Origin of the sequence: Methylococcus geothermalis (assembly GCF_012769535.1) — a bacterium.
GTDB classification, from domain to species: Bacteria; Pseudomonadota; Gammaproteobacteria; order Methylococcales; family Methylococcaceae; genus Methylococcus; species Methylococcus geothermalis.
The window spans coordinates 2,943,964-3,000,461 of sequence record NZ_CP046565.1 but is presented as its reverse complement, the minus strand read 5'-3'; the positions used below and the strand labels follow the sequence as shown (position 1 = coordinate 3,000,461).

The 56,498-nt window shown below is 61.1% G+C and carries 52 protein-coding genes, 5 tRNA genes and 4 pseudogenes (2 of these 61 only partly in view); 24 read left to right on the top strand and 37 right to left on the bottom strand.

What is annotated here, in order from left to right; all coding sequences use genetic code 11:
• The 4 genes from GNH96_RS13970 to GNH96_RS13955 form a co-directional block, all read right to left on the bottom strand.
• A protein-coding gene (locus tag GNH96_RS13970; protein ID WP_228719880.1) for an IS5 family transposase occupies positions 1-502 on the bottom strand; the annotation gives its coding sequence in 2 pieces (ribosomal slippage) (positions 1-90 and positions 92-502; 951 coding nt in all) (it extends 450 nt beyond the left edge of the window).
• A 419-nt stretch (positions 503-921) separates the two neighbouring features.
• Positions 922-1,296, bottom strand: a complete 375-nt coding sequence (locus GNH96_RS13965; RefSeq protein ID WP_169604213.1) for a hypothetical protein — start codon at positions 1,294-1,296, stop codon at positions 922-924.
• A gap of 525 nt (positions 1,297-1,821) precedes the next feature.
• Positions 1,822-2,142, bottom strand: coding sequence for a helix-turn-helix domain-containing protein (locus GNH96_RS13960; protein ID WP_228719879.1), 321 nt, complete (start codon positions 2,140-2,142; stop codon positions 1,822-1,824).
• Positions 2,123-2,437 carry a transcriptional regulator gene (locus GNH96_RS13955; protein ID WP_169604212.1) on the bottom strand — a complete coding sequence of 105 codons (315 nt, stop codon included), beginning with the start codon at positions 2,435-2,437 and terminating at the stop codon, positions 2,123-2,125. The genes GNH96_RS13960 and GNH96_RS13955 overlap by 20 nt, the downstream gene beginning before the upstream one ends.
• A gap of 209 nt (positions 2,438-2,646) precedes the next feature.
• Between GNH96_RS13955 and GNH96_RS13950 the strand changes: the two are divergent.
• Positions 2,647-3,553 (top strand): annotated as a pseudogene (locus GNH96_RS13950) (IS3 family transposase).
• A 48-nt stretch (positions 3,554-3,601) separates the two neighbouring features.
• Complete coding sequence (locus tag GNH96_RS13945; protein ID WP_169604211.1) at positions 3,602-4,150, top strand: group II intron maturase-specific domain-containing protein; 549 nt, start codon at positions 3,602-3,604, stop codon at positions 4,148-4,150.
• 117 nt (positions 4,151-4,267) lie between these two features.
• Here GNH96_RS13945 and GNH96_RS13940 read toward each other — a convergent pair whose 3' ends face one another.
• From GNH96_RS13940 to uvrA, 6 genes are all read right to left on the bottom strand, one after another.
• Positions 4,268-4,504, bottom strand: coding sequence for a DUF2059 domain-containing protein (locus GNH96_RS13940; RefSeq protein ID WP_169604210.1), 237 nt, complete (start codon positions 4,502-4,504; stop codon positions 4,268-4,270).
• 19 nt (positions 4,505-4,523) lie between these two features.
• Positions 4,524-4,877: a hypothetical protein gene (locus GNH96_RS13935; protein WP_169604209.1), complete on the bottom strand. Its 354-nt coding sequence runs from the start codon at positions 4,875-4,877 to the stop codon at positions 4,524-4,526.
• Positions 4,878-4,897: 20 nt separating this feature from the next.
• A complete protein-coding gene (locus tag GNH96_RS13930) occupies positions 4,898-5,617 on the bottom strand; it encodes a tellurite resistance TerB family protein (RefSeq protein ID WP_169604208.1) in 720 nt (239 codons plus the stop codon).
• A 413-nt stretch (positions 5,618-6,030) separates the two neighbouring features.
• Positions 6,031-6,663, bottom strand: a complete 633-nt coding sequence (locus GNH96_RS13925; RefSeq protein ID WP_169604207.1) for a GIY-YIG nuclease family protein — start codon at positions 6,661-6,663, stop codon at positions 6,031-6,033.
• A 419-nt stretch (positions 6,664-7,082) separates the two neighbouring features.
• Positions 7,083-7,340, bottom strand: a complete 258-nt coding sequence (locus GNH96_RS13920; protein ID WP_169604206.1) for a site-specific integrase — start codon at positions 7,338-7,340, stop codon at positions 7,083-7,085.
• A gap of 183 nt (positions 7,341-7,523) precedes the next feature.
• Positions 7,524-10,352: an excinuclease ABC subunit UvrA gene (gene uvrA, locus GNH96_RS13915; RefSeq protein WP_169604205.1), complete on the bottom strand. Its 2,829-nt coding sequence runs from the start codon at positions 10,350-10,352 to the stop codon at positions 7,524-7,526.
• Positions 10,353-10,655: 303 nt separating this feature from the next.
• Here uvrA and GNH96_RS13910 point away from each other — a divergent pair, with 303 nt between their 5' ends.
• Together GNH96_RS13910 and ssb are read left to right on the top strand one after the other, a co-directional pair.
• A complete protein-coding gene (locus GNH96_RS13910; protein WP_169604736.1) occupies positions 10,656-12,020 on the top strand; it encodes an MFS transporter in 1,365 nt (454 codons plus the stop codon).
• Positions 12,021-12,052: 32 nt separating this feature from the next.
• Positions 12,053-12,571 (top strand): single-stranded DNA-binding protein, encoded by a 519-nt coding sequence (gene ssb, locus GNH96_RS13905; protein WP_169604204.1) that lies wholly within the window; start codon positions 12,053-12,055, stop codon positions 12,569-12,571.
• A 148-nt stretch (positions 12,572-12,719) separates the two neighbouring features.
• Here the strand turns inward: ssb and GNH96_RS13900 are convergent, their stop codons facing one another.
• Positions 12,720-13,436, bottom strand: a complete 717-nt coding sequence (locus GNH96_RS13900) for a DUF2490 domain-containing protein (RefSeq protein WP_228719878.1) — start codon at positions 13,434-13,436, stop codon at positions 12,720-12,722.
• A gap of 1,147 nt (positions 13,437-14,583) precedes the next feature.
• Here GNH96_RS13900 and zwf point away from each other — a divergent pair.
• Positions 14,584-16,065, top strand: a complete 1,482-nt coding sequence (gene zwf, locus GNH96_RS13895; protein WP_169604203.1) for a glucose-6-phosphate dehydrogenase — start codon at positions 14,584-14,586, stop codon at positions 16,063-16,065.
• 485 nt (positions 16,066-16,550) lie between these two features.
• Here zwf and GNH96_RS13890 read toward each other — a convergent pair whose 3' ends face one another.
• The 5 genes from GNH96_RS13890 to GNH96_RS13870 all read right to left on the bottom strand — a co-directional run bounded on the left by GNH96_RS13890 (position 16,551) and on the right by GNH96_RS13870 (position 20,014).
• Positions 16,551-16,961 carry a GFA family protein gene (locus tag GNH96_RS13890; protein ID WP_169604202.1) on the bottom strand — a complete coding sequence of 137 codons (411 nt, stop codon included), beginning with the start codon at positions 16,959-16,961 and terminating at the stop codon, positions 16,551-16,553.
• Positions 16,962-17,155: 194 nt separating this feature from the next.
• Entirely contained in the window at positions 17,156-18,430 is a 1,275-nt protein-coding gene (gene fabF, locus GNH96_RS13885; RefSeq protein ID WP_169604201.1) for a beta-ketoacyl-ACP synthase II, read from the bottom strand.
• The gene (locus tag GNH96_RS13880) at positions 18,427-19,038 is read right to left on the bottom strand and encodes a winged helix-turn-helix transcriptional regulator (RefSeq protein WP_223163436.1); all 612 of its coding nucleotides are present in this window, start codon (positions 19,036-19,038) and stop codon (positions 18,427-18,429) included. Before GNH96_RS13880 ends, fabF begins: the two co-directional genes overlap by 4 nt.
• Before the next feature lie 79 nt (positions 19,039-19,117).
• The gene (locus GNH96_RS13875; protein ID WP_169604200.1) at positions 19,118-19,276 is read right to left on the bottom strand and encodes a hypothetical protein; all 159 of its coding nucleotides are present in this window, start codon (positions 19,274-19,276) and stop codon (positions 19,118-19,120) included.
• 24 nt (positions 19,277-19,300) lie between these two features.
• A complete protein-coding gene (locus tag GNH96_RS13870) occupies positions 19,301-20,014 on the bottom strand; it encodes a hypothetical protein (protein ID WP_169604199.1) in 714 nt (237 codons plus the stop codon).
• A gap of 83 nt (positions 20,015-20,097) precedes the next feature.
• On the opposite strand from GNH96_RS13870, the gene GNH96_RS13865 reads away from it, so the two are divergent.
• The gene (locus GNH96_RS13865) at positions 20,098-21,255 is read left to right on the top strand and encodes a GGDEF domain-containing protein (RefSeq protein ID WP_169604198.1); all 1,158 of its coding nucleotides are present in this window, start codon (positions 20,098-20,100) and stop codon (positions 21,253-21,255) included.
• On the opposite strand, the gene GNH96_RS16405 is transcribed toward GNH96_RS13865, so the two are convergent.
• The 9 genes from GNH96_RS16405 to fchA form a co-directional block, all read right to left on the bottom strand.
• Positions 21,185-22,225, bottom strand: coding sequence for a class I SAM-dependent methyltransferase (locus GNH96_RS16405; RefSeq protein WP_223163435.1), 1,041 nt, complete (start codon positions 22,223-22,225; stop codon positions 21,185-21,187). The two genes, GNH96_RS13865 and GNH96_RS16405, sit on opposite strands and share 71 nt — an antisense overlap.
• Before the next feature lie 147 nt (positions 22,226-22,372).
• Entirely contained in the window at positions 22,373-23,293 is a 921-nt protein-coding gene (locus GNH96_RS13855) for a cyclase family protein (RefSeq protein ID WP_223163434.1), read from the bottom strand.
• 434 nt (positions 23,294-23,727) lie between these two features.
• Positions 23,728-23,958 carry a hypothetical protein gene (locus GNH96_RS13850; RefSeq protein WP_169604197.1) on the bottom strand — a complete coding sequence of 77 codons (231 nt, stop codon included), beginning with the start codon at positions 23,956-23,958 and terminating at the stop codon, positions 23,728-23,730.
• Positions 23,959-24,287: 329 nt separating this feature from the next.
• A tRNA-Thr gene (locus GNH96_RS13845) sits at positions 24,288-24,363 on the bottom strand.
• A gap of 312 nt (positions 24,364-24,675) precedes the next feature.
• A tRNA-Lys gene (locus GNH96_RS13840) sits at positions 24,676-24,751 on the bottom strand.
• 12 nt (positions 24,752-24,763) lie between these two features.
• Positions 24,764-24,839 (bottom strand) — tRNA-His (locus GNH96_RS13835).
• Between the two features lie 9 nt (positions 24,840-24,848).
• Positions 24,849-24,925, bottom strand: a tRNA-Arg gene (locus tag GNH96_RS13830).
• 5 nt (positions 24,926-24,930) lie between these two features.
• A tRNA-Pro gene (locus tag GNH96_RS13825) sits at positions 24,931-25,007 on the bottom strand.
• Between the two features lie 85 nt (positions 25,008-25,092).
• A complete protein-coding gene (gene fchA / locus GNH96_RS13820; protein ID WP_169604196.1) occupies positions 25,093-25,716 on the bottom strand; it encodes a methenyltetrahydrofolate cyclohydrolase in 624 nt (207 codons plus the stop codon).
• Positions 25,717-25,858: 142 nt separating this feature from the next.
• On the opposite strand from fchA, the gene GNH96_RS13815 reads away from it, so the two are divergent.
• Complete coding sequence (locus GNH96_RS13815; RefSeq protein WP_169604195.1) at positions 25,859-26,719, top strand: NADP-dependent methylenetetrahydromethanopterin/methylenetetrahydrofolate dehydrogenase; 861 nt, start codon at positions 25,859-25,861, stop codon at positions 26,717-26,719.
• 9 nt (positions 26,720-26,728) lie between these two features.
• On the opposite strand, the gene cysS is transcribed toward GNH96_RS13815, so the two are convergent.
• Both cysS and gltX read right to left on the bottom strand, forming a co-directional pair.
• On the bottom strand, positions 26,729-28,177 hold the full coding sequence (cysS, locus tag GNH96_RS13810; RefSeq protein ID WP_169604194.1) for a cysteine--tRNA ligase: 1,449 nt from the start codon (positions 28,175-28,177) through the stop codon (positions 26,729-26,731).
• Position 28,178: 1 nt separating this feature from the next.
• The gene (gene gltX, locus GNH96_RS13805; RefSeq protein WP_223163433.1) at positions 28,179-29,579 is read right to left on the bottom strand and encodes a glutamate--tRNA ligase; all 1,401 of its coding nucleotides are present in this window, start codon (positions 29,577-29,579) and stop codon (positions 28,179-28,181) included.
• A gap of 232 nt (positions 29,580-29,811) precedes the next feature.
• Here gltX and GNH96_RS13800 point away from each other — a divergent pair, with 232 nt between their 5' ends.
• From GNH96_RS13800 to yecR, 8 genes are all read left to right on the top strand, one after another.
• Positions 29,812-31,278, top strand: coding sequence for a complex I subunit 4 family protein (locus GNH96_RS13800; protein ID WP_169604193.1), 1,467 nt, complete (start codon positions 29,812-29,814; stop codon positions 31,276-31,278).
• An 8-nt stretch (positions 31,279-31,286) separates the two neighbouring features.
• Positions 31,287-34,574 carry a DUF2309 domain-containing protein gene (locus GNH96_RS13795; protein ID WP_228719876.1) on the top strand — a complete coding sequence of 1,096 codons (3,288 nt, stop codon included), beginning with the start codon at positions 31,287-31,289 and terminating at the stop codon, positions 34,572-34,574.
• 8 nt (positions 34,575-34,582) lie between these two features.
• On the top strand, positions 34,583-36,148 hold the full coding sequence (locus tag GNH96_RS13790) for an NADH-quinone oxidoreductase subunit 5 family protein (protein ID WP_228719875.1): 1,566 nt from the start codon (positions 34,583-34,585) through the stop codon (positions 36,146-36,148).
• Positions 36,149-36,158: 10 nt separating this feature from the next.
• A complete protein-coding gene (locus GNH96_RS13785) occupies positions 36,159-37,712 on the top strand; it encodes a complex I subunit 4 family protein (RefSeq protein ID WP_169604192.1) in 1,554 nt (517 codons plus the stop codon).
• An 18-nt stretch (positions 37,713-37,730) separates the two neighbouring features.
• Positions 37,731-39,266 carry a complex I subunit 4 family protein gene (locus GNH96_RS13780; protein WP_169604191.1) on the top strand — a complete coding sequence of 512 codons (1,536 nt, stop codon included), beginning with the start codon at positions 37,731-37,733 and terminating at the stop codon, positions 39,264-39,266.
• Positions 39,267-39,463: 197 nt separating this feature from the next.
• A complete protein-coding gene (locus GNH96_RS13775; protein ID WP_169604729.1) occupies positions 39,464-39,988 on the top strand; it encodes a peptidylprolyl isomerase in 525 nt (174 codons plus the stop codon).
• Between the two features lie 149 nt (positions 39,989-40,137).
• A complete protein-coding gene (locus GNH96_RS13770) occupies positions 40,138-41,187 on the top strand; it encodes an IS630 family transposase (protein ID WP_169602699.1) in 1,050 nt (349 codons plus the stop codon).
• 36 nt (positions 41,188-41,223) lie between these two features.
• Positions 41,224-41,535 carry a YecR family lipoprotein gene (gene yecR, locus GNH96_RS16400; protein ID WP_407658830.1) on the top strand — a complete coding sequence of 104 codons (312 nt, stop codon included), beginning with the start codon at positions 41,224-41,226 and terminating at the stop codon, positions 41,533-41,535.
• 113 nt (positions 41,536-41,648) lie between these two features.
• Here the strand turns inward: yecR and GNH96_RS13760 are convergent, their stop codons facing one another.
• The 3 genes from GNH96_RS13760 to GNH96_RS13750 all read right to left on the bottom strand — a co-directional run bounded on the left by GNH96_RS13760 (position 41,649) and on the right by GNH96_RS13750 (position 43,638).
• Entirely contained in the window at positions 41,649-42,044 is a 396-nt protein-coding gene (locus GNH96_RS13760; protein WP_267313405.1) for a transposase family protein, read from the bottom strand.
• A gap of 216 nt (positions 42,045-42,260) precedes the next feature.
• On the bottom strand, positions 42,261-43,286 hold the full coding sequence (locus GNH96_RS13755; protein WP_169603917.1) for an IS5 family transposase: 1,026 nt from the start codon (positions 43,284-43,286) through the stop codon (positions 42,261-42,263).
• A 34-nt stretch (positions 43,287-43,320) separates the two neighbouring features.
• On the bottom strand, positions 43,321-43,638 hold the full coding sequence (locus GNH96_RS13750; RefSeq protein WP_169604189.1) for a helix-turn-helix domain-containing protein: 318 nt from the start codon (positions 43,636-43,638) through the stop codon (positions 43,321-43,323).
• Between the two features lie 124 nt (positions 43,639-43,762).
• Between GNH96_RS13750 and GNH96_RS13745 the strand changes: the two genes are divergently transcribed.
• On the top strand, positions 43,763-44,713 hold the full coding sequence (locus GNH96_RS13745; protein WP_169604188.1) for an IS5 family transposase: 951 nt from the start codon (positions 43,763-43,765) through the stop codon (positions 44,711-44,713).
• 106 nt (positions 44,714-44,819) lie between these two features.
• Here the strand turns inward: GNH96_RS13745 and GNH96_RS13740 are convergent, their stop codons facing one another.
• Positions 44,820-44,987: a hypothetical protein gene (locus GNH96_RS13740; protein ID WP_169604187.1), complete on the bottom strand. Its 168-nt coding sequence runs from the start codon at positions 44,985-44,987 to the stop codon at positions 44,820-44,822.
• 307 nt (positions 44,988-45,294) lie between these two features.
• On the opposite strand from GNH96_RS13740, the gene GNH96_RS13735 reads away from it, so the two are divergent.
• A complete protein-coding gene (locus tag GNH96_RS13735; protein ID WP_169604186.1) occupies positions 45,295-45,840 on the top strand; it encodes a hypothetical protein in 546 nt (181 codons plus the stop codon).
• Between the two features lie 53 nt (positions 45,841-45,893).
• Positions 45,894-46,807, top strand: a pseudogene (locus tag GNH96_RS13730) (IS3 family transposase); the annotation flags it as partial.
• Positions 46,808-46,864: 57 nt separating this feature from the next.
• On the opposite strand, the pseudogene GNH96_RS13725 reads toward GNH96_RS13730, so the two are convergent.
• Positions 46,865-47,272, bottom strand: a pseudogene (locus GNH96_RS13725) (transposase zinc-binding domain-containing protein); the annotation flags it as partial.
• A gap of 304 nt (positions 47,273-47,576) precedes the next feature.
• Positions 47,577-47,906: a hypothetical protein gene (locus tag GNH96_RS13720; protein ID WP_169604184.1), complete on the bottom strand. Its 330-nt coding sequence runs from the start codon at positions 47,904-47,906 to the stop codon at positions 47,577-47,579.
• A gap of 247 nt (positions 47,907-48,153) precedes the next feature.
• Here GNH96_RS13720 and GNH96_RS13715 point away from each other — a divergent pair, with 247 nt between their 5' ends.
• Entirely contained in the window at positions 48,154-48,534 is a 381-nt protein-coding gene (locus GNH96_RS13715; RefSeq protein WP_169604183.1) for a YciI family protein, read from the top strand.
• A 114-nt stretch (positions 48,535-48,648) separates the two neighbouring features.
• Here the strand turns inward: GNH96_RS13715 and GNH96_RS15910 are convergent, their stop codons facing one another.
• On the bottom strand, positions 48,649-50,004 hold the full coding sequence (locus GNH96_RS15910) for an ATP-binding protein (protein WP_223163431.1): 1,356 nt from the start codon (positions 50,002-50,004) through the stop codon (positions 48,649-48,651).
• Positions 50,001-50,720 carry a response regulator gene (locus tag GNH96_RS13705; RefSeq protein ID WP_169604182.1) on the bottom strand — a complete coding sequence of 240 codons (720 nt, stop codon included), beginning with the start codon at positions 50,718-50,720 and terminating at the stop codon, positions 50,001-50,003. The genes GNH96_RS15910 and GNH96_RS13705 overlap by 4 nt, the downstream gene beginning before the upstream one ends.
• A gap of 166 nt (positions 50,721-50,886) precedes the next feature.
• Here GNH96_RS13705 and GNH96_RS13700 point away from each other — a divergent pair, with 166 nt between their 5' ends.
• The 4 genes from GNH96_RS13700 (at position 50,887) to GNH96_RS13685 (ending at position 53,782) form a co-directional block, all read left to right on the top strand.
• Positions 50,887-52,026, top strand: coding sequence for a methyltransferase family protein (locus GNH96_RS13700; RefSeq protein WP_169604181.1), 1,140 nt, complete (start codon positions 50,887-50,889; stop codon positions 52,024-52,026).
• Between the two features lie 10 nt (positions 52,027-52,036).
• A complete protein-coding gene (locus GNH96_RS13695; protein ID WP_169604180.1) occupies positions 52,037-52,444 on the top strand; it encodes a hypothetical protein in 408 nt (135 codons plus the stop codon).
• The gene (locus GNH96_RS13690; RefSeq protein WP_169604179.1) at positions 52,441-52,596 is read left to right on the top strand and encodes a VOC family protein; all 156 of its coding nucleotides are present in this window, start codon (positions 52,441-52,443) and stop codon (positions 52,594-52,596) included. The genes GNH96_RS13695 and GNH96_RS13690 overlap by 4 nt, the downstream gene beginning before the upstream one ends.
• Positions 52,597-52,652: 56 nt before the next feature.
• A protein-coding gene (locus GNH96_RS13685) for an IS3 family transposase (RefSeq protein WP_169604178.1) occupies positions 52,653-53,782 on the top strand; the annotation gives its coding sequence in 2 pieces (ribosomal slippage) (positions 52,653-52,911 and positions 52,911-53,782; 1,131 coding nt in all).
• Positions 53,783-54,059: 277 nt separating this feature from the next.
• Here GNH96_RS13685 and GNH96_RS13680 read toward each other — a convergent pair.
• Complete coding sequence (locus tag GNH96_RS13680; RefSeq protein WP_169604177.1) at positions 54,060-55,511, bottom strand: transposase; 1,452 nt, start codon at positions 55,509-55,511, stop codon at positions 54,060-54,062.
• A 220-nt stretch (positions 55,512-55,731) separates the two neighbouring features.
• Positions 55,732-55,878: pseudogene (locus GNH96_RS16395) on the bottom strand (ISNCY family transposase); the annotation flags it as partial.
• Between the two features lie 295 nt (positions 55,879-56,173).
• On the opposite strand from GNH96_RS16395, the gene dksA reads away from it, so the two are divergent.
• Positions 56,174-56,498, top strand: the 5' portion of a protein-coding gene (gene dksA / locus GNH96_RS13675; RefSeq protein ID WP_169604176.1) for an RNA polymerase-binding protein DksA. The gene runs 107 nt beyond the window's last position; only the first 325 of its 432 coding nucleotides appear in the window; the start codon lies at positions 56,174-56,176; the stop codon falls past the right edge of the window.

Here is a 56,498-nt window from a genome sequence, read left to right as displayed (position 1 = left end):
CTGGTGCATCTCGGGGTCGCGGGTCTTGGCTTTGTTCTTCGTCGATGGCGCGGCGTGGATAATCGTCGCATCCACCATCGTGCCCCCCCTTGAGCAGCAACCCTCGCGCTTCCAACACGTCATTGATGGCGTTCATCAACTTCGCCGTCAGCTCGTGACGTTCCAGCAGGCGCCGGAAGTTGAGGATCGTGGTTTCATCCGGCAGCGCGTCATCGGCCAACTCCAGACCCGCAAAGCGCCGCATCGATTCGATCTCGTACAGGGCATCTTCCAGGCCCGGGTCGGACAAGGCATACCCTTGCTGGAGGAAGTAAAGCCTGAGCATCGTCGCCAACGGGTACGGTTGACGACCGCGCCGACCCGCTTTCGGGTAATGCGGTTCGATCACCGCCAGCAGTTCCGGCCACGGCACCGCCCGCTCCATCTCGGCCAGAAACTTCTCACGCCGAGTCTGCTTCTTCTTCCGGTCAAACGCTAAGGAGGCAAAGGTGGTCTGTTTCATGGGGGCACCGCGTTCATGAGTTCTAGGCAGGGATTAGCTTACCAGCAGGGTTTGTTCAGAGGTTCCCTAATGATAAAGAAAGTAATGTCACATATACCCTCTCTCCCTCAGGCAATACCGTAAAGTTAAGAATGGCTTGTCGTTCCGGCAGGGAGCGCAGGAACCCAGAAGCCGAGGATGGCGAAAGCCCTTCACGTCCATGTGATCTGGATACCGGCAATCCCTGCCGGTATGACGGCTCAACTTAACGGCATTGCTTCCTCTGGGAGAGGGCAGGGGTGAGGGAAGCTGGTATATGGCATTATTTTCTTAACTCTCAGTAAGTTTCTTTCGGCTCGAGCCGAAAGAAACTTCGGCCAACTACAGATATGGCTGTTGCCCAGCCAGCGGCGGCGGATGGATGAGCAGGGATTCTCCCGTCAGTCTTTCGCTTCCAGCAGCTCCGCAACAAGCTTGAGCTGAGCTGAATATTGGGGTATTTCCGGAATTTTCCAGGCTTTTCCCGCCACATGGGCGAGCAGGTTATTCAGCCAGATCCTGTTGGAGCGCGCCTGCTGGATGATGAATTGAAGGGATGTTTCGTCGCCGATGACATAAAAGTTTTCAATCCAGACTTCGATCGTTTCCGATTCGCCCGCAAGGTTTATTGCGACGTATGCTTTTCGCGTATCGATGTCGAAGGCAAAATAAGTCAACTCTGCGATGCCCTTGAGAATAATATTTGCGACCCACAAAACCAGGAATTTCGGCGCCCACTTGATCGCGAGTCTGACAAGGTTGGCTTTATAGCTCATTTTTCTAAATTATGGAGGATGGCGGGAGGGCGGATTGTAGCCATTCTCCGCTTCAGCCGGCAAGAGGGAGGCAGAGCGGTTCAGACATCAGCCGAGTCCGGGGAAAGGGTTAAAAGGTATTCGGTCAAGAGCGCCAAAATATCGGCATCGCAAGCCCCGCAACCGGAACATGCGCCCGTCGCTCTCGGTCATGCCTTTATCGAACTGCCGCCTGATTTGCTGGGCCGTCGTTCCGCTGCAGCGGCAAATGATGTCCTTTCTCCCGTCAGGAGCTACATTATTCATATCCATGCACAAAATCCTTGATGGCACCTATGAAAAAAATGGGGATTCAGGGCTGAGTCGAAACAAAGACACCACTTGAATATGCGATCAAAAGCGGCGGTTGCGAGACCTGGCTTGTCTCCAGCTAACAAGACCCAAATAAGCCATACAAAATATGGTTGAACTCACCCCCTAGGGCATAGGACGGAAAGAAATCTGAGACCAGCGCCACTGCTCAAGGCAGTTCTCGGGACCAACGGCTCAATCCAGCGCCTCGCGGACCACCTCTGGATGGCGGCGGGCAATCCGGATGAGAGCCTGGGCTGCACCCGAAGGCGAACGACGCCCTTGCTCCCACTCCTGCAACGTACGCTTTGAGATGCAGAGCGCACGGGCAAACTGCGCCTGCGAGAGCCCGGTGTTTTGCCGGGCTTGCGCCACTTCATTAGGTTCGACTTGCGTGACGCGCGCGGCCTGTGCCGTCTTCATTTCACGAACCGACTGCAACAGCTTCATACCCAATGCATCGCTTGCGGACGCAGGCTTGGCAGATTGCTTGCGATCAGCCATTTTCGATTTCATCTCTTACCACCTTGAGAATGTGACCAGGAATCGAATCGCGAACCGACTTGGCATAGACCAGCAAGAGCCAAATCTCTCCAGCAGACAATCGGGTGAAATAGATGACTCGCACGCCACCCTGCTTCCCGGAGCCGGAACGCGACCAACGAACTTTGCGACAACCCCCGCTGCCAGGAATGACATCACCCGCGTCCGGGTTGCTGGCGAGCCACGTGAAAAACTCCAACCGTTCCGCCTCGGACCAAAGCTTGTCGGCTTCCGCTTTGAACGTGGGAGTTTCGGCAAGGGTGAGCATATTTGATACTGTACGTCAACGACGGATGACACTCAACTATGGTGAGCGGCGTAAGGCTGATCGCATCAGGGGATGTGCCGGTTAAAGAGGTGCATCCATCACGACCGATGCGCTTCGTTCCTCTCCGCATCCTGCTCGAGCTAAATTGCAGCTCCTGTATGAACCGCCCCGGCTTTGGTGGAGGCTCCAACTCTTGAGAAGATGGAGCCATGAAGAAGTCAACGAAGTTTTCCCCTGAGGTCCGTGAGCGTGCTGTTCGCCTGGTGTTCGAGTGCCGCAACGAACATCCTTCACAATGGGCTGCCGTGGTCTCGATCGCAGGCAAGATGGGCTGCACGGCGCAGTTGCGCAAGGCCAATGAGATACACTCTGGAACGCATCTGGCAGGTCAATTTGCAGGTGTATGGCGCCGACAAGGTGTGGCGACAAATGAACCGGGAAGGCATCGCCGTCGCCCGCTGCACGGTCGAGCGGCTGATGCGACGGCTTGGCCTGCGCGGTGTCATCCGTGGCAAGGTGGTGCGGACCACGGTCAGCGACCGGACCACGCCGTGCCCGCTGGATCGGGTCAATCGGGACTTCAAGGCCGAGCGTCCCAATCAGCTGTGGGTGGCCGATTACACCTACGTCTCGACCTGGCAGGGATGGTTGTACGTGGCATTTGTCGTCGACGTGTTTGCCCGGCGCATTATCGGCTGGCGGGTGAGTTCTTCCATGCACACCGACTTCGTACTCGATGCGCTTGAGCAAGCGCTGTATGCCCGCCAGCCGGAACGCGATGGCGCCCTGATCCATCATTCGGACCGCGGTTCGCAGTACGTCAGCATCCGCTACAGCGAGCGCCTGGCCGAGGCCGGTATCGAACCCTCGGTGGGCAGCAAAGGCGACAGCTACGACAACGCGTTGGCCGAAACCATCAACGGCCTCTACAAGGCTGAGTTGATCCACCGGCGGGCCCCCTGGAAAACCCGGGAAGCCGTCGAACTGGCTACGCTGGAATGGGTCTCCTGGTTCAACCACTCAAGGCTGCTGGAACCCATCGGGTATATCCCTCCCGCAGAAGCTGAGGCAAACTACTATCGCGACTTAGCCCGTCGGGCTGCCCAACTGGCGTAACTTAAACCAACCAGCCTCCACGATTCCCGGGGCGGTTCAAAGAGCCGGGTGGTCAAGACCAATACCGCCGAATTTCTCGGATTCACTTTCCGAGGAACCAAGCTGCGCTGGTCCGACCGGGCTTTCGAGGACTTCAAGCACCACCTCCGGAAACTGACCGGACGAAGCTGGGGCGTCTCGATGGCCTACCGGTTTCACAAGCTGGCCCAATATGTCCGCGGCTGGATGGGCTACTTTGGCATCTCGGACTACTATCGCCCGATCCCCGAACTCGACCACTGGCTGCGACGCCGGGTGCGCATGTGCTACTGGAAACAGTGGCGCTATGTGCGTACCAAGGTGAAGCATCTGCTGGCGCTGGGGGCGGGCAAACGCCAGGCGATCCTGACGGCGATCAGCAGCACAAAATCGTCGGGAACGATTTTGGACAGCCGGAGGCTGGCCCGAAGGGCGGACTCCAAGGATGGAGTCCGCAACAGCTACTGGCACCTCTCGCGGACGTTGGCGACCCAGACCGGGATGACCAATCAATGGCTGAAGACCCAGGGGTTGATCTCGATCCGCGATCTGTGGATGAAAGCCCATGGGTATGCCTGATATCGTCATGTGCTCCCTTCTCGTGAACCGCTTAGGTAGCGGACCCGCATGCCGTGGTGGTGTGGGGACCGGGGGTTAGAACCCCCCGGTTACCCGATTAGCCCGCTTTTATGTTCTTCAAGCCAAAATGCCTTGCAATTCTTCTTCGGTGAAATGTTCTCTAAGAATATTGATAACATCTTTATATGCCTGCTCATTTTGTTGTGCAAGAGTTCTCATCATTACCTTTACCATATCAATATTTTGTTGAGCAGAATATTTTACGATTTCATGATAAACCGAATGAATTGCCCCGTATCTATTAAATAATATATTGCTAACCGTAGCGGTTCCCAATATTTTGGCAACTGTCATTAAATTTATTCCGTACACTTTAAAATTCTTTCAAATAGTTGGAAATGTCTTGTGAACTATGCATATTGGCTGTGAAAATTTCAAACAGCGTTTTTATCATATCTCTATACATAACTTTTGTCTCATTATCAGTATTTTCTGATTTCGATAAATCCGTCAAACCTTCAACCAACACCTTAAAATTCTCTTTATTGATGTTCAATTCATCAAGACGAGATTGCAGAACTCGACCAAATAGTTGTTTTTTTTCATTAAGAGCATAGATTTCTTTGATTGCTCCAATAATTTCTGGCAGATTTTGAACAACTCCTTGCACAATGACAAGTTTAGCAGATGTAGGCTGCATTTCACTTCTTACGATTTTTTTATCCATATTCCCTTTCAGGTTCTTTCTTATGAGTTGTTTACACTATTTGAATTTTTATTATCTTTCCAAACAACATCAAAGAGTTTTTTAACACCAAACGCAGTCCCAATTGCGATTGCAGGAACCACTACAACAGCCCCACCCAACATTCCCATTCCGAACCCAGCACCTAGAAAAGCCAAGCCAGAACTTATTCCAGCGGCGCTAAGTCCAAAGACCGAACCACTTGCTGCAATTGCCCCTATAGGGACACCAACCCCAGCAAGGGCTGCAACACTCTCTTTTATGACCTGCCTAAATTTTTCGGAATTTGAGGGAATGTCTTTGATTCTATCAAGATTCTCTTGGATAGATTTTATGGAATCAACTTGCTCTTGGGTAATCCCCAAAACTTCTCCGATGTCAAGGATATATTGATATTCTTCATCAGTGAATTTCGAGTCAACCAAAGCAAAAAGACACAAATCTGAGATTAATGTATATTTCAATTCAGTATTACTAAGAATTTTAATTACTTCAAGATTCGCCAGTTTATCTTCGTGCTGGAGGTTGAATACTGAAGAATAGATTTTAGCCTTCCCTACATCTGAAATCTTAATCTGTTCTAACAAAATATCCAACTGGCGTTTTTCTTTATCTCCAAATTCTTTATCCGCATAACAGACAGCAGACAAAATACTCAAATAAGCGATTTGTTCATTTTCAGAATATTCTTCTAGTGGGTGTTTCTTCTGTTCTTCAGGCATTAGGTTGCTTCCGATGATAAAAATGGATTTATTGTGGTATAAATATACCCATTAACAACAATCGAATGGTGTCAGTCAGTGATTTTTGAAAAGTTCATGGAAGAAACCAGCGAACGTACTGTCAGAGCCCTGATCGGAATGAACAAGGCTCAATTCGCCAAGCTCTACCCTGTCTTTGAAGATGCCTATGCGGAGATTTAGCAAGAACGTGTTAGGCAAGGCGAAATAAAACGGGTACAAAAAGGAGGTCATGTTAGCTATCTCGAAATGTCTTTGTGATCATATGGTTATCATTGGAAGCAACTCTAATAGTTCGACATACGTTTCCTCCTGTGAGTGGTCAAGTCGCCCAATGTGCAAGCTCAGGGGCGCGCAGCCGGCCTGCCGGCGAAGCGTCCCTCTGGAGCGGCGGGTTAGAACTCATCTTCGCTGCCGCCTCGACCGTGCTTTATGTAACCAAACCACTCGAATTGACCGATGGTTTCTAGTGCTACAGCCATAATTTCTTCTGCCAAGGGAGAATATTCTTCTACGCACTCCGCAAGCGTGAACTGACAACAACAAGAATTACTGTCGTAGAACGCTGACAAGACAAATGGGTGCAAGTTATTGCGTTGAATGGCTTGAGCGAATTCTTCTAACTCTTTTTCCTCATACGCAACACCATGCCGACTAACCAAATTAATTAAATGGTTTGAAGTGTCATTTAGACCGGTGTTCGAAGATTCAAGCGGGCTTCTTTCCGGGTTATGCCATTCATGCTCAGGCGTCTCAATGGTTTGAATTGCACGTACTGCAGCACCGACACTTATAGCGAAAAACTCTCGGTTTGCCTTATACCGATAGCGGCTGAGAAGCTGGTGCACCGCCTTTTCCGATTTTTTTGAATCTTGAACCAGGGCGTAGTAGGCAATCTCAAAGGGCTCTGGAACCCCGGTAGTAAACAGCTCGTCAAGGCGCGCGGTCGGGACTTTCTCCGTGTGCCCGATCTTTAGAAGACCGGCCATGGATGAATTATATGCTACGTATAGGAAGCCCTTAGCCATTCAACTCTCTACCTTCTTTGCTGAATACACGTTCATGAGTTCTAACGACTAAGCATTTATCCGTTGTGCGCAGGTGAGATATTCAGAGTTGGGCACGGCGCGGAGGCGCATGACGGAAAAGGTTTGTTGGACTATGCCGCGACGACCGCTGCGCTAGCCGGCCAGCAGTGAGCTTTATTGATAGGGGATTGTATTCCCACGGCTGGGCTGACGGGAAGCGGTGCGGGGTGATGCACCCGTTCCGGAGCGCGGCAGAGAATCCAAAACGAGCTCGGTCAGGGCTAAGGCAGGCGCTCGGGGCGCCCGATTTCGAGTTGTTCGGGCGGTTATCCTGGCCGTAGGCCGAGCGCCACCGCAGGCACCCGCGGGGCCTGTGGCAATGAAGCGTTGGATTTCGGGGTTTGGGGAGTTCGGCGTCGTCAGCCTCCTTCAAAGCGTGGTGGTACCAACAGGCCGGTGATCTGCAACCGTCCTTGCCGGCAGCTCGCCCCGGACAGCCCCCGCTCGGTGGCCAGGTACTCGAAGTAACGGCGAAGGTCGTCGATGCCGAGTTGATCCGGTGCGCGGCGGAAGTAGCGTGCCAGATCGGTCACGGCATACAGGTAGCTCTCATGCGTTCTGACCGAGAAGCCACGCACCTGCATGGCTTTAATCATCTTTGCGCGTAACGGGGTCATCGCTCATCTCCTCGAAGAAACGGCCCACATGGACCGATTTCGAGTTTGAACGATGTAAACGATGCAGCAACGGCGCGAGAGCGAGAGAAAGCCCCGCGAAGCGGCTTAGTTCAACTTGTTATTAGACAGAATCGCTAATTAGAGCGCTATACAGATTCCGTATAGCACAGCACGCCATCCTTCTCAGCGCCCCCGCTCCAACAACGGAGCCAAAAACCTCCCCGTATGGGAATCCGGATTCGCCGCGACTTGTTCCGGCGTGCCTTCCGCCACCAGGCGGCCGCCGCCTTCGCCGCCTTCGGGGCCGAGGTCGATGATCCAGTCGGCGGTCTTGATGACGTCCAGGTTGTGTTCGATGACGATGATGGTGTTGCCGCGGTCGCGCAGTTCGTGCAGGACGTTGAGGAGCTGCTGGATGTCGTGGAAGTGCAGGCCGGTGGTGGGTTCGTCGAGGATGTACAGGGTCTTGCCGGTGTCCCGCCGGGACAGTTCGCGGGCCAGCTTGACGCGCTGGGCTTCCCCGCCGGAGAGGGTGACGGCGTTCTGGCCGAGGGTGACGTAGGAGAGGCCGACTTCCATCAGCATCTGGAGCTTGCGTTCCACCGCGGGGATGGCCGAGAAGAACGCCGCGGCCTCTTCGACCGTCATCGCCAGCACTTCGTGGATGGTCTTGCCCTTGAAGCGGATTTCCAGGGTTTCGCGGTTGTAGCGCTGGCCCTTGCAGACGTCGCAATGCACGAACACGTCGGGCAGGAAGTGCATTTCCACTTTGATGACGCCGTCGCCGGCGCAGGCCTCGCAGCGTCCGCCCTTGACGTTGAAGCTGAAGCGGCCCGGCGTGTAGCCGCGCGAGCGCGCTTCCGGGGTCGCCGCGAACAGCTCGCGGATGGGGGTGAACAATCCGGTGTAGGTGGCCGGATTGGAGCGCGGCGTGCGGCCGATCGGGCTCTGGTCGATGTCGACCACCTTGTCGAAGTGCTCCAGCCCTTCGATCCCGCTACAGGATGCCGGGGTCAGCGAGGCGCCGTTGAGTTCACGGGCGGCGGCGGGGTAGAGGGTGTCGTTGACCAGGGTCGACTTGCCGGAGCCGGATACGCCGGTCACGCAGACCAAGAGGCCGACCGGGATCGACACGTCGAGCGATTTGAGGTTGTTGGCCCCGGCGCCGCGCACTGTCAGCCGGCGTTTGGGATCGGGCGGATTGCGCCGGGTCGGCACGGCGATGCGGCGCTGGCCGGAGAGGTACTGGCCGGTGAGCGATTCCGGCGCGGCCATCACGTCTTCCGGCGTGCCCTGGGCGATGACCTGGCCGCCGTGCACGCCGGCGCCGGGGCCGATGTCGACCACGTGATCGGCCAGCCGGATCGCGTCTTCGTCGTGCTCGACCACGATCACGGTGTTGCCGATGTCGCGCAGCCGGATCAATGTGTCCAGCAGCCGCTGGTTGTCGCGCTGGTGCAGGCCGATGGAGGGTTCGTCCAGCACGTACATGACGCCGACCAGGCCGGCGCCGACCTGGCTGGCCAGACGGATGCGCTGGGCCTCGCCGCCGGAGAGAGTGTCGGCGCTGCGGTCCAGGCTGAGGTAGTCCAGGCCGACGTTGATGAGGAACTGGAGCCGGGCGCGGATCTCCTTGACGATCTTGGCCGCCACCTCGCCGCGCCGCCCGCTCATTTCGAGCCCGTCGAAGAACTCCAACACGCGCCGGACCGGCAGATGGGTCAGCCCCGGCAAGTTGGTGTCGCCTATAAAGACGTGGCGGGCGCCGCGGTTGAGGCGGGTGCCTTCGCAGGCCGGGCAGGGCTTGCTCGACAGGTACTTGGCCAGCTCCTCGCGCACCAGGGTGGAATCGGTCTCGCGATAGCGCCGTTCCATCACCGGGATCACTCCCTCGAAGGTGTAGCGCTGGACCAGCGCCGTGCCGCGCGGCGACAGCACTTTGAACGGAATCACCTCGCTGCCGCTGCCGTGGAGGATCACCTCCCGCACATGCAGGGGCAGGCTGGAAAACGGTTCCTCCGGATCGAAGCCGTAGTGCTCGGCCAGCGACTGGATCATGCCATAGTAATAGGCATTGCGCCGGTCCCAGCCGCGCACCGCGCCGCCGGCCAGGCTCAGTTCCGGATTGTGGACGATCAGCGCGGGATCGAAATACTGCTTGACGCCCAGGCCGTCGCATTCGGGGCAGGCGCCGCGCGGGTTGTTGAACGAGAAAATCCGCGGTTCGAGCTCGCTCAGCGAATAGCCGCAATGCGGACAGGCGTATTTGTCCGAATAGACGATCTCCAGGGCCTCGTCGTCCATGGAGGCGGCGATGGCGATGCCGTCGGCCAGCTTGAGCGCGGTCTCGAACGACTCGGCCAGGCGCAGGGCCAGGTCGGCCCGCACCTTGAAGCGGTCGACGATCACCTCGATGCTGTGCTTCTTGCGCAGGTCGAGCTTGGGCGGCTCGTCCAGCTCGTACACCGCGCCGTCGATACGGGCACGGATGAAGCCGCGTCCCCGCAGCTCTTCCAGCACCTGCACATGTTCGCCCTTGCGCTCGCTCACCACCGGCGCCAGCAGCATCCAGCGCGATCCCTCGGGCTGGGCCAGGATGTGGTCTACCATCTGGCTGATGGTCTGCGCCTCCAGTGACACACCGTGCTCCGGGCAGCGGGGAATCCCGGCCCGGGCGAACAGCAGGCGCAGATAGTCGTAGATTTCGGTGATGGTGCCGACGGTGGAGCGCGGATTATGCGAGGTCGATTTCTGCTCGATGGAGATCGCCGGCGACAGCCCCTCGATGTGGTCGACGTCCGGCTTTTCCATCATCGACAGGAACTGGCGGGCGTAGGCCGAGAGCGATTCGACGTAGCGCCGCTGGCCTTCCGCGTAGATCGTGTCGAAAGCCAGCGAGGACTTGCCCGAGCCCGACAATCCGGTGATCACGATCAGCTTGTCGCGGGGAAGATCGAGGTCGATGTTCTTGAGATTGTGGGTTCTGGCGCCCCGGATACTGATGAGGTCCATGCGCTCGCTGCGTGGTCAAACATCCGAATATAAGGGCTTTGGGTGCGCTTTGGCAAAGCCGGGGACCAGCGCCATCCCGTCAAACCCGGCGTGGACATCGTCGGGCCTCGGGCCGTGGCGGAAATGCTGGCAGCAACCTGAGCGAACGATGCGCTCGCACGGCGCGATGCAACATTTCGCACCGTCTTACGAATCGCCACCTGCCGCCCACGCCAGACCCCGGCGAAGCTGATACCATAAGGTGTTTCGAAGCGCCTTCAAGGAGACGCACTCGTGCGCCATACCATCGACATCGACAGCCCGATGACCCGCGCCGAAATCCGGGCTGCCATTTCGCTCGCGGCGATCTACATGTTCCGCATGCTGGGTCTGTTCCTGATCCTGCCGGTGTTCTCGATCTATGCGCGAGACTTGCCCGACGCGACGCCGGCCTTGATCGGCCTGGCCATCAGTGCCTACGGGCTCACCCAAGCGATCTTCCAGATCCCTTTCGGCATCTGGTCCGACCGTTTCGGGCGCAAGCCGCTGATCGTCATCGGCCTTCTGATGTTCACGGCCGGTAGCGTCATGGCGGCCGTGACGGATTCGATCTACGGCATCGTCGCCGGCCGGGCGCTACAGGGCGCAGGCGCCGTTGCCGGTGTGGTCATGGCGCTGGCCGCCGACCTCACCCAGGAGGAACACCGCACCAAGGCGATGGCGCTGATCGGCATCAGTATCGGGATTTCGTTCGCCTTTTCGATGGTAGCGGGGCCGGTGCTGGCCGGCTGGATCGGCGTCAAGGGCATCTTCTGGGCCGTCGCCGGGCTGGCGCTGCTCGGCATCGTCGTGCTTTACACCGCGGTGCCCACACCGCGCCTGCTCCGCTTCCACCGCGATACCGAGGCGCAGCCCGCGCGCTTTGCCAGCGTGCTGGCCAATCCGGAGCTGGTGCGGCTGGATGTCGGCATCTTCGCCCTGCATGCCATCCTGACCGCGACCTTCGTCGCCCTGCCTCTGATTTTGCGCGACCAATTGCACATGGACATGCCGGAACACTGGAAAATCTATCTGCCGGTGTTCGTGCTGTCGATGGTCAGCATGGTGCCCTTCGTGATCGTGGCGGAGAAGAAACGGCAGATGAAGCCGGTGTTTCTGGCCTTCATTCTGCTGACGGCCGCTGTCGACGCGGGCCTCGCCGGTCTCGTTCCGACCACTTTTGGCATCGGCGTGCTGCTGTACCTGTTTTTCACCGGCTTCAACCTGCTGGAGGCGACCTTGCCCTCGATGGTTTCCAAGGTGGCTCCGCCCGACCTCAAGGGTACGGCCATGGGCGTGTATTCCACGACCCAGTTCCTCGGCGCCTTCGTGGGCGGCGCCGGGGGGGGCTGGATACAGGGGCATTACGGCATTCCGGCAGTGTTCCTGTTCTGCGCCGCCATGGCCTTGCTGTGGCTGGCGGTCGCCTTCGGCATGGAGAAGCCGCGGCACCTGAGCAGCCTCATGGTCAATCTGGGGGAAATCAGTGCCAGCGCGGCGACCGATCTCTCGGCGCGCTTGCGCGGCGTCCCCGGTATCGCCGATGCCGTGGTCGTTCCCGACGATGGCGTGGTCTATCTCAAGATCGAACGGGAGCGGCTGGATCGGAGCCTGCTCGAATCAGTACTCAATGAAGCGGCGCGCGCGTAGCCGCCGCCCGGACTTACAACGGAGAATCAACCATGGCCAGTCGAGGCGTCAACAAAGTCATACTCATCGGCAATCTGGGCGCAGACCCGGAAGTGCGTTACATGCCGAACGGCGGCGCGGTCGCCAATCTGCGCATCGCCACCAGCGAATCCTGGAAGGATCAGCAGACCGGTCAGACCCAGGAGCGCACCGAATGGCACAGCGTGGTGATGTACCGCCGCCTGGCCGAAATCGCCGGCGAGTACCTGAAGAAAGGCAGCAAGGTCTACATTGAAGGGAGCCTTCGGACCCGAAAATGGCAGGACAAGAACACCGGCCAGGATCGCTACACCACCGAAATCATCGGCAATGAAATGCAGATGCTCGACCGCGCCGGCGGGGGCATGGGGGGCGGCGGAGGAATGGGCGCGGGTGAACCGGACTGGGACGCCCCGCCGGCCGGCGGGGCCAAGCCACGCAGCCCGGGTGGCGGATACGGCGGCGGCACCGGCGGAAGCGGCGCCGGAAGCAGCCAATTCGACGAGGGATTCGACGACGACGTGCCGTTTTGAAACGGCCGGCTTCGATCGAGACCGGACGGGCTATTTCGCCGGGTTTGACGGTCGGATCACTTTGATTTCGCTGGGGGATACCTATCACGCCAACAGGATTGTCAGGCGGGCGTCAAAGGTTGCCGACGGAATTTCCGAAACGCCTCGTTCAGAACCCGATGAACAAAGACCCCATAATGAGGTTATGCATGGTTTGATGCTGGTGGTCAGAGCTGTCTATATACTGGTTCATATAGCCGAGCTCAACCCGGAAACCGGGGTCGAACGTCCATCCTCCGCCGATGAATCCGCGATTCTGATTGAAACCTGCCTGGCCACCCCAATAGGTGCTGTTTATGTTCACGAATACTTCATCCCAGGCAATCAGGCTCAATCTTGGCTCAAAATCGAAGGGGCGCATGAAGCGAAGCATCTGCCGAGGACGGTAGCGCGGTTGGTCGCCTCGTAAGAAATTCGTCTCGAACATCGTCCGAAAAGTCACCGTTCCGAAATCGGTCGGCAATACATAGCGGAATGCCGGCCATACATCCTGCTGGGCTACATAGGGCTGCCCCACGTTCTGAGTGGGCAGGTAGGTGTAGCCGAGCCATAGTGTGGCTCTGTCGCTGAGAGAATATCCCAATGCAGCACGTGCCATGCCCTGGTACCAATGTTGCCAGTCGTTGTCCCAGCGCATTTGACCTTCCAGCCATAAGCGACCTTTTTCAAGGCTGGGATCGATAAAGCTGAGATTGCCCTCCGCTACCACTTGTCCCCAACTGCCCCAGTCGTTCGTCGTTATATCGGCGTTGGCGCCGTTATAGGGGAACAGAGCAAGAAATACGACTGAGCAGCCTGTTCCAACTTTCTGTGTATCCATTGACATGATGTGACCTTGCTATTGAGATCGGGCGGGCTATTTCGTCTTTGTCGAGCAAACACTTTGGTCGCGGCATTCGACGGCATAGGAAATCTGCTTTCCACAACCTGTGACCTGGATGTCGTACTCGCTGTAAAGCTCACCCAAAGGGATTCCTGGCACTTCTTTGGGTCTTACGATTTTGCTCTTGGGGTGAGGGCATCCCAAGTCCGTTGCAGCGCGTTGTTCCGCCGTCTGGATGGCGATTCTCATATTCTCTTTCAATAGTTCCGCGTCGCTTACGCACCCGGCTGGGAGTCCAGACAACAAGGTTGCGAGGATCGGAGCAGCGTTCCATTTCAATGCCGGTGTTGAAATATATATCGGTATAGGCAGCCGAGAATTGGTTTTTTGCATATTTTCCCTGATTCAGGATTTCATCCCGCAGACACGCTGGATTTCGGTGGAGGTCGGTCTATCAACGGGAGCCTCGCGAGCTCCCCGCTTGGGGACTAAGGTGACGGCGTCGTGGTCGTCTGTTCTAGGCAAGCAGAACCAATGCCAAGGTGCTTGGGGCTGGAAACACCGTGGCGGCGCAGGCCCGCAGCGGGTGCCCTGGGGCTGGATGGTGGGCTCAAGTGTCTGATTGGAAAACTTTGACGTTGTTCTTCCTATCGATGCCCACGGACGGGCAGACTCTGGACCGGATCGGGCCGGTGGGGCATATGAACCTGATGGCATCGGAGACTGCCACCAGTGGGGTGCTTTCGCGGGCAAGCACCCGCGGTGAAATCGTTACCAAGGTTTTCGAGCGTGATGTCACATACGCTGTAATCCGCTTTTGGGGGTGGCTTGGGTAAGGATGCGGATATGCGACATGACCTGGTACTGCCTCGGTAACGACCGCATCGAGCCGTGGTCCGCCAAGGGGGCTATGTGTCTGAAAGGAAACGGCCGACCGTGAGGGGCGCGTCCTGGCATGCCCGGCCGCGGTCTGTGCCCGTTTCATACAAGCCGTCGCTGAGACCGATGGCATCGATTCGATTGGACGTCCGGAGTCGGGGCGAATAGCATTTGAGGTCGAAGGGAGCTCGGTTTCCCGGGAGGTCATCGGATGTCACCCGAAAGAGGCCGGTTGATGATCGGTCTCTCAATATAAGAAGAGGATCAAGCAATGAGTCAGCTCCAACTTCCCAAGTCATTCAACCTGGTGTTTTTTGGCGGTACCGGCGATCTGGTCACCCGCAAGCTCCTGCCGGGAATGTATCAGTGCGACAGGAACGGTCAGTTGGTTCGGGATGGGCGCATCTACTGCCTCGGTCGGCAGGATCTGACGCAGGAGATGTATCTGGCGAAGATCGAGGAAAAAGCCCGGGAGTTCATTCCGAAGGCGGACTGGAACGACGGCGTGTGGTCCGCCTTCCTCTCCCGCTTGCAGTATGTCCGGGTGGATGCCGGAGAGCCCGCCCAGTATGCGGTACTGAAGGAGGTTCTGGAGCGGAATCCGGCGGAGGTGAATGTGTTCTTCCTGTCGGTGGCGCCATCGTTTTTTACCACCGTCTGTGACAATCTGGCCCGGCAGGGGCTCAGCCGGGCGAACTGCCGGGTCGTGCTGGAGAAGCCTCTGGGGCATGACCTTGCCTCCAGCAACGCGATCACCGAGGCGGTCGGCAAGCATTATCGGGAAAACCAGATCTACCGGATCGACCATTATCTGGGCAAGGAATCGGTGCAGAACCTGATGGCGCTGCGGTTTGGCAACGCGCTGTTCGAACCGTTGTGGCGGCGGGAATGGATCAGCAATGTGCAGATCACCATCGCCGAGGAAGTCGGAATCGGCAGCCGTGGCGGGTTTTACGAAGGCACGGGGGCGCTGCGCGATATGGTGCAGAACCATCTGCTGCAATTGTTGTGCTTCGTGGCCATGGAACCGCCCGTCAGTCTCGATTCCAATGCCATCCGCGACGAAAAGCTCAAGGTGCTGGAATCGCTGATACCGTTCACCGAGGAGGATGTATTCAAGAAAACCGTGCGCGGACAGTATCGTGCCGGCACGTCGCGTGGAAAGCCGGCGGTCGCTTATGTCGAAGAAGCCGGGATACCTGCCGACAGCAAGACTGAAACCTTCGTGGCGATCAAGGCCGAGATTGCAAATTGGCGCTGGGCGGGGGTGCCGTTTTACCTGTTCACGGGCAAGCGGCTGCCTACCCGGCTGGCTGAAATCGTGATCAATTTCCGCGACGTTCCGCACCAGATATTCCCCTTGGCGCCGGGAGCCGCGGGGGCACCGGCCAAGCTGGTGATCCGTCTGCAACCCGACGAATACATACGTCTTTACCTGTATGCCAAGCAGCCCGGAGACACGATGGAGCTGCAACCGGTGTATCTCGATCTGAACTTTGCCGGCGCCTTCAAGACCAACACGCGGAGGGCGGAAGGGTACGAACGTTTGTTGCTGGATATTATCCGCGGCAACCAGTCGCTGTTCGTGCGGCAGGATGAGTTGGAGCAGGCTTGGCGTTGGGTGGAACCGATTCTTAACACCTGGGCGGCGGATCCGGCAGGACCTAAGCTGTATGCAGCGGGCACCTGGGGGCCTGCGGCTTCCGCGGAGCTGTTATCACGAGATGGATTTTGCTGGCACGACGAAGATTGAAGCCTAAGAGGCCTGGTGCGTCGCCCCGATTTCCGGGGCCCACCTCCTACGGGAACAGTGATGCTGGGCCTATGCTTTTCTTGCCCGGGTTCAGGGGGGATTTACAACTGGAGCTTGGCCAATACGAAGCGATCGAGCAATGCTTTCACCTGAATCCGTGTTCCCCTGTTAATCAGCATGCAAAACCAACCAGGGATCTAGGGAGATCAGCGTTGAAAATTGACCACCCTAGGGATGTGGGTGGCGGGCTACACGTCCGAATGCCGTTCACCTGGGCAAATCGGCTTTCCGCGCCTTCGGGTATAGCCTTCGGGTATATCTGCGGCGTGAATCGAGAGAGGAAGGCATGATAGAACCAATGAAATTGATAATATGAGTCGCTTCATATGAAATGCCTGGATCATGCGGATTTTTCCGACAGTGGGTCGCCTCTTGCCGCTGAAGTCTCTATTGCGACTCGTCGCATCAATGCTCCGAAAACGCAATTAGTCCGGATATTCCGCATGACGCGGCAAGGTATCCCCGTCGCAAGACCAATCGGCTCTTGAGTCCCAGAAGATCCGCGCCTGCGGTTTGATCGGGATTTCGTCGTCCAGTGAGCCGGCTGGTATGACGACGCCGTCAATTTCCGGAACGTATCTGGCGACCTGGCTTCCGCAGTGACTACAAAACTGCCGGGTGAACCGCTTGGCTTCGGGTACTTTGAATTGCTTCAGCAAGGATTTGCCGTCCGTAAACACCAAATCCGCATTTGCTACGAATAGATTGGTCGCATGCCCGGTTCCTGAAGATTTTCGGCATCGGGAACAATGGCAATGATAGAAGCGTTGAGGATCACCACTGACTTCATATTTCACCGCGCCGCAAAGGCAGCTACCTTTAAGCATGACTGACATACAACCTCCTGTAACGATAAGAATTGGGACTGCTGAAGTGACGAAAGGGTGTGCTGAGCAAAAAGAAATCATTCGAGGCCGAGATATGATCGCGGCCAATCGATCCTTGGTGCCTCCTGGTTCGATCCGTCTGGCAGTATGCCAACGTCTGTGTTAACTCCGTCACCGGCTCTTGTTGCCAGGGACCGGACATGTCACACCTGCCAGCGCCGCAGAACGATGCTGGCGTTCACGCCGCCGAAACCGAAGCCGTTGGACATCGCATGCTCGAGGGCCATGGGCCTGGCCGCACCGCTCACGATATCCAGGCCTTCGCTGGCAGGGTCTGGATGTTCCAGGTTGAGCGTCGCCGGCACGATTTGGTCGCGCAGCGCCAGTACGGTAAAGATGGCCTCGACGCCGCCCGCTGCGCCCAGCAGATGGCCGGTCGCCGATTTGGTCGAACTGACCGCGACGCTTGGGTTCCGGCCGAACAGCGATTTGATGGCCTCCAACTCGCAGCGGTCCCCCACGGGGGTGGAGGTGGCATGGGCGTTGAGGTGCTGGATGTCCGCCGGAGTGAGGCCGGCCTGCCCCAAGGCGGCCTGCATGGCGCGCCGGGCGCCGGCGCCATCTTCCGGGCCGGAGGTGAGGTGATAGGCGTCCGCGTTGGTGCCGTATCCGACCAATTCGGCGAGGGGCTGGGCGCCCCGTGCCTGGGCGTGCTCCAGCGCTTCGATGACCAGCAGCCCCGCGCCTTCTCCCATCACGAAGCCGTCGCGTGCGCCGTCGAAAGGGCGGGAGGCGCGTTCCGGTTCGTCATTGAAGCGCGACGACAAGGCCCGCGCGGCGGCAAACCCGCCCAGGCTCACCCGATCGATGCAGGCCTCCGTACCGCCGCAGACGGCCACATCGGCTTCACCTTGCCGGATCAGCCGGGCGGCGTCGCCGATGGCCTGGACACCCGCCGCACAGGCCGTCACCGGAGCGCCGATGGGGCCTTGATAGCCGTAGCGGATGGAAACATGCCCGGCCGCCATGTTGACGAGAAAGGATGGGATGGTGAACGGGGACAGGCGCTGTACGCCGCGGCGGTCCGTCGTGCGTACGGCCTGCGTGATCGCCGGAAAGCCGCCAATGCCGGAGGCGATGACCGTTGTGGTGCGTTCGCGCGATCTCGCGTCCGTCGGCAGCCAGCCCGACTGGGCGATCGCTTCCTCGGCCGCGGCCAGCGCGAACAGGATGAAGCGGTCCATCTTGCGCTGATCCTTGGACGAGGCCACCTGGTCGGAATCGAAGCCGGCTGCCCGGTCTTCCACTCTCGTAGGTACGACGCCGCCCACCTTTGCCGGAACATCGGCCACCAGTTCTTCGGGCAGCGCCCGCAATCCGGAACGCCCGGCGATCAGGCGCGACCACACCTGCTCGACTCCGCAGCCCAGGGGAGATGCCATCCCCATGCCCGTGACGACGACGCGGCGCATGCTCATGCCGGCTTTCCCCGCTCTTGGTCAGGCAGAGCGGCATTCGCCAATCGGGCCCGCGACACGCGGGCGCGAAGACGAACCTGTGCGCTCGCCGCGGGCCCCGGCTGCAGCATCACGCTCTCGGGTGTGATCGGCGCCAGGGTGCGGCCGTCTACCAAAGCCGGTTCAACGAGTTCGCCGGAACGGCGGTCCGCCAATTGGACCGATATCCCTTCGGGCGTCAGGTGCTTGTTGCCCCAGGCGAGCATCGCCGCCAGTACCGGGAAGAAATCGCGGCCTTTGGCCGTCAGAAGATATTCATATCTTGGCGGACGCGGGTTGTACATGCGGCGTTCCAGCAAACCGTTTATGGTCAGATGTTTCAGCCGCCGCGTCAGGATGTTGGGGGCGATTCCCAGGCTGGCCTGGAATTCGTCGAATCGGGTAAGCCCCTGGAAAGCATCGCGGAGAATCAGCATGCTCCACCATTCGCCGACACATTCCAGGGCACGCGCAGCCGGGCATTCCATGTTCTTGAAGCTGGTTCGTTGCATAGTGAAAGTTACTATAGCCGCGCGGCTAGCAACATGCAAGTAATTCGGCGCGCCGGACGCCGCGGGGAGGATCGTCATTGATCGCAAAGTTCAGCCGGAACGGCGGGGAGAACGCCTCACCGAATCCGGACGCATCCCCCGATCGGCGGGGCGGTTCTCACGATCCGATCGCGAGCAAGAACAAGACGATCACCGCCGCCGCGATGGCGATGGGCAGAGGGTTGTTCAAGAGAGCGATGAGATCCTTGCGGTAGATGTCCACCGTCTCTTTGAAAACCTTTTTCGTGTGCTCCTTCAAAGTCGGTTCGTTCGGCATGGAAACCTCCTCAAAGTCCGCTCCTCACTCCGGCTCGTCGAGAGCCCATCGCTTCAGTCTATGATCGACGAAGACCAGCTCGTAAGCCTTGGTGTCCGGCACGAGCCACCAGGTGACGGTGAAGGTCGGAATGCCCAGCAACAGGTTCCAAACGGCTGTATGTCTTCCGTACAGGTCGTATGAGCGGACCACGGTGTTCCTGCCTTCCGCCGTGTCCCCTTCGTGCAGAGTGACATAATGGGAATCGAGCACCTGGTCGACCTGGTGTTCCGTCATGCCAGATTTGAGCTTATCGAGATCACCGGTATTGTGCTTCGCAGGCAGCACGACGCCGCAGCCGGAAAGCATCAAAGCCGTGCAAACAGCGATCAGGGCTTTCATGGATTCTCCAATGGCCGTCGACGAGGAAATGCCGAAGCCGGTCGCCAGGACCGGGCCGGGGTTCATCCTACACCAAACGCTCCTCAAGGGCGCGGCATCATCGCTCGGTAACTTCGAACCGATTACACTTAGGCCGATGCGCCCGGGGCCTCCCAACGTCGAAAACGGTGTTGCCTCCCCTTGCGTCATGCCGTCGTCATCGAGCCTTCTGGCAACAACTTGTCCGCCCATGTTCCCTATCTGGCCCATCGTGTCGGCACCTGCTCCACACTTCGGAAAGTCGAACAGAATATCCGTGAGGCGGTCCTTTTCGACCGGCAAGGCTTCCTGGAAGGCGGTGAGCCGGTTTCCGCGCATGGCGCAGCGGTCGCATGGGGCCAGCCGGCTGCACGAGGCTGACCGGTGCGTTTCGTTTGCCAGTGCGCCTCATCCGGGCTGATATGGATCCCTACACTCTCTATACCCTCCTGACGCTGGCTTCGGTAGGCAAGGCCGGTCTCATTCTGTTGGTGGCTCCCCAATATCCCCGCCGCATCACCCGCGGCATGCATTCGTGGGCGTTGGGAGGGCTGATGATGGGGATGAATTTCGCACTTTTCGTCCTTGCCGCCAGAGCTCTGGTTCCGGAATCGGTAGCGCTGGGCGGGGCGGTCACGCTCGGGATCGGCGGAACCATCCTGGTCTTCGTCGCCGTGCAAGAACTCCGGGAGCGCTTCTATAGCAAGTTCGTACTGCTTGGCGTTTTCGTGTTTACCGCCGTCAGTAACGCCTACACCCTGTATGCCGGTCATAACAAACTCCGCATCATTACGAACAGCGCGTTGGCCGCTGCGGTGTTCTTCATGATCTCCTACGCCCTTCTCCGCTCGGCGCCCCCCTCCGGCCGGTCGATTTACCGGGTCACCGGTGTCCTGGCTCTGACGATCAGCGTGGTCTTGGCGATACGCGCAGTAAATCCGCTCATCCTGGGCTCACCGATAGTCCATCCCATGGACGAAAACTGGGTGCAGCAATTGACGTATTCCGCCATCCTGATAGGAAACGTCTTGGGCTCCCTGTGTTTCGGACTGATCGTCGCCGAGGAACTCAACGCCGAACTGCATCAACTGGCATCGTTCGACTCGCTCACACGGATCTACAACCGGCGAGTCTTCGAAAACCTCGCCACCGAGGAACTGCTCCGAGCCCGCACCAAGCGGGAGCCGGTCTCATTGCTCATGATCGACATCGATCATTTCAAGCAGGTCAACGATAGTCACGGCCATGCCGCGGGCGATGCCGCCCTCGTCAGGGTTGCGGAGACCATGGAAGAAAGCCTGCGGCACCGCGATCTGTTTTGCCGCTACGGCGGTGAGGAGTTCGGCGTTCTGCTGCCGTCAACCGCGCAGGAACAAGCACAGCGCATCGCAGACCGCCTGCGGCTGGCGATGATGCACGCCGGCTTCCGCTACGGCGAAGAAGACATACCGCTCACCGTAAGCATCGGCGTTGCCTGTATCGACCGGCCACCCTACGATTTGTCCCTGATCAAGCACAACGCCGACCGCGCGCTCTACCTCGCCAAGCAGACCGGGCGCAACCGCGTGGCGGTCGTCTGACGACGGATTCAATTTGTACTGGAAAGTGAACGGCACGACATAGGTATAGTTGCCGGGGCCATGCAGCGCGATTGACCTGGGTGGCGGTGGGTTTGGTTTTCACGAAGCGCAAAGTCATGGTCTTGACCGTCTCAACCTGGTTTTCCCTCACGGTGATCTTGGCGGTATTTGGGTTATCGATCCCCGTGGCCTTGAATATCTCAGAGTTGCCGGGCGGCAGAGCCAGGATGGTATTGACGGGTAAAGGTTGATCGGCTGCGGTTTGTCCCGGCGCAGAAACCGGCCGGACGCGGAACTCACCGCTGGCCTTGGGGCTGGTGCTGGCCAAGAGACATACGCCACTGGGCCCGGAGTTGGCGGCGGAAGAACCTTTGCAGCGTTTGGGATAGTGAGTGGTCAGAGGCCGCAGCTGCACTGTCGCACGAGGGACAGGGCTGGTCGCCAGTGCTGTCGAGACGGGCAGGGTCCCATGAGTCGCGAGTGGTAGGGCGAGCAAGGCGAAAATTAAGGGCCCCGCTCCGCGATGGTGACAGGGTGGTTCATTCGTTGTTGTTGCCATCGTTTGCAGCTGTGCCGCAAAACCACCCGGCCGGTTGTCACGAGCTATCCTTGGGTGCATTCGATCAGGATCGCCGGCGGATAATCCAGCAGATCCGCCCAGAAAGCGCCGTCCACCCCGCCGGCACATGCATGCGAGTTCCGTGCGGTCATGGGCATCAACGAGCAGCCAAGCGGCGATTGCGAGGTCGAAATCCTGTTGGGGCACGATCGTCCCGGCGTCCTCGACCCAGTATTCAATGCCGAAAGGTTCCTTCGCTTCCTGAGCGCGCGCCAGGTCGATCATTCGCTCCGAAATGTCGAGCCCGACCATCTTCGCCGCTCCGGCCTGCCGGATCAATCGGGTGTAGCGCCCTTCGCCACAAGCGAGATCGAGGACTGGTTTCCCTCCCGGATCGCCGATTCGTTTCATGAACGAGTAGGCCTCGATTCTCGAACGGTAGGGCTGGGCCTTGGCCTTCTTGTACTGTTCCGCCGTTTTGGCCCTGGTTGTAGTCGGTCGTCATACGTGCCTCCCGTCCCATGGGTTGCCGACGATGGTCATTGAGCTCAAGTGGGGTCACCTGCGGATCCGCAGTCCCAGTGACGGGTCCCATTGCAAACGTTTTTCGCTTCTCGGGAGCGGTGCTTCCTGGACCTCGTCGACCGCAACGCCGTGTCCCCAGTCGGGCGGACAGATTGCCACATAGCGCGCATAGCCGCCGAGACCCCCTTGGAACTCGGGGAATCCGATGGTCACCAGACAGCCCTTTTCCGGAACCCGATCCAGATGCGCGACTCCCTCGGCCTGCGCATAGCCGTGATGCATCAGCCAACGTTCGCCGGCGAGGTCCGGGGTGGTATCGGTGTCCAAGGGTTCGTGGCCATGAAACAGTATCTTGCGCTGTTCATGAAGCCAGCGCAGCGCATCGAGCGAGACGCCCGGGAAATTCGTGTCGACGGCCAATTTGGGATCGGGCCAGGCTTTCGACCAGTCACTCCGCACCATGACCACCGATCCCGCCGGAATGCGACCGTTCCGCCGCTCCCAGTCCAAGAGATCGCCGATTTGCAGGGCATAGGCCGGGTTTCGGGATACTTGGTCGACAATCGATACGACCACCAGCGGTCGTACCGCGTAAGTCGGCGGCAATTCGTCGATCGCCGGGAACTCCGGCGCCCAGTGCGCGGGCGGATCCAATTGCGTGCCCAACTGATCCGTGGCGAGGTCGTAGCGGGTTGCCTCGAAACCGTCGCTGTCATACCGGTACGCGTTTCCGCTTGCCGGATCGATGGCCGGCAGGAACCGTGACGGCCCGAATCCCTCCCAGACGGGGATCGTCGGTGTGAGCACATGCGTCAGGTCGATGTACTTGGCCTTCTTCAGGCCCGTCTCATAGAACGACCAGAGATCGGTTGTGGGCTGCTTAACCGCTTCTGTGGCGCACGGCGAGATTTTCCCCGTCTCGGTCATCGACGCGCATGCGCTCAGGAAAACCAAGGTACAGGGCAACAGACGATGGGCCTTCATGCTGAACCCCCGGGTATTTCGGAATCCGGTAGAGTCGAGGCAGGCCGCGCGGGCCTACTCGCGTTGGCGGCGATAATACACGGCTTCCAATGCCGATGGTGGCATATGCTCGAACGGCTCCAGCAGCCGGCGATGATGGAACCAGTCCACCCATTCCAGGGGTAAGTTCGACGGCCTCGAGGTGAGGTCAAGGTCAGTCGGTGGCGAAGTCCCTCCGTCTTGATAGAGACCGGAGATCATCTCCGCCAGGGCGTATGAGTCCCCTATGCTGCCAACGAAAGGCACGGCTTCCGCTCCGGCCAGGAAGAAGGGGGAGGGTTGGATCGGATGCCGAAGCGAAGGTACGGATGCTCCCTGAGCCGGAACGACGCCCCCCTTTCTGCCCCAAGACGAAGCGGAAAGACTCATGGCCGAATTGCCGGCGCAACCTCGCCGACATGGCTCGGTTCCGCCTGGAAACCGGCTTGTGGCAAGCCAACGTCACCGGCCTGCTCTGGAACCAGCTCGATCTGGTTCGCAAAGTCGCCTGGATCCACCCGGACCAAGTCAAAGATAAGGAAAGCCATCGCGGTGCCGCTCTGTCGGATGTCGCGGTCGAAATCATCTGGCGCCAAATCGGAAGGAATCACCCCCATGTTTTCAGTGATCGGGGCAACTCGGGCACCCAGGCAAACACGAAAGCATGGCGGACAGCGCGGGAGCGATGAGGCAGCAAGGATTTTCCGTGGCACGGTTTACGGGGCACCCGGGCCCCTGGTACGTGCGGCGCGGAACACCGTTACATGTGCCTCGGGAACGGGGAACGCGGGGATCGGCGGAAAGGGTTCATCGCTGTGCTCACCTCGGTGATGAACGCTTGGCAGAGTGCGCCAGGAACGTGATGGACGAACCCCGGCAAAGGGTTACAAATAGCTACGCCGACTTGGGGAGGTTCAATGACTCTAAGCCTAGGTCATTGATTTATTGGAGCCGGTGATAGGATTTGAACCTACGACCCGCACATTACGAATGTGCTGCTCTACCGACTGAGCTACACCGGCTTTTCTAGCCACACATTGTAGATAGATAGCTGAGCTGACACAATAGGGAGGTTTGTCCAATGACACGCGAGCCTGGAGGGAGGGTCGTGTTTCCACGGTGAGGTGTGAACCGTCCCGGCTATTTTCGGAGAGTGGTTTCTTCTCTTTCGGTTCATCTTCTGTTCTCGGGTTTTCTCCCCTGCAGGGGGTGGTGACTAGCACAGAAACTTCACTCAAGCGGCTGTCCGATTTTCCGGGGCCGCCTCGTGTGCCAGTTTTGCTACAGCAGACAAAACAAAGCCCCAAGAAATGGGGCTGAGTCACTGAAGGATATGGTGGGCCATGTAGGGATCGAACCTACGACAAACGGATTAAGAGTCCGCTGCTCTACCAGCTGAGCTAATGGCCCGTAAAACGGGGATGGGGTGACCGATGGGGCTCGAACCCACGACAACCGGAATCACAATCCGGGACTCTACCGACTGAGCTACGGTCACCACTGACATTGGCGCGCCTGGCAGGACTCGAACCTGCGACCCTCGGCTTAGAAGGCCGATGCTCTATCCGGCTGAGCTACAAGCGCTTGATTGGTCGGGGTAGAGGGATTCGAACCCCCGACATTCTGCTCCCAAAGCAGACGCGCTACCAGACTGCGCTATACCCCGGATGAGCTTGCCGAACCTTGTCAATGCGCTACTCAAAGAGACGCGCATTCTATATTTTCGAAATAGGCCCGTCAATCTCGATCTTCTAAAGATGGGCCTTGACCGTTTCGAAAACGGCAATGGCCTTGGCCTCGCCTTCCTTCAGCAGGGCCTCGAGCCGGTCCACCCGATCACGGGCGAAAGCCTCGTCTTTCACGCCCTTGGCGTTGACGTAGACGTTCAGTGCCGCGCTTTTGAGGGCGGCATGGGCGGCCATGACGGCCACGCCGGCGTCGCTGATGAGGTTGCGGTTGCCTTTTTGGGCGGCGATGTCACTCAGTTCGATGATATCCACGCAAAGCCGGGCGCAGGCCAAGGGCACGTCGGTCGCGGCTTTCAGCGCTTCCTGGATGGCCCTGCCGCGCGCGGCTTTGTCGTCCTCCGTGTCGCGGGGCAGGGCGTAGGCCGCCATGACGCGGTCGAACGCTTCGACGTCCGCCCGGATCATGTCCATGGATTGCGCCCGCAAGGCGTCGGCCCGCGCCAGGACGCCGGCCATCTCGGCTTCGACGGCCTCGTAGTTCTTCTTGCCCACGGTCAGATGACATACCATGCCGACCAGCGCCGCGCCCATCGCGCCCATCACGGCCGCCGCGCTGCCGCCGCCGGGTGTCGCAGACTTGCTGGCGAGTTCGTCGAGAAACTGCTGGATAGGCTGGTCTTTGATCATGGCGCCGCGCTCAAGTCTTGAGAAAATAACGGCCGGCCATTATAAGCAAGCCTTGCAGCTAGCGTAAAATGGGCGTCTTCATGACATATCGGTCCGATCCGCCTCGATCGTCGGGAACACAACCCAAGCACGAACCCTGACCATGAAAAAACTGCTGTTTCAATTCGATACCGACCTGCATCCATCCGTTTTCGACACCGTCGTCGGCTATGACGGCGGCGCCGACCAGGTCATCGCGCACGGGCATCTGACCCCGGACAACGTCGGTCCGCTGGTGGAGGGCACCATCTTCACCCGTGCTCCCAAGGACAAGAAATACACTGCTATTTTCGTGGGCGGCAGCGATCTGGTGGCGGGTCAGAACTTGTTGCGGGCGGTGCGCAAAAAATTCTTCGCCGATTTCCGGGTGTCGGTGATGCTGGACAGCAACGGCAGCAATACCACCGCGGCGGCCGGGGTCGCCAAGCTGGCTTCGAGCGGGGTGCTGGCCGGCAAGAAGGCGGTGGTGCTGGCCGGCACCGGACCGGTGGGCCAGCGCGCGGCGGTGATGCTGGCGAAGGAGGGCTGTTCGGAGGTGGTGATCACCTCTCGGCAGCTGGCCCGCGCCGAGCATGCCTGCGCCGAGATGAAAACGCGTTTCGGCGTGGATCTGACGCCCGTGGAAGCTTTCGACGACGATGCCCGGGGCTCGGTGATTGCCGACGCCCGGATCGTGTTCGCTACCGGCGCGGCAGGGGTGCAGCTACTGGACCTGCATCACTGGCGCGACAACCCGAATCTGGAGCTGCTGGCCGACGCCAACGCCACTCCGCCGTTGGGCTTGGGCGGCGTCGACATGATGGACCGAGGAGCGGACCGGTACGGCAAGATCGTATGGGGAGCGATCGGTTTCGGCACCTTCAAGTTGGCGCTGCACCGGGCGTGCATCGCCAAGCTGTTCGAGAGCAACGATCAGGTGTTCGACGCGGAGGAGATCTTCGCGCTGGCCAAGACCCTGGCCTGAGGGCCGGCCTTATTCACGCCGCCAGGTGGTGCCGCCGGCGGCATCCTCGAGGATCACCCCCTGGGCCTTGAGTTCGTCGCGGATACGGTCGGCCTCGGTCCAGTTCTTGGCTTTGCGGGCCTCGAGGCGCAATTGAATCAAGCTTTCGATTTGCGCTCCCGTAAGTTTGCCCCAGGATGAGTCCCCGGTGGCCGTGGCTACGGATTGCGCATGCGCTTCAAGTTGAATACTGCCAGCTTTCAACCACGCATCAGGCTCGTCCTGCAAAAGGCCGAGAACACCACCCAAGGTTTTCAATGTCGCGCCCAACGCGGCGGCCTTGGCCGGTTCCGCCGCCTTGTGCCGGTTGATCTCCCGCGCCAGGTCGAACAGCACGGCGATGGCTTCGGGGGTGTTGAAGTCGTCATGCATGGCGTCCGCGAAACGTAAAGAGAAACCCTCACCCCGGTCCTCTCCCAGGGGGAGAGGGAGGTCTGGAGCCAAGCCGCGCAGCGCGGTGTAGAGGCGGGACAGCGCCGCGGCGGCCTCGTCGAGGTTTTCGTCCGAATAGTTCAACGGGCTGCGGTAGTGGCTGTTGAGGATGAAGAAACGCACCACCTCCGGCCGGTAGCGGGCCAGCACCTCGCGCACGGTGAAGAAATTGCCCAGCGATTTGGACATCTTCTCCTCGTTGATCCGGACGAAGCCGTTGTGCATCCAGTAATTGACGAAATGCTCGCCGGTCGCCCCTTCCGACTGGGCGATCTCGTTCTCGTGGTGGGGAAACTGCAGGTCCATGCCGCCGCCGTGGATGTCGAAATGGGCGCCCAGGCAGCGGGTCGACATGGCCGAGCATTCGATATGCCAACCGGGACGGCCCGGCCCCCAAGGGGATTCCCAGGATGGCTCGCCCGGCTTGGCCGATTTCCAAAGCACGAAGTCCAGCGGATCGCGCTTGGCGGCGTCCACTTCGACCCGCCCGCCGGCCTGCAGCTCTTCGAGGTTCTTTCCCGACAGCCGGCCGTAACTACCGAAGCTCGACACCGCGTAGAACACGTCGCCGTTGCTGCCGACATAGGCGTGGCCGCGCTCGATCAGTGTCCCGATCATCGCCTGGATGTCCGCGATGGACTCGGTCGCGCGCGGCTCGTGATCGGGCGGCAGCACGCCCAGCGCCCGCTCGTCCTCGTGCATCGCCTCGATGAAGCGGGCCGTCAGCGCGCCGATGCTCTCGCCGTTTTCCGCCGCCCGCTTGATGATCTTGTCGTCGATGTCGGTGATGTTGCGGACATAGGTTACGTCCAGCCCCAAGTGCCGCAGGTAGCGCGCCACCATGTCGAACACCACCATGACCCGGGCATGGCCCAGATGGCAGTAGTCATACACCGTCATTCCGCATACGTACATGCGGACACGGCCCGGCTCGATGGGGCGGAATTCCTCCTTCCGCCGGGTCAGGCTGTTGTAGATCTTGAGCATGTCATTCCGATTCGTAGGTGAATTCGGCCAGCCGGCGGTGCAGGCGCGGTTTGTCCATGAGCTGGTAGATCTTCGCCAGCTCCGGCCCGTCCAGGCTGCCGGTCAGCGCCGCCCGCAGGGGCAGGAACAGGTGCTTGCCCTTGGCGCCGCTGCGCCGTTTCAGCCCGGCCAGGAACGCGGCAAAGTCGTCGGGCGATTCCGTCGCGGCATCGATGGCTGCCAGGTAGAACGCCTCGCCGGCGGATTGCGCCACGGCGGCGATGTCGGCCTCCAGTTCCAGTTCGTCGGTGAACAGGACCTTGGCCCAGGCATCCGCCTGCCTGGGGAACAGGCAGTTGCTGCGGACGATGTCCAGGAAATCGGCGCGATGGGCTTCGGGCACCACGGCACGTGTTTCGGCGTGCAGCCAAGTCCATAGCGTGTCGTCGGCCGCTCTTCGCACCGCCAGGCCCTGCCAGTGGTCAAGGTGGGATACGTCGAAACGCGCGGGCGAGCGGCCCAGCCGGTTGACGTCGAAGCCGGCCCGAAGCTCGGCGACGCCAAGCAGGCTCTCGCTGTCGTAAGGGTGGCCGAGCCGGGCCAGCATGTTGACCACGGCCTCGGGGAAGTAGCCCTCCTCCCGCAACTGGTTGATGCTGCGGCTGCCGTTGCGTTTGGACAGCGGCGCACCGTCGTCGCCGACGATGAGCGATATATGGGCGTAGCGGGGCCGGGGGAGGTCCAGGGCCGCCAGGATCATGAGCTGGCGCGGGGTGTTGGCGAGGTGATCCTCGCCGCGCAGCACCCGGGTGATCCCCATCAGGGCGTCGTCGATGGCATTGCAGAAGAAGAAGGCGGGGGTGCCGTCGGCGCGGCGGATGATGAAATCGCCGATGTCGTCGCTGGCGAACCGCTGCGGGCCTCGCACCTCGTCCTCGAACTCCACTGCTTGGTTTTTCGGGACCCGGAAGCGCAAAGTCGGCGACAGTCCTTGGTCCCGCTTGCGGCGGATTTCATCCACCGAGAGATGGGCGCATTTTCCCGAGTAGCGCGGCGGCCGGCCGGCGCTCAACTGCACCTTGCGCGAAACCTCCAGCTCAACCGGTGTGCAGAAGCAGGGGTAAGCCAGGCCTTTTTCCTCCAGGGCGCGGTAGTAATCTTTATAGATCGAGCCGCGCTGAGACTGGAACCAATGCGGGTCGGGCTCGGCGGACTGCGGCCCCTCCTGCCATTCCAGGCCGAGCCAGTGCAGATCGGCGATCAGTTCATCGACGAACTCGCGGCGGCAGCGCTCCCCATCGGTGTCCTCGATACGCAGCACGAAGGTATCGCCGCCCAGGGCGCTAAGCAATGCGGTGCGGGCGTTTCCGAGGTGGATCAGTCCGGTCGGGCTGGGTGCGAATCGCGTCTTGATCGGGGGCATGGGGGGATAGCGGAACGGACGAGTGGGCGAAAAGTAACGTAAGAGAGTAACGGCAACGAGCGAGCGCCTGCAACCTGCGCGGGGCTTCCTGGAGTTTGCCATCATTCATGAGCATGTTAACCTTCTCCGCCGTGTGAATCGGGCACCGTCCCAAGAAAAACGGGTGACCGGGGATCGGCCGGCAACCCCTCCGAAACGATACATCGACAAAATCGCGGGATACCGGTCCGTCGTGAAAATCTTGAGCTGCCTCCTCTGGACGCCGTTGGCGGGCGCCCTGGTGCTGGCCTTGCTGCCGCCGCGGCTGCACCGGCACGCATGCAGCGTTGCCTTGGGGTTCAGCGGGCTAGGCCTGCTGTGGACCCTTGCTGTCGCCATCCGTTTCGATACGGCCTCGCCGGACATCCAGTTCGGCGAGGCTTTGCCCTGGAATCCCGGCATGGGCAGTTTCTATGCCTTGGGCGTCGACGGCTTTTCTCTGCCCATGGTGCTGCTCTCGGCATTCCTCTGCCTGATCGCCCTGCTGGCCGGCCGCAGCGGCGCCCGGCCCCGCGGGTATTACACGGCCTTCCTGAGCCTCGAATTCGGGCTGCTGGGTGTCTTCATCGCCCGCGACTGGGCGCTGTTCTACGTGTTCTGGGAGCTGACGCTGATCCCGCTGTTCTTCCTGATCGACCAGTGGGGCGGAAAGCGTCGCCACAGCGCCAGTCTGAACTTCGTGCTCTACACCATGGGCGGCTCGGTCTTCATGCTGATCGGGCTGCTCGTGGTCTATACCTCGTCGGCCGAACACTCGACGCTGATGGATTCGATGCAGGCCGCGGGGCGCGAGCTGCCGCGCGCCAGTCAGATCGTGATCTTCCTCGGCCTCCTGATCGGCTTCGGCGTGAAGATGCCGGTGTTTCCCCTCCACGGCTGGCTGCCGCTGGCCCATGTCGAAGCACCCAGCCCCATCAGCATCCTGTTGTCCGGCGCCTTGCTCAAGATGGGCGCCTACGGCCTGATCCGGGCCTGTGGCATGCTGCCGGAAGCGGCGGTCGTGATGCAGCCCTGGCTGGCGGCCATCGCCTTGGTCGGCATCGTCTATGGCGCGCTGCTGGCTTGGCGCCAGAGCGATCTGAAAGCCATGATCGCCTATTCCTCGGTCAGCCACATGGGCTTCGTTCTGCTGGGGCTCGCCACGCTGAATCCGGTAGGCCTGACGGGAGCGGTGATGCAGATGACCGCCCACGGCCTGGTGGCGGCCGCGCTGTTCCTGCTGGTCGGCCTGCTGTACGAACGCAGCCATACCCGCGAAATCGGCGATTACGGCGCCCTGGGCCTGACCGCACCCCGCTTCGCGGCGTTCACCACACTGGCCCTGCTGGCCTCCATGGGGCTGCCCGGTTCCGCCAGTTTCGTCGCCGAACTGCACGCGATGCTCGGCGGTTTCCAGCGCTTCGGCGCATGGATGTTGGCCGCCAGCTTCGGCGTGCTGGTGGGCGGCGCCTATGCGTTGCGAAGCGTTTCCGCGCTGGTCACGGGGCCGGTCCGGCCGGCGACGTCCGGCCTCGAAGATATGCGTCCGGCGGAATTGGCGGGCGCGGCCTGTCTCGCTGCCGCCATCGTCTCTCTCGGCGTCGCTCCGGCCGCCATGCTCGAGCTGAGCCGGGTTTCGATCGGCCATTATCTGGCGGCCGTGCATCGCGAGTCCTTCTGAGCCCGAGCATGAGCCACCCGACCGGCGCCGCCCCAACCGATCTCAAGAGCCGCCTGGCCGAAGCCGTGCAACGCATGGAGCATGTGCTGCCCGGTCAGGCGCCGATCCGCGATTTCGTCCATCACAACACCCTGCACGGGTTCCAGCATCTGCCTTTCGAAACGGCGCTGGAGGAGGCCGAGCGTCTCACCGGCATCCACGGCTACCTGCCGGAGAGCGAATTCAGGGCGCTCTACCGGAAAGGCCGCATCGCCGACGCCGACATCGAGGCGGTGCTCGACCGGCACCTGGCGCCGCAAGGGGAGGAAACCCTGGCCGTCACCGGCGATGAGCCGATCACACGCAGGCAAATCCATCGGCTGCTGCTGACCGTCGACTTGAGGCCAGCGGACCCCGCCCGTTTCACCTGGCTGGTCGACGAACTCAAGGCGCTCGACCGCTTCGATCCCGAAGTTTCGCCCGAAGCCCGCCGCCGGCTCATGGACTCGGCCAAGCGGGGCCAGGACGGAAACGCGGCCATGCCGCCCCTGGTCCGGGACCTGTGGGATGCTTGCCTGGAACGGCTCGGCCTGAGAGAAGATGCCGCGCCGCATCCGGAAGACCTGATGGAGCACGCCATCGCCCAGGCCGAGGCCCTGTACGCCGAATTCAAGGCCGACTCGGCCGGCAGCGAACTGTCCGCGCTGCACCGCGCCATGCGTGACGAGGCGCGCGCCCTGCTCGCCGGGGAGATCGACGCGGTGGGGCGGGAGCGGACCCTGCGCGGCTTCATGCTGAAGCTGACGGGGCAGGACGTGCTGGACCGGGTCCGGCCCCAGCTCATCCGCCATTGCGCCTCGCACCTCGACGAAGGACTGGCCGCCTGGCATTCTCCTGACCGGAACCTGGGATTCTATGCGGCCTGGAAGCAGGCGATGCGGCATGGTATCGAGCGGGGACTCGGCGAGGTGCCGCTGGACCGGAGCGACCTGGACGGCCTGCCCGACGATCCGGTCGAGGCGGTGGTCGCAGAACTCGAGCAGCGCGGCATTCCCACGCCGTCCTGGGAAGGGTATCTGGAACGCCTGGCGCTGGAGCTGCCGGGCTGGGCCGGGATGATGAACTGGCGCGCCCACCGGCCGGCCTACCGGGCCAACCGCACCGCGCCCGCGAGCCTGATGGATTATCTGGCGGTCCGCCTCATCCTGGACCGCCGCTACCTCCGGCAGATCTGTTTCGACACCTGGGGGATCGGCGCCAACATCGGCGAACTCGCGCGCTACTTCGGGCGCCACCTTTCCGAATTCGTGGTGCGCCGCGCGCTGTACCGGGGCGGGCTGCCGGAATGTCTGACGGCCGTGTGCGCCGATCTGGTTCAGCGCGCCGGCAGCGAGCGCAACGCTAGGAAGCCCTGGCGCATCGCTGCCGACATGATCTTCTCCTGGCACCATGCGCCCGAGGCCGAGCGGAACTCCCGCCGCAGCGTCCACGGAGACGGCTGGCGGCTGTTCAAGCTGGCCCAGCATCTGGGCCTTTCGGCGCATGATGTCCGGGCATTGTCGTCCGCGGAGATCGATCGACTGCTCGGTGCCCTGGACGAGCTGACACCCGGCAGGCGCGGCCATCTCTGGCTGTGCGCCTATGAACGCCACTACCGCGAGCCTCTGTTCAACGCGCTGGCGAACAACCACGGGCGCGGACGCTGGGCCACCCGCAAGGAGCGTCCCGAAGCGCAGATCGTGTTCTGCATGGACGACCGGGAAGAGGGCATACGCCGCCATCTGGAAGAACTGAACCCGGCCGTCGAGACCCTGGGCGCCGCCGGCTTTTTCGGCATTCCCATGCACTGGCGGGGCCTGGACGACGCCGAACCCACGGCCCTGTGTCCGATCGTCGTCACGCCCGCCCACGAAGTACGCGAGGTTCCGCGCCCCGGCGAGGAAGCGGTTCGGCAACTGCACGACCACCGTCGGGGCGTGGCGCGGTTTCTGGGCCGGGTATTCAACCAGGAGATTCGCCGGAACCTGCTCAGTTCGCACCTGTTGGTCGATCTGCTGGCGCCGGGCGTGCTGGTCGGATTGATCGGCAAAGTCCTGTTGCCCCGCTGCGCGGCGAGACTGTCGAAGCGGATCGCGGAAGCCTGGCTGCCCGAAGTGCCGACCACGCTGGCGCTGAACGCGGCGGACGACGCCCGCCCGGCTACGCCGGCGCAGCCCCGGCAGGGCCTGACCGATGCCGAACAGGCAGACCGGGTGGCGGCCTTCCTGCTGAACATCGGCCTCATCGACGGTTTCGCCCCCATCGTCGTCCTGATGGGGCACGGTTCGATCAGCCAGAACAATCCACATCTCGCCGCCTACGATTGCGGCGCCTGCAGCGGCCGCCACGGTGGCCCCAACGCCCGGGTGTTCGCGGCCATGGCGAACCGGCCCGAAGTCAGGGCCAGGCTCGCGCAGCGGGGATTGCGGGTTCCGGACGACACCTGGTTCGTCGGCGCCGAACACAACACCTGCAGCGAGGAGATCACCTGGTTCGACGCTCAGGACATCCCGTCCTTGAACCGAATCGGCTGGCATGCCTTCGCGCAACAGCTGGACGAGGCCCGCCGGCTTTCGGCGCAGGAGCGCTGCCGCCGTTTCGCTTCGGCGCCCAGACAACCCTCGCCCGGGCGGGCGCTGCGACATGTCGCCGGGCGCTCGACCGATTTCAGCCAGGCCCGGCCGGAACTGGGCCACGCCACCCATGCCGCGGCCTTCATCGGCCGGCGTTCGATCAGCCGCGGCCTGTTCCTGGACCGGCGGGTGTTCCTGATTTCCTACGACCCGACCCACGATCCGGAAGGGCGCATCCTGGAGGGCATTCTGCTCGCCGCGGGCCCGGTGGGTGCCGGCATCAATCTCGAATACTATTTTTCCACCGTTAACAACGAACGCTACGGTTGCGGTTCCAAGGTGTCCCACAACGTGACCGGGCTGTTCGGCATCATGGAAGGCACGGCCAGCGATTTGCGCACCGGCCTGCCGCGGCAGATGGCCGAGGTCCACGAAGCCATGCGGTTGCAGATCGTGGTGGAGCAGACGCCGGAAATCCTGGCCGCGATCTACCGCCGTCAGCCGCCGATCCGGGAACTGGTCGGCAACGGCTGGATCCTGCTTTCCGCGATCCACCCGGAAGACGGGACGATTTCCGTTTTCGATCCGGAGCTGGGATTTGTCGAATGGTCCGGCAGCCGGGCCGACATGCCGGTCTACGAACGCTCGGCCGACTGGTTCGAAGGTCATGCCGACCCGCTGCCGCCCGCCCTGATCGCCGTCTGACGTTCCCGATGGCCTACCTGGAAAAAGCCGCAGTTCTCATCCCTCTGCTTCCCGTCGCGGCTGCGTTCGGCATCGGCGCCGGCATCGCCTGCGGGCGGATCGAGGGTGAGTCCTGCGAACGCATGACTGCCCGCCTGGCGCAGGCGGTGCTGGGGGCGTCCGGACTGCTGGTCTTGGCGTTCCTCGTGCTGGGCCAGACCGGCGGGCTCGAGACCCGGACGGTGCTGGGCACCTGGCTGGCCAGCGCCGATTACCGCGTGCTCCTGAGTTTCCAGCTCGACCGCCTGAGTCTGGCGCTGTCGGCGCTGGTCGCGCTGATGGCCTATCTGGTCGCGCGCTTCTCGGTCAACTACATGCACCGCGAGCGCGGATTCCATCGGTTTTTCCTGGTGCTTTGCCTGTTCGCCGGGGCGATGCAGCTCCTCGTGCTGGCCGGGAATCCCGTGCTGACGTTTTTCGGCTGGGAACTGGCGGGGGTCTCTTCTTATCTCTTGATCGCCTATGCCTATGACCGGCCGGTCGCGGCCGGCAACGCCACCCGCGCCTTTGTCACCAACCGCATCGGCGATGCCGGTTTCATCCTGGCGATTGCCCTGAGCTTCGTCTGGACCGGCCAGCTCGAATGGCCGAAGCTGCTGGCCGGACTGGCGCAGCTCTCGCCGGAGAAGCAGAACCTCGTCGCCGCCTGCTTCCTGGTCGCGGCCTGCGCCAAGTCCGCCCAGGTGCCGTTCTCGCCCTGGCTGTCCCGCGCCATGGAGGGACCGACACCCTCCAGCGCGATTTTTTACGGTGCGCTGATGATCCATGCCGGCGTCTACCTGCTGTTGCGGCTGGAACCCTTGTTCATGCAGGCGGCGCCGGCTTCGGCGCTGATGGCGTCCGTCGGCCTGCTCACGGCGCTCTACGGCTATCTGTGCGGCCTCAGCCAGACCGACGTGAAATCCGCCCTGGTGTTTTCAACCCTGGCCCAGGTCGGGTTGATGTTCCTGGCTTGCGGCCTCGGGTTTTGGCGGCTCGCGGCCTGGCACCTGTTCGCCCACGCCATCGTCCGCGGCTACCAGTTCCTCACCGCGCCGGCACTGATGCACGCGATTTCCGGCCTGCCGCCCAGGCCCGTGCCGGCCTGGTTCGCCGCCAGCCGCCGTGGCTACGCCGTTTCGCTCAACCGGTTCTGGCTGGAAGCCCTGGGCGACCGCGCCTGTGTCTTGCCGGTGCAGCGGTTGGCCGATGACTTCCATGCCCTCGACCGCCAGGTGCTGGACCGCATCGTCGACGCTCCGGCCCCGGCGGTCCAGGCGCTGGCCGCGCTGGCCAACTGGGAGGAACAGCGTATCGGCATCGCTTTGGGCGCCGAGGCGGGGCAGGGGATCGGCGGCCTGCCCGCCTGGATCGTGGCCCGGACCGCAGGGGCCCTGCACTGGTTCGAGGAGCGCCTGGTGCTGCAAGGCGTCGGCCTCGATCTGTGGCGCGCTGGACGGCGTCTCGGGCGGTCTCTGCAGCGGCTTGAAACCCTGCTCGCCCAGCCGCGCTACCTGGGCCTGGTGCTGCTGGTTTCGCTGTTTGCCATCGGCTGAGGCGAATGCCATGACGGGCGAGATACCTTGGTCCGAACTCACCGGCTTCCCGGTGCTCAGCACCCTGATCGGCCTTCCGCTGGTGTTCATGCTGGCGGCGCTGCGGGCGGACCGCGCCGCCCGGGCTTGGGCGATCGGCTTCGCCGGCGCCGTTGCGGAACTCGGGGTGGCCCTGTTCCTCCTGAGCCGGTTCGACGCGGGCACCGCCGATTTCCAGTTCACCGAGCACACGGTGTTCCTGTCCCTCCTGAATTACCATCTGGGCATCGACGGCATCAGCTTGGGGTTCGTCCTGCTGACCGCGTTGCTGACGGTGCTGGTCCTGCTGTTCCGGGAAATCGGGAAGGACGGGCCTTGCGGCCTGTTCGTGGCGACCGTGTTGGCCTGCGAGGCGACGGCGATGGGCATGTTTCTCGCCCTGGACCTGGCCCAGTTCTGGATTGCCGCCTGTCTGGAGCCGTGGCCGATCGCCTTGATCCTCGGGCGCTGGGGCGGCGGCGATCCGGCGGGCGCGGCCCGGCGGGTTTATATGCGCTTTGCCGGCATGGGTTTGGCGCTGCTGGGTGGAGGCATCCTGTTGCTGGGGCTGGGTCATGCGCGCGCCACCGGCATCTGGTCGTTCGACCTGGCGGCGCTGCTGGCAGCGCCGCCATCCGGCACGCTCGAATCCCTGATCTTCGTGCTGCTGTTCTATGGATTCTCGGTGCGCTTGGCGCAGTTCCCGCTGCACGGCTGGCTGCCCATCGTCGCGGAACAGGGCGTACCGGCCACCGCCTTGGCCGTTTTGGCGGGCATGAAAATCGGCATCTATGGCCTGCTGCGCTTCGTGCTGCCGCTGCTCCCCAACGCGGTTCACGAATGGACCGAATGGGCTCTGGGCTTGGCCCTGGCGGGCATGTTCTACGGTGCGGTGCTTGCGCTGATGCAGCTCAATTTCCGGCGGCTCATGGCGTTTGCGACGGTCAGTCAAACCGGGATGCTGGTGGCGGGGGTCTTCGCCCTGAACCTCGAAGGCTTGAGCGGCACGCTGCTGCTGGCATTCAATTTCGGCGCGGCGGGTGCGGGACTGTTCTTCATCGCCGGCATGCTCCGGCGCCGCACCGGCACGCTGTTGCTGCCGCGCCTGGGTGGGCTGTTCGAATCGCTGCCGGGGCCGGGCCTGCTGTTCCTGGTCGCCGCCCTGAGCACCATCGCCATGCCGGGCACGCCGGGCTTCGACGCCGCCCACCTGCTGCTGGAAGGGCTGATCGAAAGCCGTGGCCTGGGGGCGGCGATCGCGGTCGCCGTGGGCAACGTGCTGGCCGCCGGTTTCCTGCTGTGGGCGTTCCAGCGCATCTTTCTCGCGCATCGCCGTTCGCACCGGCCTTACCGCGGATGGCCGCCGCTCCAGTGGCGCGAACACGCCTTGATCGTCTCGCTGTGCCTGGTGTTGCTGGGGGTGGGGTTCTACACCGCGCCCTGGCTTCATCTCGCCCATCAGGCGCTGGTCCGGCTGGCACAGGTGCACAGCCTGCCGTCCGCGGCGCTGCCGGCCTCTGCGCGGCCATCCGCCCACCCCGCATGACCTCCCCTGGAAGACGCCATGATTCCCGATGACCTGCCGCTCCTCAGCCTGCTGATCGGCTTGCCGCTCGCGGCGGGTCTTTCGATGGTCTTCGTGTCGCAGCCGGCAGGGGCTCGGATGCTGGCGCTCGCCGCCGCGGTGCTGGAAGTGCTGCTGGCCACGGCGCTGCTGGGAGGATTCGAGCCGGTCGCTACCGGCCTGCAATTCGTCGAGCGCCATGCCTGGATTCCTTCGCTGAACGTCCATTACCAGCTCGGCGTGGATGGCGTTTCGGTGCTGTTCCCGTTCCTCGGCGCCGTCCTCAGCCTGGCGGTGATCGTGGCCTCCTGGACCGCGGTACAGACCCGGGTGCGCCTGTATTACGGCATGATCCTGGCGCTGGAGGGAGCGACCGTCGGGGTGTTCTGCGCCACGGACCTGATGCTGTTTTTCCTGTTCTGGGAACTGACCATCGTCCCGGTCTACGTGCTGGCCGGTTTTTCCGGCATCGGCCCGCAGCGCCGCTATGCCGCCGTGAAATACGCCCTGTTCATGCTCGCGGGCGGCATCCCGCTGCTGTTCGCCATCATGCTGCTGGCCCTCAATCATGCCCATGTCCTCGGCATTCCGGCGCCTGCCGGATTGAGCTTCGATTATCTGGCACTGCTGGACACCCCGCTCGACGGACAGCTAGCGACCGCGATCTTCCTGCTGCTGGCGCTGGGCTTCGCCGTCAAGGCGCCGCTGTTCCCGTTTCACGGCTGGCTGCCCACTCTAGCCATGGAGGGCCCGGCTGGGCTCACGGCCTGGCTGGCCGGACTGAAGCTCGGCGCCTTCGGCATCGTGCGCTTCGCCGTGCCGCTGAGCCCGCAGGCTGCGCTGGAATACCGCGGGCTGGTGGCCGGCCTCGGGGTTTTTACCGCCGTCTACGGCGCCCTCGTCGCGCTGCGGCAGACCAACCTGCGCCGGCTGCTGGCGTTTTCCAGCATCAGCCACGTCGGCCTGGTGGTCGCCGGCATTGCCACCTTGAACTTCCAGGCGCTGCAAGGCGCGCTGTTCCAGCTCGCCAATTTCAGCATCGTCGCAGGCGGGTTGTTCCTCGTCGCCGGCTTCCTTCAGCACCGGCTCGGTTCGACCGAAATCGACAGCCTCGGCGGACTGGCGAAACCGATGCCGGTGCTCAGCGCGCTGTTTTTCATCCTGGGGCTGGCCAGTCTCGGCATCCCCGGGACTTGCGGCTTCGCGGCCGAACACTTGATCCTCATCGGGCTGCTGCGGCAGCACAGGGGGCTCGGCCTGACGGCCCTGTTCGCCGGCGTCGTCGGCGCCGCCTATCTGCTCGGATATTTCCGGCGCGCCTTCCTGGGGCCGGACAGGCTGGGCGCGGCTCCCGCCGAACTCGACCTGCGGCCGCGCGAACTTCTGGTCGCCGGTGCCCTGGTGCTGTGGGTGATCGTGCTGGGGCTGTTCCCGCAGCTTGCGCTCGACCTCAGCGACGGCGCCGTCAGCGCCCTGCTGGCCCGCGTCCACGAGGCCTTGCCGGACGGTCCGACTTCGGTGGCCGTCGCCGAATGAATCCGAAATCCGCGTCGGCAGGTCGAGCCCGGACTCATTTGCCTATACAATACCGCCCGCCATTTGACCGACCCCTTCGTGCAGGTATCCCGATGCTCAACCGACATCCCATGCGCCGCCTCGTTTTCGCGACCGCGTTGTGCGCCACCTTCGTTCCTCTCACTTCCATTGCCAAAGAAACCGGAAAAGCCAAGAAGATGACCGCCCCTCCGACTCAAACCCAAGTGCAGCTTCACACCAACATGGGCGATATCGTGATTCGCCTCGACACGGAAAAGGCGCCCATCAGCGCCGCGAACTTCCTGGCCTACGTCAAGGAAGGCTTTTACGACGGCACCATCTTCCACCGGGTGATTCCGGGCTTCATGGCCCAGGGCGGCGGCTTCACGCAGGATTACAAGCAGAAGAGCACCCATGCATCGATCCAGAACGAGGCCAACAACGGGCTGACCAACAAGCGCGGCACCATCGCCATGGCGCGCACGCCGGACCCCAATTCGGCGACGGCGCAGTTCTTCATCAACTACGTCGACAACAACTTCCTCAATTACAAGAGTCCGACGCCGCAGGGTTGGGGCTATGCCGTGTTCGGCGAGGTGGTGAAGGGCATGGAAGTGGTCGACGAAATGGCAAAGGTCCCGACCGGCGCCGGCGGCCCGTTTCCGACCGATGTTCCGCAGAAAGCCATCGTGATCGAGAAGGCGACGGTCGTTTCGCCCTGATCGTCCGCTGTCCGGAGGGCCGCGCCGCGGGCCTCCGACCCCGTTTTCATCCCACCCCGCAGAGCTTCCGGCCATTCACCCAAATCCCGCGATTCCAAAACAACTATTAACCAGGCAATCAAATAGCGGTTAGTGATATAATATTGGGCATGGAAAAAGTTGATGCCCGGAAATTACCTCGCGAAGCCCAAGACGAAATGCGTCGGCAGGCGATGCGGATGCGTGTGGAATTGAAATTGCCTTGGCGGGAAATTGCGCGGGTGGTTGGCGTCAATATCAACACGGTCATTGGTTGGTCCAAGCGTTATTCAAGGGAGGGCGAGTCTGGCCTGAAATCGAAGACGCGAGGTCGTCGGTATTTGTCGGGACGGACGCTGACCCTGGCCCAGGAATGGCAATTGCGATCGGTCATCGTGGGCGAGAACCCCAAGCAATTGAGTCTGCCGTTTGCCTTGTGGAACCGGCGGGCGGTGATGCAACTGGTCAAGGTGCTGTTCGGCATCGACATGCCAATTCGCACCGTCGGCGAATACCTGCTGCGCTGGGGCTACACGCCGCAGCGCCCGATGAAGCGGGCACTGGAACAAAATCCGGTCAAGGTTGAGCAATGGCGCAACGACACTTATCCGGCGATTGCGGCCCGCGCCAAGGCAGAGGGTGCCGTCATTTACTGGGGTGACGAAACGGCGGTCGCGGAAGATGGACACTGGCTGCGCGGCGATGCGCCGGTGGGACAGACGCCAGTGCTTGCGGCGCCGAGCAAACGGCATGGCCTGTCGATGGTTTCGGCGATCAGCAACCAAGGACTGGTGCGCTTCGAGTTCACCGAGGAAGCCATGAACACCGATTGGTTCATTGGCTTCATGACGCGCCTGATCGCCGACAGCCGTCAGAAAGTTTTCCTGATCCTCGACAACCTGAAAGTGCATCATGCAAAACGCGTGACCGCTTGGTTGGCCGAGCGTAAAGCGCAGATCGAAGTCTTCTATCTCCCGCCGTACTCGCCCGAGATCAATCCCGACGAATACCTGAACCGGGACTTCAAAACCGAACTGCGATCCTCTGACCGAGCCACCAGCAAAAAAATGTTGCTTCAAAAGGCGAACCGATTCATGGAATTCCTCAGAAAAACACCAGAACGGGTGATGGCTTACTTCAATCATTCGGCTGTCCAATATGCAGCATTTCAGGATATTTGATTGCCGAGTTAATATACACCTTGAAGGTGCAAGAAGATGCGCCCTTCAGGGTGTCCATTTGTAGTTCGGCGGCGGGCGACGTCCCATCGGCGAGTGTCCAGCGGTCAGTCAGGACATCTGGAGGTCAGCATGTGTAAATGGGCGGTGGTTTGGACGGTAGCACTCCTTCTCGGCATCGCGGGCTGTGCGGTCAGAAAGGATTGGTTCGCGACTGGGGGCAGTCGTGCAGATGGTACCGTGCAGCTCTCATACACATGGCGCCGCTTCGAACAGCCGGTGGTGGATGGGGCACAGGGCGTTGCGCTAGCGACATCAAGATGCGCAGCGTGGGGATACAGTGGCGCATAGCCTTTCGGTGGCATCGTCACGGGATGCAATTCGGTGGATTTCGAAGGCTACTGCAACAGCTGGATCGGCACAGTCGTATATCAATAGAGTTGCTTCCAATGATAACCATATGATCACAAAGACATTTTTAGATTCCAAAGGCCAGCGGCAAGGCCGAAAAAGCTATCGATGAATATGTCGAGTCGGTTTCTAATCCGATGCATCAAGCAGTGAAAGGTCTTCATTCCTCCAATGGAGTGCTCGACTGAGATTCGGGTTCGTGCTTGCTTTTTATTCTCTCGTATTTGTTGAACTGTCAACGCGGCATGAGGATTGTTCTTGGATGCCCTGGGTTTCTTGTGAGGAAGGTGAATTCTGGCTTTATTCCCATAATCGGCAGTGGCACCAAAGAACCCTAAATCCAACCAGACATCGGCGCCATCAAACCACGATAATGCGGGATCGAACAGTTGCTTCATCAGCGCATAATCATGAACGCTGCCGGCCACAACACCTCCAACGAATAGAATTTGCCGCTCAAGGGTCGAAATGACTAAGGTTTTAACCGTATGTCGTTTTTTTTGCCGCTATAGGGCACCTCGAAAAACCGGGTATTAGTCAGGTAAAACGAGCAATCCGACCTGATCAGTCGGTCGTCCCGCGATGCTTGCGTTTTTTGGCCCTGCCCGGCAGGCGCTTTCCGTCCGGAACCGCCCCTTCCGGCGTTTCCGGACGGTCCCCGTGCGTCAGAAGGCCACCACTCCGCACGCCTTGAGGCTGCACAGGCGGCGTAGGTTGTAGGTCGCCGCCTTCCCCGCAAGCAGGAACCTGGCCCGGTCCAGGCCGATGCAGCGCAGCAGCTTGCCGCCCATCTGGTCCAGCGTGGCGAATACATGCTCGACGCGCGCCCGGACTCGGGCGATGCGGGTGTTGCGGCGCTTCTGGCAGACGGACAGGGGGCGGCCCTTCTCCGCCTTGCGTTGGATGTGGACTCGCCAGCCCCGGCTCTTGAGGCGGGCCTCTCGCTCGCCATCGACGTAGCCCTTGTCGCCGTAGAGGTCGCGTCCGGTGTTGGCGCTGTCCAGCACGTCCTCCAGGTGCAGGGTGTCATTCTGACTGGCGGTGCTGACCTTGAGCTTGCGGATCAGCTTGTAGCGCCGGTCCGCGCTAACCGACAGCTTGTAGCCGAAGTAGGACTTGCCGTGCTTCTTCGTCCAGGTGGCGTCGACGTCCCGCTGCCGCCGCTCGGCAGGCTTCCAGTCCGCAGGCATCGCCTGCGCCTTGATCTGTTCTCCTTCTTCCTCGGTGACGTGCTGCCGGGGCACGGGAACCAGGCTGGCGTCCACGATCTGACCGCCTCGCGCGATATAGCCGTGCCGCGCCAGTTGCCGGTTCACCGCCTCGAACAGCGCGTCCCCGGCCTGCGCTGCCGTCAACCGCTCGCGGAAGGTCCAGAACGTGGTCCGGTCCGGCACCTGGCTGCTGCGCCGCAGGCCTAGGAAGCGCTGAAAACTCAGGCGGTCCAGCACTTGAAACTCCATTTGTTCATCGCTCAGTCCGTACAAGTTCTGAAGGAGGAATGCACGCACCATCAGTTCGGTCGGAAACGGCGGGCGTCCGCCACGCGCTCGGCTTGGACGCGGTGCGGCCCGATCGATTTCGGCGGCCAGCACCTTGAAGTCGATGTGCTTTTCCATCTCTCGCAGCACGTCGCCCAAGCGATCCAGCTTGGCCTCACGTTCCTCCGCGGCGAATAGGCTCTCTCTGATCATGGCGGCTCAGGCAGGTTGTTCAGGGGCGGTATTGTCACATGACCTCGGTTTTTCGAGGTGCCCTATAGCGGGCTTTTTGCTGATCGTCATCCTGCGGCCTGACGCAACCGCATTCCACTCCGTCAATGATGAGATCGCCATGTTTTTCAATCAGTTTCATCATCTCTCCCGGTGTCGTCAGCGCCCGCTCTGGCAGCAGATCGAGCTTCGCCAAGCTGCGCCGCAACACGGGCAGAAGTTGTTCCACATGTCGATGCGCATGCCCCGAACTCAAGCCAAAATGGAAGCCCAGGACATCGAAGGTACAGTAGGTCTTGAGGTAATACAAAATGAAGAACAGCTTCTTATCCATCCGATCGAGATAGCCAACATGACCTCATTTTTGTACCCGTTTTATTTCGCCTTGCCTAAGGAACCTCTGAACAAACCCTGCGGGTAAGCTATTCCTGCCCAGAACCCCTGAACGCGGAGCCCCGATGAAACAGACCACCTTCGCCTCCTTAGCCTTTGACCGGAAGAAGAAGCAGACCCGGCGTGAGAAGTTCCTGGCCGAGATGGAGCAGGCGGTGCCGTGGCCGGAGTTGCTGGCGGTGATCGAACCGCATTACCCGAAAGCGGGTCGGCGCGGTCGTCAACCGTACCCGTTGGCGACGATGCTCAGGCTTTACTTCCTCCAGCAATGGTATGCCTTGTCCGACCCGGGCCTGGAAGACGCCCTGTACGAGATCGAATCGATGCGGCGTTTTGCGGGTCTGGAGTTGGCCGATGACGCGCTGCCGGATGAAACCACGATCCTCAACTTCCGGCGCCTGCTGGAACGTCACGAGCTGACGGCGAAGTTGATGAACGCCATCAATGACGTGTTGGAAGCGCGAGGGTTGCTGCTCAAGGGGGGCACGATGGTGGATGCGACGATCATCCATGCCGCGCCATCGACGAAGAACAAGGCCAAAGCGCGCGACCCGGAGATGCATCAGACCAAGAAGGGCCATCAGTGGTTCTTCGGCATGAAGGTGCACGTGGGAGCAGACGTTCACACCGGTGTCGCCCACACGGTCTCGGTCACACCGGCCCACGCCTCGGACATCAGCCAGTTGCCGAACCTGCTGCGCGAGGACGACCGGCTGATCCTCGGCGATGCCGGCTACGTCAACGATACCTATAAGCGCGCGGCGCGGCAGGCCGGGGTCGTGTGGGGCGTCGCCTTGAAAGCCCGTCCGAAACGGCGCTTGGGGTCGGCACAGAAACGCCGCAATCGGCGAATGTCGTCGATCCGCAGCCGAGTCGAGCACCTTTTTCGGGTGATGAAGCGGCAGTTCGGCTACACCAAGACGCGCTACCGGGGTCTGGCTAAGAACGCCGCCCAGGTGTTTACCCTGATAGGGTTGACCAATCTCTACCTGAAGCGGTACGCATTGATGACCTGACGGGCGAGGTGCGCCCGGAATCCGCCCCGACGGGCGCATCCGGGGGGGGATCGCCACGGTAAGTAAGGAATTTCGGTACCCTTCACCCATTTTCAAAGCCTGATTATCAGCGGGATGTGTTTTTACCGGCCAAATCGGGTTTGTTCAGAGGTTCCCTAACACGTTCTTGCTGAATCTCCGCATAGGCCTCTTCAAAGATAGGGTAGAGCTTGGCGAATTGAGCCTTGTTCATTCCGATCAGGGCTCTGACAGTACGTTCGCTGGTTTCTTCCATGAACTTTTCAAAAATCACTGACTGACACCATTCGATTGTTGTTAATGGGTATATTTATACCACAATAAATCCATTTTTATCATCGGAAGCAACTCTAATGTGTCGGCAACCCGAAGTAGTAGAATTGAACGCCGCCGAACACCGGCCTTGCAGCCGACGCGCCAAGCGCGCGGCTGAAGGCCAGCGTTATACACCTTGAAGGTGCAAGAAGATGCGCCCTTTAGGGTGTCCATTTGTAGTTGGGCCTAGCATGCACATGATTCGACGCCTAGCAATTTGGTTCTGGAGAGCTTGGCCAGTTCTCGTTATGGCAGCGCTCACTTATGCTCATTGGCGTGCCCTTGCCTGCTTTCCATCCGAAACCGTGTTAGTCAACAAACTCACCGGAACGGCTATGCAAGTCGTGGGCGGTCTGATCGTCCTCTATTCGCTAGATAGCAACCTTGGCCTATTCCGAAATCAAAGCCTCATAGCCACCGTTATTGCTTGGTTTCGTGACTGTCCAATTTTCGTGCGCTCCATCACTCTATCCGCAAGTGCCACAGCTTCCTGTAGCTCGTCGGCCAGCATGTCTGCCACCGTAATCCGCGCAGCTAAAACGATTGAAGAACGACTTGCCGCCCTTGAGGGTCGGTTCGAGGAATTGCGCGCTGAAGTGGCTACGCAACATCAGGCAATCCACTCTCGCATCGAAGATGTGAAATCAGAACTTTCGAGTTCAATCGCATCGAATCAATCAGCGCTTCGCAAGTTGTCTGAGCAGGTTGAAAACGCAACCGTTGGAGGCTTTAAGCAACAGGCTTTCGGTGTAATGCTCGCAATCTACGGTGCCATCACCAGTGTGTTCGCCTAGGCCCAACCCGGCAGTCAAGCGGGACTGCGCAAAAGCGCGCAGCCCCTTACGAACTCCACGCCAAGATCGGGCAGTTGGCGATGGCGAATGATTTTTGAGTCGCCGCGCTCGGTCGCGTCGGCGATGCGAGCGCAAAACGATGATTGACCGGTCTGACAAGCTCCCTGTGGTGCGCCAGTGTGAATTGCTGGAGCTATCCCGCTCTTCGGTGTATTACGTGCCCCAGCCAGTTTCAGAAAGCGATCTGGCCTTAATGCGTCGGATCGACGAGTTGCACATCAACCATCCGTTTGCTGGCGCCCGCATGCTGCGCGACCTGCTGCGCCTGGAAGGCATTCAGGTGGGCCGCCGGCATGTGTCCACGCTGATGAAGAAGATGGGCATCGAGGCGCTGTATCGACGGCCGAACACCAGCCGGAAGCATCCGCAGAACCCGATCTTCCCCTATCTGCTGCGCGGTCTGGAGATCACCAGAGCGAACCACGTAGGGGCCATGGATATCACCTACATCCCCATGCGCAAAGGCTTCGTGTACCTGGCTGCGGTACTCGACGGGGCGACCCGGCGGGTGCTGTCTTGGCGACTGTCCAACAGCCTGACCACGGACTTCTGCATCGAGGCCGTCGAGGAAGCTCTACAGCGTCATGGCAAGCCGGAGATCTTTAACACCGACCAAGGCAGCCAGTTCACCAGCACAGAGTTTGTCGATCTGCTCCAAGGTCAAGGTCTCCGAGTCAGCATGGACGGCAAGGGCCGCTGGGTCGATAACGTATTTGTCGAACGGCTTTGGAAAAGCGTGAAATACGAGGAAGTTTACTTGCATGCTTACGACTCAGTTTCTCAAGCAAGGCAAGGCTTACAAAGCTATTTCAAGTTTTACAATGAACGGCGGCCTCATTCATCGCTTGATGGCAAGACCCCGGATAGCGTGTACTTTAATTCGCTGCCACTCCAGAAGGCAGCCTAAACCGCAGAAGCCCACTTAAGCCCGGTAAAATCCTGTCTAAAAAACCGGGGCCACCGCATAGCGCAGGCGTTTCGGCAACGATAATACCCACTGCCGCACCGGAACCTGGGGAAACACGTGATCCACCAGATGAGCCGCCGTTTCGTCCATCCGCCGTGTGTTGCACGAGGGGCAGACGCCACGGCCTTTGCAGGAAAAGGCCACCAGATAATCGTGGCCGCAATGATCACAGCGCGCCCTGGCAAAGCCGTTCGCCAGGATGCCGCAGGTCAGGTATTGCCGGAATTCGTGCTCGATGTACGCGGGTACCGAGTCCTCGCCGCCGTCGCCGGAGTGGGCCATTTCCAGCCAAGTCTCCAGATTCTTTTGCACCACCTGATAGACCACGCTCCGCTCTGGCCGGCGCGGTTGGTAAACCGCTGGCCGCGTGGCAAGCTTGGGTGGATCGCGGGTACAGACCGACATGGAATCCGGGAACGGGCATTTGAGTTCCCGGAAGGTCGGCAGATAACCGCCGAACTTGAGATTGACCTGGCCGTTCTGTGACGGATCTCACGAGATTCTCGCTTTGACGATCAAAGCTTCCTAGCCCATCTTCACACCCCCCTCAAACTCCCCCTCAGGTCTGTGTGCTCATCAGTGGTGGTTCAGCGCCAGCCGGTCACTTCCAGAACCACTCCGTGTCCTGTGACGTTGTGCTGGATGCTCACGAAGAAGCGCTTGCCGGAGGCATCGAAGAATCCCCCTGTCCACTCGGCGTTCAGATCGTTCAGCGTGGCGATGCGCAGGCAACCATCATGTCGATGTTGGCGCCGGCGTTGGGGGCAGCAGTGACTACCTGTGCGCGCAGTCCCTTGCCAAAGCTGGCGAGAACCCTCGGATTCGCTTCGGCAGTGGCCGCGTCTATGCTCAGGGTTGAAGAAGCCGCTAGCGGGCGCGCGATGCCGAACCATTGCTCCCCGTACGCAGTGAGTTGCTTCTCAACGAACTTGCCGAAGTCGAACCGGCGCTGGTGACCGTCGTTGATTCCGCGTTCTGCCACCGCGCTCCCGGCGATACTCATGAGTCCCACCGCCGCGAGACATACCAGTGTTTTCATCAGGGTAATCTCCGTAACTGTTGCAAACTTGGGTGCATGCCAGCTTCTCGATGCCGGCACAGAGCTTCAGAATGGCGGGCGAAGTTTAAGCACTCGTGACGGACAGATTACAGAACGGAGAAAGGACCCGGGCCGGAATCGTGGGGTGGGAGGTCTTGAGAATCGGAGGCATTTGAGTGCCCTGCCATTCAACCGCTTTTTGTTTGCCCACCGCTTGCCTGAAAACCAAACCAGGAGCAATCAATCCATGAAGTATCTCTGTCTGGCCTACGAAGAAGAGCAGAAGCTCAACGACCTGTCCAGAGAGGAGTGGGATGCCCTTCGGGGCGAAACCCTTGCGTATGTGGACGAACTCCGGAACAGCGGTCACCTGCTCGCCACGCACGCGCTCCAAAGCGTCCGGACCGCCACGACCGTGCGGGTCGGGGGCGGCAGGCTGTCGGCCACCGACGGCCCATTTGCGGAGACCAAAGAGCAATTGGGCGGATTCTTCCTGATCGAGGCCCGTGATCTGAACGAGGCCGTCCACATCGCATCGAGGTGGCCCTCGGCCCGCCTCGGGAGCATCGAGGTACGGCCGATCGAAGAGCTGCTCAAGCCGGAAAGCCGCTATGGCCGCACGAAGTAAGCGGTATCCGGTCGTTAGTTCCAACTCATGTATGTCCATGGATTCCAGGACCTGGAGGGACACGTTTGGGAATCGATCTACATGGAACCCAGCGCCGTTGAACAAGCTTAAGACTCAAGGGTTCACGGCGGGCGAAGCGGGTAGGACGATTCTCACCAGGAGGCCGCCGCCCGGCCGATCGTCCAGGGTGATGTCGCCCCCATGCCGGCGCACGACCGTGCGGGCCACCGTGAGCCCGAGGCCCACGCCGCCGGTTTCGCGGCTCCGCGAGGATTCCAGCCGGAAGAACGGAGCAAACACTCGGCTCCGCATCGACTCGGGGATTCCGGGACCGCGATCGCCGACCGTGATTTCGATGGCGTTGTTCTTTTCGGCCACGGTCACGGCCGCTTCCTGCCCATATTTCAGGGCATTATCGATAAGATTGGCGAAGGCGCGGCGCAGGGACACCGGGCGGCCGCGATAAGTCAAGTGCGGCGGCCCGTCATAGGAAACGGCCTGCCCGGCATCCTGAAGGTCATCGCACAGGCTTTGCAGAAGCATGGCCAGATCCACGGGGGTCACGGGCTCGGTGGCGGCGTCGTCGCGGGCGAACATCAGGGTCGACTGCAGCATGGCCTGCATCTCCTCGAGATCCGCAGCGGCCTTGCGGCGTTGTTCCGCGTCGGCGATGAATTCGGTCCTAAATCCCAGCCGGGTCAGGGCGGTTCGAAGGTCGTGAGAGATGGCGGCCAGCATCAGGGTGCGGTCTTCGATCAGGCGGCGGATGCGGTTTTGCATGCCGTTGAAAGCCTTGGCCGCCTGGCGGATTTCGCTGGGTCCCTCTTCGCTCATGGGCGGGGCATCCACATTGGCGCCCAGGCGCTGCGCGGCCAGGGAGAAGCGGGCCAGCGGCGCGGTCACCTTGCGAGCGGACCAGACGCCCAGCGCCGCGATCCCGATGAGCATCAGGCCGGCGGCCAGCACCAGCCTCAGGGTCCAAAGCCCGCCGATCTCCTCGCCGGCGATGACGAAGCGCAGCCAGGTCTGGTCCGAAAGCGCGATCCACACCTCGGCGGGCCCTGGCTTGATCCAGCCTGGGGGCGAAGGAGCGTCGGCCGCATAGCCCGCCGCGACCCGCTCCAGTCCGCGAGTCTCCGACAGGACCCGAATATCCCGCGCCAGATGATGGGTCATGCCGTCCTGGCGCAGCGGTGGCGGGGTCGCGCGAAGCTCCCAGGTCACGGCCAGGCGGCTTTCGTTCAGGGCGGGCAGCACGGCGGGACGATGCTCGGCGGGCAGCCGCTCCATGATCGAGGCGATGACGGCGATGCGGTGCAGGTTTCGGAAAGTCTCGTCCCAGCCCTTGCCGTGGAAGAAATCCAGTTGGTACACGGAAAGGCTGACGGTCACCGTGAACACCAGGCCGGCGAAGAGGAGCCCCATGGTCCTGCCGGCGATGCTGTCGGGCCAGAGTCGCACGGCGGTCACCACCGCCGTTCCACGCGGGCCGCGAACAGATAGCCGCCGCCGCGCACGGTCTTGATCAGCGCGGGCTCATTGGGATCGGCTTCGATCTTGCGGCGCAAGCGGCTCAGCTGCACGTCGATGCTGCGGTCGTAAGCGCCGGCGAGACGCCCCTTGGTCAAATCCAGCAGCTGATCGCGGCTCAAGACGCGCTGGGGGTGCTGCGCGAAAGCGGCCAAGAGATCGAACTCGCCGCCGGTCAGCGGCATCAGCACGCCGTCGGGGGAATGCAGCTCGCGCCTCGCGAGATCGAGCCGCCAGCCGTCGAAGACCAGGGTGTTTCCCTCTCCTTCCGGTTTGCCCGAGACGTCGCCGGTCCGGCGCAACACCGCCTTGATGCGGGCCAGCAGTTCCCGCGGGCTGAAGGGCTTCACCACATAATCGTCGGCGCCCATTTCCAAGCCGACGATGCGGTCGGTCTCCTCGGCCAGCGCCGTGAGCATGATGACCGGCAGCCTGGAAGTCGCCCTAAGGCGCCGGCACAGCGCGAGGCCGTCCTCGCCGGGCAGCATCAGGTCCAGCACGATGAGATCGAAACGGCCCGTTTCCAGGAGCTTGGCCATGGCTCGCCCATCCGCCGCCGCGTCCACCCGGAAGCCGTGCCGGCCGAGGAATGCCGTCAGCAACTGGCGGAGCTCGCGGTCGTCGTCGACGATCAGGATGTGGGGAGATCGGGTCATGGGTGGATTATGAAAGATGATCCGCCCCGATTCGAAGGAATTTTGTAACAACGGGTTACCGAGCCGGCGATTGAAATCCTCCGTTACAAAAACCGGTGTTTGACGAAATCGTTTCGCAACCGATGAGGTTTACCTTTTGCCCATCCCTAACGGAGGACCCAAAGCCATGACTACTCTACCCGAATCCAAGCCTTCCCAGTCCCCGGCAGACTGGCTGAAGTCCGCGGCCTGGCTGTTCTATCTGGCTGTGGGCCTTGAAATCCTGTTTATGATCAGCCCGGCGGCCTTGTACTTCTACTCGCTGTACGGGCCGGCGTTGAATGCCCTCGACCACTTCTGGGCTACGGCCTGGCTCACCCAGTTCTTCCTGCCGCACATCTCGACGACCCGCAGTCTCCTGCTCAACGCCCTTCCGGGCATCGGCGGATTCCTCGCGACGGTCGGGGCGGTGTGGTTCCTGGCGGCGGCGGGCCAGCTCTATTGGAGCAAGTTCCACCGCAGGGGGCTGGTCACCACCGGCCTGTACGGTCTCAGCCGCCATCCGCAATATACCGGACTGGCGTTGTTCGGGCTGGGCGCCCTGCTCTTGTGGCCGCGCTTTCTGGTGCTGATCGCCTACGTCGCGATGCTGTTCCTGTACCGGGCTCTCGCGGCCCTGGAGGAACGACGCTGCGTGGAGGCGTTCGGCGAAGCCTATCGCGATTATCAGGCCCGCACCCGGCCGATTCTGCCGATAGCGCCGGAGTCTTTAGGGGTCCGTTGGGTGGAGATCGCCCGGACGAGGTTGGGTCGCATCCCGGCATTGCCGATCGTGGCGACTGCTTTGGCGGTGGTGATCGCCTTGGGCCTTCGGGAATACGCGCTGACACAAATCACCGCGTTCTACGAAAACCACAGCGCCGTGCTGTCGCCCGCGCTGCTCAGCGACCGTGAGCTGCGTTCGGCCTACCGCACCGCGCTGGCGGATGCCGGCGTCTGGCAGGCCATCACGAGCACGGGCACGGCGCCGCTGGTGGTCCATGTCCTGCCCCAAGAATGGTATCTGGCCGATTTGCCCTTGGACGCCGAGCCCATGTCGGGCGGCCACCATACACCGGCGACCTTCGACCGGCGCCATTACAAGCTGCTGTTCAGCCGGGCGCGCACCCACGAACCCCGCGCCGTCGGCAAAGACATCATTCGCTCGGCCCATGGGCTGAACCCGTTCCTGCTGGCCAGTGTCGACATTGCGGCCGGCACGGTAAGCATTGTCGAAACGCCGCCGGCCTACGTGCGCTGGGGCGATATTCCCACCCCTTTGTTTTAGGAGATTCGCCATGAAGCAGCATAGTCTCACCTGGGCCCCCGTCGCGGCGCTGGTGGCGCTGGCATCGGGTTGCGCCGATCCGTCGCCGGTCAGTTTGTCCGGAGCCGATGATGTGGCGACGGTCAAGGTTTCCGGCGCGGGGCAGAACCTGTCGGTATCCCACCCAGGACGGTTCGACCTCACTGTGTCGGGCGACGGCAATACGGTTCGGGTACCTTCCGGAAACGTGATCCGGACTTTGCGGGTCAGCGGCGTCCATCACGGGATTTCCGTTTCCTCCGGGGCGTCCGTGCAATCCATCCGGCTGTCCGGGACAGGAACGACCATCCATCTGCCGAAGGATGTCCATCCGACCGTGAGCGGCAGCGGCGTGGGCAACCGGATTCTCAACCATGTCGAAGCGGAGGTTCCGCCATGAAAATCAAACTGAACAGCCTGTTCGTGGGCGATCAGGACAAGGCGCTCAAGTTCTATGCGGAAGTCCTGGGCTTCGTGAAGAAACAGGACATCCCGATGGGGGAGTTCAGATGGTTGACAGAGCCGGCCCCGGAAAATAGGACAGCCGCTTAGGTGAGGTTTCTGTTCTAATCACCGGCCCTAGGAAGGGCTGAAATCGGAGAACAGAGATGAAGAGAAAGAGAAGAAATCACTCGGCGGCCTTTAAGGCCAAGGTGGCCCTGGCAGCGCTCAAAGGCGATAAGACGTTGGCGGAGTTAGCGGAACAGTTTGAAGTTCACGTCAACCAGATCACGCAGTGGAAGAGCCAGTTGCAGGAGCGGGCGAGCGACGTGTTCGCCACAGCCGCGGAACGCAGTGAGTCGAGCGGGCCAGACGTGAAGGAACTCCACGCCAAGATCGGGCAGTTGGCGATGGCGAATGATTTTTGAGTCGCCGCGCTCGGTCGCGTCGGCGATGCGAGCGCAAAACGATGATTGACCGGTCTGACAAGCTCCCTGTGGTGCGCCAGTGTGAATTGCTGGAGCTATCCCGCTCTTCGGTGTATTACGTGCCCCAGCCAGTTTCAGAAAGCGATCTGGCCTTAATGCGTCGGATCGACGAGTTGCACATCAACCATCCGTTTGCTGGCGCCCGCATGCTGCGCGACCTGCTGCGCCTGGAAGGCATTCAGGTGGGCCGCCGGCATGTGTCCACGCTGATGAAGAAGATGGGCATCGAGGCGCTGTATCGACGGCCGAACACCAGCCGGAAGCATCCGCAGAACCCGATCTTCCCCTATCTGCTGCGCGGTCTGGAGATCACCAGAGCGAACCACGTAGGGGCCATGGATATCACCTCCATCCCCATGCGCAAAGGCTTCGTGTACCTGGCTGCGGTACTCGACGGGGCGACCCGGCGGGTGCTGTCTTGGCGACTGTCCAACAGCCTGACCACGGACTTCTGCATCGAGGCCGTCGAGGAAGCTCTACAGCGTCATGGCAAGCCGGAGATCTTTAACACCGACCAAGGCAGCCAGTTCACCAGCACAGAGTTTGTCGATCTGCTCCAAGGTCAAGGTATCCGAGCCAGCATGGACGGCAAGGGCCGCTGGGTCGATAACGTATTTGTCGAACGGCTTTGGAAAAGCGTGAAATACGAGGAAGTTTACTTGCATGCTTACGACTCAGTTTCTCAAGCAAGGCAAGGCTTACAAAGCTATTTCAAGTTTTACAATGAACGGCGGCCTCATTCATCGCTTGATGGCAAGACCCCGGATAGCGTGTACTTTAATTCGCTGCCACTCCAGAAGGCAGCCTAAACCGCAGAAGCCCACTTAAGCCCGGTAAAATCCTGTCTAAAAAACCGGGGCCACCGCAGTGTGCCCATTGAGGCGGAGAATGCGCCTGTGACGGGGCCTTGTCAACGGACCTGACCGGTCCTTGCGGTGGCAGGAATGAACTTTTCGGGCGCCGCCAAGGGAGGTGCGACGGTGAAAGACACATTGACAACCGGGTTGACGGTAGATCGGCGCAAGTGGAACACGCCGGGCTCGAAATACCGAGTCGGCAGGCGTTGGTCCGGGTGATGGGTATGGGCTACCAGCTGACCGTTTGATCGAATTCGAACTCGGGAGCCGGTTCACCGCGTTCCGGATCGCGGTCGGCGGATTGATCCCAATCGAAGGTTTCCATCACCGGCGGGGATCTGGCCGGCGAAATCGGCGGGGGCGCGGCGGGTTCACCGATATGGAGAAGGATGCGCTGCACCGGCGCCGGTTCGGTGATGAAGGCGATCAGCCGCATCTCGCCGCCGCATTCCGGGCAGAGCAACGGCAGCACCTGATAAATGCGGGCAATCAGCGCGGCCCACAGATAACGAGCGGGGCTATGGCGCTGGCTTTCGGCTACTTCCTCTGGTGTTCGGGTGTCTTCCTGAAGTGGCCTGGATGGTAGCGGGACCTCCAGAGGCAGGCCGGCATACGCTGTCACCGCCGGGCGCAAGGGCGCATGGGGCGCCAACACGCCGTGGTAGCGATGCCGGTGCTTGCGCGGTGGCGGCACCAGGGCGGCGAGACGATCCATAAATTCCAGGGGTGTCAGGTAGAGGACCGTTTGCCCGTCGGGGCGGGGTTTGGGCAGATGATAAATCAGCCGCTGATCCGGTTCGATCCACGCCAAGCGGTCGCTCGCAAAGACCGGCCGAGCACAGTAGCGCAGCAGGCGTTCGAGACCGGCGCGATCCCAGGAGGGCACCCAGACCTCGGCGTTGAGCGAGAAGCCGCCGCTGTGGTCCCATGCCTGCATCGTTTCGACCGCCTCAGGTGACAACAACTCCCGGCGTTGGAAGAGCCTTAACACCCGTTGCCGAGTCTGCTGCTGCACACGGGCGATGGCGGCGTCGGTCAGGAACGCCGGGTGAAACCGAATCGCCTCCTCGGCCGTACTGAACACCTCATCCACCACGCAGCAGTGGAAATGCAGATGGGCGTTCAGTGCCGAACCGAAGCGATGAACAAAGCTCACCGCCCCGAAACGGGCCTCGCCGGGTGCGTCCAGGCTGCAGGAGCGCAGCGCCGCTTCCACTTCGGCCAGGAAAATCCGAAGGACCGCATTGACCAGCCGGGCATCCTGGTGGAGGAAATAGCGCAGCCGTTTCGGCATCGACAAGACCCACTGCCGCACCGGAACCTGGGGAAACACGTGATCCACCAGATGAGCCGCCGTTTCGTCCATCCGCCGTGTGTTGCACGAGGGGCAGACGCCACGGCCTTTGCAGGAAAAGGCCACCAGATAATCGTGGCCGCAATGATCACAGCGCGCCCTGGCAAAGCCGTTCGCCAGGATGCCGCAGGTCAGGTATTGCCGGAATTCGTGCTCGATGTACGCGGGTACCGAGTCCTCGCCGCCGTCGCCGGAGTGGGCCATTTCCAGCCAAGTCTCCAGATTCTTTTGCACCACCTGATAGACCACGCTCCGCTCTGGCCGGCGCGGTTGGTAAACCGCTGGCCGCGTGGCAAGCTTGGGTGGATCGCGGGCACAGACCGACATGGAATCCGGGAACGGGCACTTGGCGGCCCCCGCCCTTCGAACCCGTCATGGGGGCTGCCGTCGATTTGCACCAACTCCCCCGAGCCGGGGACGGTGCAGCCGGGGTGGGTGGCTTACGCTTGACCCGCGCCGGCTTGGCCTGCCACAGCCCGGCTTGATGCATCCACTGGCGTAGGGTCTCCTTGGAGACCGACAACCCTTCAGCCCGTAAATACTCTGCCGCCAGCGTCGGGCCGAAGTCAGCATAGTCCTGGCGTACCCGCGCCAACACCTTTGCCTTGAAGTCCTCATCGAAGCGGTGGTTGGAGGGTTTGCCCCGGCGGCGGCTCACCAGTCCCGCTGCCCCTTCCTGCCGGTATGCCCGCACGAGGCGCTTGACTTGACGCGGTGACAGCCCAAGCCGCCCTGCCGCCTAGGCAATCTTCATCCGCTTGGCTGCCACCTCTCGCACCAATTCCAGGCGGCCCAATTCCTTCGCGCTCATCGTCACCATCCTCTCGGTCATCTCGCCCCCCCTCCAAAATCCAAAAGGGGACATCTCTATCTTGCCGAAAGGGGACATTACAACTTTGCTCTTACAGGGATTCAAGGAATTCTTGCCTGAGCCGATACATTCTGTTATCAATTGTCGATTTAATCCGATACGGCCAAGGAGCTAGTGGATGTCCAACGTCAAAGCCCCCGAAACCCCGTTCAGCTTCGCTCCCTACGAGCTCTCCGAGGGCGAGGAGTACATGAGCCCGGGGCAGGTCGCTCACTTTCGCCGGATACTCCAGAACTGGAAATCCGAACTGATGGCGGAGGTCGACCGCACCGTCCACCATATGAAGGATGAAGCGGCCAACTTCCCCGACCCGAACGATCGCGCCACCCAGGAATCCGAATTCAGCCTCGAGCTGCGTACCCGGGATCGTGAAAGAAAGCTGATCAAGAAGATCGAAGAAGCCCTGGAAAACCTGGAGCGCGGCGAGTACGGCTACTGCGAGA

Bases quoted from the DNA above. Each gene is read 5' to 3' on its own strand.
- GNH96_RS13965 (WP_169604213.1), bottom strand. From the start codon at position 1,296: ATGAGCTATAAAGCCAACCTTGTCAGACTCGCGATCAAGTGGGCGCCG.
- GNH96_RS13960 (WP_228719879.1), bottom strand. From the start codon at position 2,142: ATGAAATCGAAAATGGCTGATCGCAAGCAATCTGCCAAGCCTGCGTCC.
- GNH96_RS13955 (WP_169604212.1), bottom strand. From the start codon at position 2,437: ATGCTCACCCTTGCCGAAACTCCCACGTTCAAAGCGGAAGCCGACAAG.
- GNH96_RS13940 (WP_169604210.1), bottom strand. From the start codon at position 4,504: ATGACAGTTGCCAAAATATTGGGAACCGCTACGGTTAGCAATATATTA.
- GNH96_RS13935 (WP_169604209.1), bottom strand. From the start codon at position 4,877: ATGGATAAAAAAATCGTAAGAAGTGAAATGCAGCCTACATCTGCTAAA.
- GNH96_RS13930 (WP_169604208.1), bottom strand. From the start codon at position 5,617: ATGCCTGAAGAACAGAAGAAACACCCACTAGAAGAATATTCTGAAAAT.
- GNH96_RS13925 (WP_169604207.1), bottom strand. From the start codon at position 6,663: ATGGCTAAGGGCTTCCTATACGTAGCATATAATTCATCCATGGCCGGT.
- GNH96_RS13920 (WP_169604206.1), bottom strand. From the start codon at position 7,340: ATGACCCCGTTACGCGCAAAGATGATTAAAGCCATGCAGGTGCGTGGC.
- uvrA (WP_169604205.1), bottom strand. From the start codon at position 10,352: ATGGACCTCATCAGTATCCGGGGCGCCAGAACCCACAATCTCAAGAAC.
- GNH96_RS13910 (WP_169604736.1), top strand. From the start codon at position 10,656: ATGACCCGCGCCGAAATCCGGGCTGCCATTTCGCTCGCGGCGATCTAC.
- ssb (WP_169604204.1), top strand. From the start codon at position 12,053: ATGGCCAGTCGAGGCGTCAACAAAGTCATACTCATCGGCAATCTGGGC.
- GNH96_RS13900 (WP_228719878.1), bottom strand. From the start codon at position 13,436: ATGTCAATGGATACACAGAAAGTTGGAACAGGCTGCTCAGTCGTATTT.
- zwf (WP_169604203.1), top strand. From the start codon at position 14,584: ATGAGTCAGCTCCAACTTCCCAAGTCATTCAACCTGGTGTTTTTTGGC.
- GNH96_RS13890 (WP_169604202.1), bottom strand. From the start codon at position 16,961: ATGTCAGTCATGCTTAAAGGTAGCTGCCTTTGCGGCGCGGTGAAATAT.
- fabF (WP_169604201.1), bottom strand. From the start codon at position 18,430: ATGAGCATGCGCCGCGTCGTCGTCACGGGCATGGGGATGGCATCTCCC.
- GNH96_RS13880 (WP_223163436.1), bottom strand. From the start codon at position 19,038: ATGACGATCCTCCCCGCGGCGTCCGGCGCGCCGAATTACTTGCATGTT.
- GNH96_RS13875 (WP_169604200.1), bottom strand. From the start codon at position 19,276: ATGCCGAACGAACCGACTTTGAAGGAGCACACGAAAAAGGTTTTCAAA.
- GNH96_RS13870 (WP_169604199.1), bottom strand. From the start codon at position 20,014: ATGCGCGGAAACCGGCTCACCGCCTTCCAGGAAGCCTTGCCGGTCGAA.
- GNH96_RS13865 (WP_169604198.1), top strand. From the start codon at position 20,098: ATGGATCCCTACACTCTCTATACCCTCCTGACGCTGGCTTCGGTAGGC.
- GNH96_RS16405 (WP_223163435.1), bottom strand. From the start codon at position 22,225: ATGAAACGAATCGGCGATCCGGGAGGGAAACCAGTCCTCGATCTCGCT.
- GNH96_RS13850 (WP_169604197.1), bottom strand. From the start codon at position 23,958: ATGGGGGTGATTCCTTCCGATTTGGCGCCAGATGATTTCGACCGCGAC.
- fchA (WP_169604196.1), bottom strand. From the start codon at position 25,716: ATGATCAAAGACCAGCCTATCCAGCAGTTTCTCGACGAACTCGCCAGC.
- GNH96_RS13815 (WP_169604195.1), top strand. From the start codon at position 25,859: ATGAAAAAACTGCTGTTTCAATTCGATACCGACCTGCATCCATCCGTT.
- cysS (WP_169604194.1), bottom strand. From the start codon at position 28,177: ATGCTCAAGATCTACAACAGCCTGACCCGGCGGAAGGAGGAATTCCGC.
- gltX (WP_223163433.1), bottom strand. From the start codon at position 29,579: ATGCCCCCGATCAAGACGCGATTCGCACCCAGCCCGACCGGACTGATC.
- GNH96_RS13795 (WP_228719876.1), top strand. From the start codon at position 31,287: ATGAGCCACCCGACCGGCGCCGCCCCAACCGATCTCAAGAGCCGCCTG.
- GNH96_RS13790 (WP_228719875.1), top strand. From the start codon at position 34,583: ATGGCCTACCTGGAAAAAGCCGCAGTTCTCATCCCTCTGCTTCCCGTC.
- GNH96_RS13785 (WP_169604192.1), top strand. From the start codon at position 36,159: ATGACGGGCGAGATACCTTGGTCCGAACTCACCGGCTTCCCGGTGCTC.
- GNH96_RS13780 (WP_169604191.1), top strand. From the start codon at position 37,731: ATGATTCCCGATGACCTGCCGCTCCTCAGCCTGCTGATCGGCTTGCCG.
- GNH96_RS13775 (WP_169604729.1), top strand. From the start codon at position 39,464: ATGACCGCCCCTCCGACTCAAACCCAAGTGCAGCTTCACACCAACATG.
- GNH96_RS13770 (WP_169602699.1), top strand. From the start codon at position 40,138: ATGGAAAAAGTTGATGCCCGGAAATTACCTCGCGAAGCCCAAGACGAA.
- yecR (WP_407658830.1), top strand. From the start codon at position 41,224: ATGCGCCCTTCAGGGTGTCCATTTGTAGTTCGGCGGCGGGCGACGTCC.
- GNH96_RS13755 (WP_169603917.1), bottom strand. From the start codon at position 43,286: ATGATCAGAGAGAGCCTATTCGCCGCGGAGGAACGTGAGGCCAAGCTG.
- GNH96_RS13750 (WP_169604189.1), bottom strand. From the start codon at position 43,638: ATGGATAAGAAGCTGTTCTTCATTTTGTATTACCTCAAGACCTACTGT.
- GNH96_RS13745 (WP_169604188.1), top strand. From the start codon at position 43,763: ATGAAACAGACCACCTTCGCCTCCTTAGCCTTTGACCGGAAGAAGAAG.
- GNH96_RS13740 (WP_169604187.1), bottom strand. From the start codon at position 44,987: ATGGAAGAAACCAGCGAACGTACTGTCAGAGCCCTGATCGGAATGAAC.
- GNH96_RS13735 (WP_169604186.1), top strand. From the start codon at position 45,295: ATGGCAGCGCTCACTTATGCTCATTGGCGTGCCCTTGCCTGCTTTCCA.
- GNH96_RS13720 (WP_169604184.1), bottom strand. From the start codon at position 47,906: ATGAAAACACTGGTATGTCTCGCGGCGGTGGGACTCATGAGTATCGCC.
- GNH96_RS13715 (WP_169604183.1), top strand. From the start codon at position 48,154: ATGAAGTATCTCTGTCTGGCCTACGAAGAAGAGCAGAAGCTCAACGAC.
- GNH96_RS13705 (WP_169604182.1), bottom strand. From the start codon at position 50,720: ATGACCCGATCTCCCCACATCCTGATCGTCGACGACGACCGCGAGCTC.
- GNH96_RS13700 (WP_169604181.1), top strand. From the start codon at position 50,887: ATGACTACTCTACCCGAATCCAAGCCTTCCCAGTCCCCGGCAGACTGG.
- GNH96_RS13695 (WP_169604180.1), top strand. From the start codon at position 52,037: ATGAAGCAGCATAGTCTCACCTGGGCCCCCGTCGCGGCGCTGGTGGCG.
- GNH96_RS13690 (WP_169604179.1), top strand. From the start codon at position 52,441: ATGAAAATCAAACTGAACAGCCTGTTCGTGGGCGATCAGGACAAGGCG.
- GNH96_RS13680 (WP_169604177.1), bottom strand. From the start codon at position 55,511: ATGTCGGTCTGTGCCCGCGATCCACCCAAGCTTGCCACGCGGCCAGCG.